This window comes from Actinomadura physcomitrii, assembly GCF_008923205.2.
Taxonomy (GTDB): domain Bacteria; phylum Actinomycetota; class Actinomycetes; order Streptosporangiales; family Streptosporangiaceae; genus Spirillospora; species Spirillospora physcomitrii.
This window is the reverse complement of record NZ_WBMS02000053.1, coordinates 1-55,722: the sequence shown is the minus strand read 5'-3', so window position 1 is coordinate 55,722 and position 55,722 is coordinate 1. Positions and strand designations below refer to the sequence as shown.

Annotated in this window: 55 protein-coding genes, 1 rRNA gene and 2 pseudogenes (1 of these 58 only partly in view); 21 read left to right on the top strand and 37 right to left on the bottom strand. The window is 74.4% G+C overall.

Going from position 1 to position 55,722, the window contains the following annotated elements; all coding sequences use genetic code 11:
- Positions 1–392, top strand: partial view of a TetR/AcrR family transcriptional regulator gene (locus F8568_RS40730; RefSeq protein WP_151599219.1) — the 3' portion only. The gene continues 334 nt to the left of window position 1, outside the view; the window shows 392 of its 726 coding nt (coding positions 335–726); the start codon falls outside the window, past its left edge; it ends in the stop codon at positions 390–392.
- 24 nt (positions 393–416) lie between these two features.
- Here F8568_RS40730 and F8568_RS51305 read toward each other — a convergent pair.
- Positions 417–512: pseudogene (locus tag F8568_RS51305) on the bottom strand (hypothetical protein); the annotation flags it as partial.
- A gap of 21 nt (positions 513–533) precedes the next feature.
- Between F8568_RS51305 and F8568_RS40725 the strand changes: the two are divergent.
- Complete coding sequence (locus tag F8568_RS40725) at positions 534–1,097, top strand: MFS transporter (protein ID WP_151599217.1); 564 nt, start codon at positions 534–536, stop codon at positions 1,095–1,097.
- Here the strand turns inward: F8568_RS40725 and F8568_RS40720 are convergent.
- Positions 1,086–1,922, bottom strand: coding sequence for a helix-turn-helix transcriptional regulator (locus F8568_RS40720; protein WP_151599215.1), 837 nt, complete (start codon positions 1,920–1,922; stop codon positions 1,086–1,088). The genes F8568_RS40725 and F8568_RS40720 overlap by 12 nt on opposite strands.
- Before the next feature lie 95 nt (positions 1,923–2,017).
- Here F8568_RS40720 and F8568_RS40715 point away from each other — a divergent pair, with 95 nt between their 5' ends.
- Positions 2,018–2,863, top strand: a complete 846-nt coding sequence (locus F8568_RS40715; RefSeq protein ID WP_151599213.1) for an SDR family NAD(P)-dependent oxidoreductase — start codon at positions 2,018–2,020, stop codon at positions 2,861–2,863.
- A gap of 61 nt (positions 2,864–2,924) precedes the next feature.
- Here F8568_RS40715 and F8568_RS40710 read toward each other — a convergent pair whose 3' ends face one another.
- The 8 genes from F8568_RS40710 to F8568_RS40675 all read right to left on the bottom strand — a co-directional run bounded on the left by F8568_RS40710 (position 2,925) and on the right by F8568_RS40675 (position 9,693).
- Positions 2,925–3,128, bottom strand: a complete 204-nt coding sequence (locus F8568_RS40710; protein WP_067639228.1) for a cold-shock protein — start codon at positions 3,126–3,128, stop codon at positions 2,925–2,927.
- A gap of 236 nt (positions 3,129–3,364) precedes the next feature.
- On the bottom strand, positions 3,365–4,618 hold the full coding sequence (gene kynU / locus F8568_RS40705; protein ID WP_328601248.1) for a kynureninase: 1,254 nt from the start codon (positions 4,616–4,618) through the stop codon (positions 3,365–3,367).
- Positions 4,615–5,676, bottom strand: a complete 1,062-nt coding sequence (locus F8568_RS40700; protein WP_151599211.1) for an amidohydrolase family protein — start codon at positions 5,674–5,676, stop codon at positions 4,615–4,617. The genes kynU and F8568_RS40700 overlap by 4 nt, the downstream gene beginning before the upstream one ends.
- A 22-nt stretch (positions 5,677–5,698) precedes the next feature.
- Positions 5,699–6,271, bottom strand: coding sequence for a 3-hydroxyanthranilate 3,4-dioxygenase (locus F8568_RS40695; protein ID WP_202125926.1), 573 nt, complete (start codon positions 6,269–6,271; stop codon positions 5,699–5,701).
- Complete coding sequence (locus F8568_RS40690) at positions 6,268–6,702, bottom strand: RidA family protein (protein ID WP_328601247.1); 435 nt, start codon at positions 6,700–6,702, stop codon at positions 6,268–6,270. The genes F8568_RS40695 and F8568_RS40690 overlap by 4 nt, the downstream gene beginning before the upstream one ends.
- Positions 6,699–7,445 (bottom strand): 2-keto-4-pentenoate hydratase, encoded by a 747-nt coding sequence (locus tag F8568_RS40685; protein WP_202125925.1) that lies wholly within the window; start codon positions 7,443–7,445, stop codon positions 6,699–6,701. Before F8568_RS40685 ends, F8568_RS40690 begins: the two co-directional genes overlap by 4 nt.
- Positions 7,445–8,245, bottom strand: coding sequence for a 2-keto-4-pentenoate hydratase (locus F8568_RS40680; protein WP_151599210.1), 801 nt, complete (start codon positions 8,243–8,245; stop codon positions 7,445–7,447). Before F8568_RS40680 ends, F8568_RS40685 begins: the two co-directional genes overlap by 1 nt.
- A gap of 11 nt (positions 8,246–8,256) precedes the next feature.
- Complete coding sequence (locus tag F8568_RS40675; RefSeq protein ID WP_151599208.1) at positions 8,257–9,693, bottom strand: 2-hydroxymuconic semialdehyde dehydrogenase; 1,437 nt, start codon at positions 9,691–9,693, stop codon at positions 8,257–8,259.
- 115 nt (positions 9,694–9,808) lie between these two features.
- Between F8568_RS40675 and F8568_RS40670 the strand changes: the two genes are divergently transcribed.
- Entirely contained in the window at positions 9,809–10,738 is a 930-nt protein-coding gene (locus F8568_RS40670) for a LysR substrate-binding domain-containing protein (protein WP_151599206.1), read from the top strand.
- A 14-nt stretch (positions 10,739–10,752) separates the two neighbouring features.
- Here the strand turns inward: F8568_RS40670 and F8568_RS40665 are convergent, their stop codons facing one another.
- From F8568_RS40665 to F8568_RS40650, 4 genes are all read right to left on the bottom strand, one after another.
- The gene (locus tag F8568_RS40665) at positions 10,753–11,622 is read right to left on the bottom strand and encodes an alpha/beta hydrolase (RefSeq protein WP_328601246.1); all 870 of its coding nucleotides are present in this window, start codon (positions 11,620–11,622) and stop codon (positions 10,753–10,755) included.
- Between the two features lie 88 nt (positions 11,623–11,710).
- A complete protein-coding gene (locus F8568_RS40660) occupies positions 11,711–12,193 on the bottom strand; it encodes an NUDIX domain-containing protein (protein ID WP_151599205.1) in 483 nt (160 codons plus the stop codon).
- Positions 12,190–12,828 carry a LuxR C-terminal-related transcriptional regulator gene (locus F8568_RS40655; protein WP_151599203.1) on the bottom strand — a complete coding sequence of 213 codons (639 nt, stop codon included), beginning with the start codon at positions 12,826–12,828 and terminating at the stop codon, positions 12,190–12,192. The genes F8568_RS40660 and F8568_RS40655 overlap by 4 nt, the downstream gene beginning before the upstream one ends.
- Positions 12,816–14,045 carry a sensor histidine kinase gene (locus tag F8568_RS40650; RefSeq protein ID WP_202125924.1) on the bottom strand — a complete coding sequence of 410 codons (1,230 nt, stop codon included), beginning with the start codon at positions 14,043–14,045 and terminating at the stop codon, positions 12,816–12,818. Before F8568_RS40650 ends, F8568_RS40655 begins: the two co-directional genes overlap by 13 nt.
- A 188-nt stretch (positions 14,046–14,233) precedes the next feature.
- On the opposite strand from F8568_RS40650, the gene F8568_RS40645 reads away from it, so the two are divergent.
- The 7 genes from F8568_RS40645 (at position 14,234) to F8568_RS40615 (ending at position 23,175) form a co-directional block, all read left to right on the top strand.
- Positions 14,234–14,965, top strand: coding sequence for an ABC transporter ATP-binding protein (locus F8568_RS40645; RefSeq protein ID WP_202125923.1), 732 nt, complete (start codon positions 14,234–14,236; stop codon positions 14,963–14,965).
- Positions 14,962–17,403 (top strand): ABC transporter permease, encoded by a 2,442-nt coding sequence (locus F8568_RS40640; RefSeq protein WP_151599199.1) that lies wholly within the window; start codon positions 14,962–14,964, stop codon positions 17,401–17,403. Before F8568_RS40645 ends, F8568_RS40640 begins: the two co-directional genes overlap by 4 nt.
- A 123-nt stretch (positions 17,404–17,526) precedes the next feature.
- On the top strand, positions 17,527–18,387 hold the full coding sequence (locus F8568_RS40635) for a DUF4253 domain-containing protein (RefSeq protein WP_151599197.1): 861 nt from the start codon (positions 17,527–17,529) through the stop codon (positions 18,385–18,387).
- 169 nt (positions 18,388–18,556) lie between these two features.
- Positions 18,557–19,831 (top strand): cytochrome P450, encoded by a 1,275-nt coding sequence (locus F8568_RS40630; protein WP_151599195.1) that lies wholly within the window; start codon positions 18,557–18,559, stop codon positions 19,829–19,831.
- Between the two features lie 50 nt (positions 19,832–19,881).
- A complete protein-coding gene (locus F8568_RS47295; protein ID WP_202125922.1) occupies positions 19,882–20,850 on the top strand; it encodes a hypothetical protein in 969 nt (322 codons plus the stop codon).
- Positions 20,851–21,053: 203 nt separating this feature from the next.
- Positions 21,054–22,688 carry an ABC-F family ATP-binding cassette domain-containing protein gene (locus tag F8568_RS40620; RefSeq protein ID WP_151599194.1) on the top strand — a complete coding sequence of 545 codons (1,635 nt, stop codon included), beginning with the start codon at positions 21,054–21,056 and terminating at the stop codon, positions 22,686–22,688.
- Positions 22,689–22,788: 100 nt separating this feature from the next.
- Positions 22,789–23,175: a DUF2267 domain-containing protein gene (locus F8568_RS40615; protein WP_151599192.1), complete on the top strand. Its 387-nt coding sequence runs from the start codon at positions 22,789–22,791 to the stop codon at positions 23,173–23,175.
- A gap of 40 nt (positions 23,176–23,215) precedes the next feature.
- On the opposite strand, the gene F8568_RS40610 is transcribed toward F8568_RS40615, so the two are convergent.
- The 9 genes from F8568_RS40610 to F8568_RS40570 all read right to left on the bottom strand — a co-directional run bounded on the left by F8568_RS40610 (position 23,216) and on the right by F8568_RS40570 (position 33,671).
- A complete protein-coding gene (locus F8568_RS40610; RefSeq protein WP_151599190.1) occupies positions 23,216–25,219 on the bottom strand; it encodes an ATP-binding SpoIIE family protein phosphatase in 2,004 nt (667 codons plus the stop codon).
- 172 nt (positions 25,220–25,391) lie between these two features.
- Positions 25,392–26,165, bottom strand: coding sequence for an SDR family oxidoreductase (locus F8568_RS40605; RefSeq protein WP_151599189.1), 774 nt, complete (start codon positions 26,163–26,165; stop codon positions 25,392–25,394).
- An 18-nt stretch (positions 26,166–26,183) separates the two neighbouring features.
- Positions 26,184–27,143, bottom strand: a complete 960-nt coding sequence (sigJ, locus tag F8568_RS40600; protein WP_236009973.1) for an RNA polymerase sigma factor SigJ — start codon at positions 27,141–27,143, stop codon at positions 26,184–26,186.
- Between the two features lies 1 nt (position 27,144).
- Positions 27,145–28,005, bottom strand: a complete 861-nt coding sequence (locus F8568_RS40595; protein WP_151599187.1) for a spermidine synthase — start codon at positions 28,003–28,005, stop codon at positions 27,145–27,147.
- A 65-nt stretch (positions 28,006–28,070) separates the two neighbouring features.
- On the bottom strand, positions 28,071–29,090 hold the full coding sequence (locus F8568_RS40590; RefSeq protein ID WP_151599184.1) for an ABC transporter ATP-binding protein: 1,020 nt from the start codon (positions 29,088–29,090) through the stop codon (positions 28,071–28,073).
- Complete coding sequence (locus F8568_RS40585; RefSeq protein WP_151599182.1) at positions 29,074–30,108, bottom strand: ABC transporter ATP-binding protein; 1,035 nt, start codon at positions 30,106–30,108, stop codon at positions 29,074–29,076. The genes F8568_RS40590 and F8568_RS40585 overlap by 17 nt, the downstream gene beginning before the upstream one ends.
- Positions 30,109–30,115: 7 nt before the next feature.
- Positions 30,116–31,096: an ABC transporter permease gene (locus F8568_RS40580; RefSeq protein WP_202125921.1), complete on the bottom strand. Its 981-nt coding sequence runs from the start codon at positions 31,094–31,096 to the stop codon at positions 30,116–30,118.
- 19 nt (positions 31,097–31,115) lie between these two features.
- Positions 31,116–32,042: an ABC transporter permease gene (locus F8568_RS40575; protein ID WP_151599180.1), complete on the bottom strand. Its 927-nt coding sequence runs from the start codon at positions 32,040–32,042 to the stop codon at positions 31,116–31,118.
- Between the two features lie 6 nt (positions 32,043–32,048).
- Positions 32,049–33,671, bottom strand: coding sequence for a peptide ABC transporter substrate-binding protein (locus tag F8568_RS40570; RefSeq protein ID WP_151599178.1), 1,623 nt, complete (start codon positions 33,669–33,671; stop codon positions 32,049–32,051).
- Positions 33,672–33,868: 197 nt separating this feature from the next.
- On the opposite strand from F8568_RS40570, the gene F8568_RS40565 reads away from it, so the two are divergent.
- Positions 33,869–35,224: a M20/M25/M40 family metallo-hydrolase gene (locus F8568_RS40565; protein ID WP_151599176.1), complete on the top strand. Its 1,356-nt coding sequence runs from the start codon at positions 33,869–33,871 to the stop codon at positions 35,222–35,224.
- Positions 35,225–35,243: 19 nt separating this feature from the next.
- Here F8568_RS40565 and F8568_RS40560 read toward each other — a convergent pair whose 3' ends face one another.
- From F8568_RS40560 to F8568_RS40550, 3 genes are all read right to left on the bottom strand, one after another.
- Positions 35,244–36,020, bottom strand: a complete 777-nt coding sequence (locus F8568_RS40560; protein ID WP_151599174.1) for an ABC transporter permease — start codon at positions 36,018–36,020, stop codon at positions 35,244–35,246.
- The gene (locus F8568_RS40555) at positions 36,017–37,018 is read right to left on the bottom strand and encodes an ATP-binding cassette domain-containing protein (RefSeq protein ID WP_202125919.1); all 1,002 of its coding nucleotides are present in this window, start codon (positions 37,016–37,018) and stop codon (positions 36,017–36,019) included. The genes F8568_RS40560 and F8568_RS40555 overlap by 4 nt, the downstream gene beginning before the upstream one ends.
- A gap of 150 nt (positions 37,019–37,168) precedes the next feature.
- The gene (locus F8568_RS40550; RefSeq protein WP_151599171.1) at positions 37,169–37,813 is read right to left on the bottom strand and encodes a PadR family transcriptional regulator; all 645 of its coding nucleotides are present in this window, start codon (positions 37,811–37,813) and stop codon (positions 37,169–37,171) included.
- Between the two features lie 188 nt (positions 37,814–38,001).
- On the opposite strand from F8568_RS40550, the gene F8568_RS40545 reads away from it, so the two are divergent.
- On the top strand, positions 38,002–38,859 hold the full coding sequence (locus F8568_RS40545; protein ID WP_151599168.1) for a hypothetical protein: 858 nt from the start codon (positions 38,002–38,004) through the stop codon (positions 38,857–38,859).
- A 151-nt stretch (positions 38,860–39,010) separates the two neighbouring features.
- Entirely contained in the window at positions 39,011–40,048 is a 1,038-nt protein-coding gene (locus F8568_RS40540; RefSeq protein ID WP_151599166.1) for an MBL fold metallo-hydrolase, read from the top strand.
- Here the strand turns inward: F8568_RS40540 and F8568_RS40535 are convergent.
- Complete coding sequence (locus F8568_RS40535; protein WP_151599164.1) at positions 40,030–40,638, bottom strand: TIGR03086 family metal-binding protein; 609 nt, start codon at positions 40,636–40,638, stop codon at positions 40,030–40,032. The two genes, F8568_RS40540 and F8568_RS40535, sit on opposite strands and share 19 nt — an antisense overlap.
- Before the next feature lie 210 nt (positions 40,639–40,848).
- Between F8568_RS40535 and F8568_RS40530 the strand changes: the two genes are divergently transcribed.
- Complete coding sequence (locus F8568_RS40530; RefSeq protein WP_151599162.1) at positions 40,849–41,496, top strand: pyridoxamine 5'-phosphate oxidase family protein; 648 nt, start codon at positions 40,849–40,851, stop codon at positions 41,494–41,496.
- Between the two features lie 81 nt (positions 41,497–41,577).
- On the opposite strand, the gene F8568_RS40525 is transcribed toward F8568_RS40530, so the two are convergent.
- Positions 41,578–41,766: a DUF5302 domain-containing protein gene (locus F8568_RS40525; RefSeq protein ID WP_151599160.1), complete on the bottom strand. Its 189-nt coding sequence runs from the start codon at positions 41,764–41,766 to the stop codon at positions 41,578–41,580.
- Positions 41,767–41,910: 144 nt separating this feature from the next.
- Here F8568_RS40525 and F8568_RS40520 point away from each other — a divergent pair, with 144 nt between their 5' ends.
- Positions 41,911–43,314: a cytochrome P450 family protein gene (locus tag F8568_RS40520; RefSeq protein ID WP_151599158.1), complete on the top strand. Its 1,404-nt coding sequence runs from the start codon at positions 41,911–41,913 to the stop codon at positions 43,312–43,314.
- A gap of 12 nt (positions 43,315–43,326) precedes the next feature.
- Here the strand turns inward: F8568_RS40520 and F8568_RS40515 are convergent, their stop codons facing one another.
- A complete protein-coding gene (locus tag F8568_RS40515; RefSeq protein ID WP_328601245.1) occupies positions 43,327–44,793 on the bottom strand; it encodes an aminotransferase class I/II-fold pyridoxal phosphate-dependent enzyme in 1,467 nt (488 codons plus the stop codon).
- 77 nt (positions 44,794–44,870) lie between these two features.
- Complete coding sequence (locus F8568_RS40510; RefSeq protein WP_151599156.1) at positions 44,871–45,221, bottom strand: DUF7668 domain-containing protein; 351 nt, start codon at positions 45,219–45,221, stop codon at positions 44,871–44,873.
- A 98-nt stretch (positions 45,222–45,319) separates the two neighbouring features.
- Between F8568_RS40510 and F8568_RS40505 the strand changes: the two genes are divergently transcribed.
- Entirely contained in the window at positions 45,320–45,727 is a 408-nt protein-coding gene (locus F8568_RS40505; RefSeq protein WP_151599154.1) for a DUF2795 domain-containing protein, read from the top strand.
- A 71-nt stretch (positions 45,728–45,798) separates the two neighbouring features.
- Here the strand turns inward: F8568_RS40505 and F8568_RS40500 are convergent, their stop codons facing one another.
- From F8568_RS40500 to F8568_RS40480, 5 genes are all read right to left on the bottom strand, one after another.
- Positions 45,799–47,748, bottom strand: a complete 1,950-nt coding sequence (locus F8568_RS40500) for an aconitate hydratase (protein ID WP_151599152.1) — start codon at positions 47,746–47,748, stop codon at positions 45,799–45,801.
- Positions 47,749–47,800: 52 nt separating this feature from the next.
- Positions 47,801–49,327 carry an FAD-dependent monooxygenase gene (locus F8568_RS40495; protein ID WP_151599150.1) on the bottom strand — a complete coding sequence of 509 codons (1,527 nt, stop codon included), beginning with the start codon at positions 49,325–49,327 and terminating at the stop codon, positions 47,801–47,803.
- 152 nt (positions 49,328–49,479) lie between these two features.
- Positions 49,480–50,358, bottom strand: coding sequence for a hypothetical protein (locus tag F8568_RS40490; RefSeq protein WP_151599148.1), 879 nt, complete (start codon positions 50,356–50,358; stop codon positions 49,480–49,482).
- 87 nt (positions 50,359–50,445) lie between these two features.
- Complete coding sequence (gene murA, locus F8568_RS40485) at positions 50,446–51,747, bottom strand: UDP-N-acetylglucosamine 1-carboxyvinyltransferase (RefSeq protein WP_151599146.1); 1,302 nt, start codon at positions 51,745–51,747, stop codon at positions 50,446–50,448.
- Positions 51,748–51,777: 30 nt separating this feature from the next.
- Positions 51,778–52,086 (bottom strand): LysE family translocator, encoded by a 309-nt coding sequence (locus F8568_RS40480; RefSeq protein WP_151599144.1) that lies wholly within the window; start codon positions 52,084–52,086, stop codon positions 51,778–51,780.
- An 86-nt stretch (positions 52,087–52,172) separates the two neighbouring features.
- On the opposite strand from F8568_RS40480, the gene F8568_RS40475 reads away from it, so the two are divergent.
- Positions 52,173–52,913 carry a maleylpyruvate isomerase family mycothiol-dependent enzyme gene (locus F8568_RS40475; protein WP_151599142.1) on the top strand — a complete coding sequence of 247 codons (741 nt, stop codon included), beginning with the start codon at positions 52,173–52,175 and terminating at the stop codon, positions 52,911–52,913.
- Positions 52,914–53,022: 109 nt separating this feature from the next.
- Here F8568_RS40475 and F8568_RS40470 read toward each other — a convergent pair whose 3' ends face one another.
- Positions 53,023–53,817 carry a hypothetical protein gene (locus F8568_RS40470; RefSeq protein WP_151599140.1) on the bottom strand — a complete coding sequence of 265 codons (795 nt, stop codon included), beginning with the start codon at positions 53,815–53,817 and terminating at the stop codon, positions 53,023–53,025.
- A gap of 258 nt (positions 53,818–54,075) precedes the next feature.
- Between F8568_RS40470 and F8568_RS40465 the strand changes: the two genes are divergently transcribed.
- The 3 genes and pseudogenes from F8568_RS40465 to F8568_RS49060 all read left to right on the top strand — a co-directional run.
- The gene (locus tag F8568_RS40465) at positions 54,076–54,285 is read left to right on the top strand and encodes a hypothetical protein (protein ID WP_151599138.1); all 210 of its coding nucleotides are present in this window, start codon (positions 54,076–54,078) and stop codon (positions 54,283–54,285) included.
- Between the two features lie 210 nt (positions 54,286–54,495).
- Positions 54,496–54,996 (top strand): tetratricopeptide repeat protein, encoded by a 501-nt coding sequence (locus F8568_RS40460; protein ID WP_151599136.1) that lies wholly within the window; start codon positions 54,496–54,498, stop codon positions 54,994–54,996.
- Positions 54,977–55,162, top strand: a pseudogene (locus F8568_RS49060) (transposase); the annotation flags it as partial. The gene F8568_RS40460 and the pseudogene F8568_RS49060, both read left to right, overlap by 20 nt.
- A 236-nt stretch (positions 55,163–55,398) precedes the next feature.
- On the opposite strand, the gene rrf reads toward F8568_RS49060, so the two are convergent.
- Positions 55,399–55,515: ribosomal RNA gene (rrf, locus tag F8568_RS40450) — 5S ribosomal RNA — on the bottom strand.
- Between the last annotated feature and the right edge of the window lie 207 nt (positions 55,516–55,722).

Below are 55,722 nucleotides of genomic sequence, written 5' to 3'. Positions count from 1 at the left end.
GCACGGCCGGCGGGATCCGGGCGATGATCCGGGTGCTGTTCGACTACGCCACCGAGGAGCCGGACGCGTGGTCGCTGGTGGTCCGGCACCTGGACAAGCCGGAGGTCGGGCTGGAGCTGCGGGAGCTGCGCGACCGGCTCGGCACCGCGTTCGCCGACCTGCTGCTGCGGCGCCGCCGCGCCGACCCGAAGCTGTCCCCCGCCGCCCTCGCGGTGAACGAGCGGCGGGCGCGGCTGCTCGTCCCGCTGATGTACGGGTCGATGCTGTCGATGGTGTCGTGGTGGCTGGAGCATCCCGACACCTCGCGCGAGCGCGCCGAGCAGATGGCGCTGGAGTTCATCTGGCTCGGCCTGGACCGGCTGCGGACCGGCGAGCGGCTGCCCCGGGAGTGACGGCCTGACGGTCAGCCCGTCCGCGCGGAGCCGCTCGACCAGGTCGGACACCGTGGGGCGGGAGAGCCCGGTGAGCGCGCGCAACTGCGGGGCGGTCAGGGGGCCGCGTTCCAGCAGCAGGTCGAGGGCACGGCCACCCGCGTGCTGATCGCGTACTGGGCGGCGGTCCTCGCGCTGCCCGCGCTGTCGCCCGCGCCCGGCTGGCTGTTCGCCGCGATGCTGCTGTACGGCATGGGCGCCGGGATGTCGGACGTGGTGATGAACGGGCACGCCGTCGCGGTGGAGCGGCACCTGAAGCGGCCGATCATGTCCGGGCTGCACGGGCTGTGGGCCGTCGGGAGCCTCGCCGCAGGCGGCGTCGGCATCCTCGCCGCGCACGCCGGGGTGGACGCCCGCGCGCAATTCGGGGCGGTCGCGCTCGTCCTGCTCGCGGCGGGCGCCGCGGCGAACCGCGGCCTCCTGCCCGACCAGGCCGGCGCGGACGCGCCGGGGCGTCGCGGGCGCGTCGCCACGATCACCTACCTGTCCGGGCTGACCGCGCCCGCGGTGACCGGCTGGGCGGCGGGCACGCTGTCCTACCCTGCCGCGTTCGCGCTGATCACCTGCGTCCGCGCGCCGGCCGTGCTGCTCGCCGGCGCGCTCGCGCCGCGTCCCGCCCGGGCGCCGGAGCCCGCCGAGCCGCCCGTCCGGGAGCTACGCGCGTGACAGGCGCGCGAGGACCTCGGCGGCCGGCGAGCCGGGCGGCGCGTAGTGCACCAGGAGGCTCAGCTCCGGGTCGTCCTCCACGTTGATCTTCATGTAGCGGAGCGTCACCTCGCCGAGCGCCGGATGCCGGAACCGGCGCTCCGACGGGGTGAACGGGACGATGTCATGGGACTCCCAGAACGCGCGGAACCGCGGGCTGGTCGCGGTCAGCCGCGCCACGAGCCGCTGGAAGCGGGGGTTGCCCGCCTGCCGCCCGGCCTCGTTGCGCAGCAGCCCCGTCAGCCAGCGGGCCTCGTCCTCCCAGTCGGGGAACCGGTCCCGCATCCAGGAGTTGTGGAACATCATCCAGATGATGTTGAGGTCCTCACCCGACGGCCGCTCGGGCATGTCGCGGAGCAGCGCGTCCACCGGCGCGTTCCAGGCGACGAGGTCGAGCCGGCGCGTCACCACGTGCCCGAGGTTCGGCTCCACCATGGCCAGCAGGTCGCGCACCTCGCGCGTCACCGGCACCGGCCCGGGCGGCTCGGCGGCGGGCTCGCCCGCCAGCTCCAGCAGGTGCCGGTGCTCGGGCTCGTCGAGCAGCAGCGCGCGGGCGAGGCTGTCGAGGACCTGCCGCGACACCCCGTTGACACGGCCCTGCTCCAGCCAGGTGTACCAGGTGAGGCTGACCCCGGCCGCCGCCGCGACCTCCTCGCGGCGCAGGCCGGGCGTCCGCCGCCGCGGCCCGGGGACGATGCCCGCGGCCTGCGGGCTCACCCGGCCGCGCCGGGACCGCAGGAAGTCGCCGAGCTCCCTGCGGCGCGCGTCGGCGGTCGGGACGGGCATGGCCGGTCACCTCGCTTCGCGTAAGGCTGTTAGCAGGGTTAATAGCGTTAACAGTAGTCTTGTCCGGCCCTGCCGGGGGACCCAGCATCGGGTCCATGAGCACTCGAACCGTACTGATCACCGGAGCGGCCGGCGGCGTCGGCTCCGCGGCCGTCCGCAGGCTGAACGAGCTCGGCTGGGAGGTGTACGCGGGGGTCCGACGGGACTCCGACGCCGCCCGGCTGCCCTCCGGGGTGCACGCCCTCACCGTCGACCTGATCGACGAGGAGACCGTCGAGGCCGCCGCCAAGGAGATCGCCGCGCGCACCGGCGGGCGGCTGGACGCGCTGGTCAACAACGCCGGCGTCATCGTCGAGGGCCCGGTCGAGCTGGTGCCGCTGGAGGACTGGCGGCGGCAGTTCGACGTCAACGTGGTCGGCCAGATCGCGATGGCCCAGGCGGTGCTGCCGATGCTGCGCGCGGCAAAGGGCCGGGTCGTCAACATCGGCGCCGTGAGCTCGCGGATGAGCGGGCCCGCGTTCGGGCCGATCGCCGCGTCGAAGGCGGCGCTGGCGTCGGTCACCGAGGCGCTGCGGGTGGAGATGCGCCCGCTCGGGGTGAAGGTCTGCGTGATCGAACCCGGCGCGCTGGAGACCGCGATCTTCGACAAGTCCGGCGCCTCGCGGCAGGCGACCGGCTGGCGCGGCGACGCGGACGCCCAGCGCCTCTACGCGGGCGTCACCGCGAAGATGCGCGAGTTCAACGCCCGCGCGAAGCCGGGCCCGGTCGACTCGGCCGTGAAGACGATCGTCAAGGCGCTCACGGCGCGCCGTCCGAAGGCGCGCTACCTGGTCGGCCGCGACGCCCGGATGATGGCGGCCCTCGCGAAGCTGCCCGACCACACCAGAGACCGGCTGCTCCTGCGAACGGTCGGCATCAGCGCCGCGACCTACCGCGGATAGGCGCGCGAAAGGCCGGGGACGCCGAAACGTCCCCGGCCCGTTCACGCGTTGGGCGCGGGCCTTAGAGCGGGTAGACGCCCTCGGCCTGCGGGCCCTTCTGGCCCTGGGTGATCTCGAAGCCGACGCGCTGGTTCTCGTCCAGGCTGCGGTAGCCGTTGGTGGTGATCGCCGAGTAGTGGACGAACACGTCCGGGCCGCCGCCGTCGGGGGCGATGAACCCGAAGCCCTTTTCGGCGTTGAACCACTTCACGGTGCCTTCGGCCATGGTCTTTCTCCTCTGGGTACGACCTCCGGGCCGCCGGGCGGCGGACCGGGCTGCAAGCGGACTCATCTCACGTCCGCCGGTCACCCGGAGAAACGGAGAACGCCCGTCGTCTTGAACTTCTACGGGCGTTTCGTAGAGCAAACGTTCGAGACTGCCTGACTGGCCGCCGCGCCTGGCCGGCCGCGGCGACAGGTTCGAACCTACCCCATGCGGGCCGGGCCGGAACCCCGACACACCTAAGTCAGATCATCCAGTGCCGCGGCGGCGCGGTGGCAGTCGTGGAAGGTGCAGTACAGCGGGACGGGCGCGAGCCGCACGACGTCCGGTTCGCGGGCGTCGGCGACCACGCCGTGGGTCCGCGCGAGCCGCCGCACCAGTCCCCCGGCGTCCGCGACCCGCAGCGACAGCTGGCTGCCGCGCGCGGCCGGGTCGTCCGGGGTGATCACCTGGACGCCGCGCAGCGGGGCGAGCCGCGCCGCGAGGTAGCCGGTGAGCCGCTCGCTGCGGGCCCGAAGCGCGTCCATCCCGACCCGGTCGAAGATCTCCAGGGAGGCCAGCACAGGCGCCAGCGCGAGGATCGGCGGGTTGGACAGCTGCCAGGCGTCGGCGGACGCGGGCGGCGCGATGTCCGGGTCCATCCGGAACCGGACGGACGGCTCGGTCCCCCACCAGCCCGACAGCTTCGGCACCGACGGGTCGGCGACGTGCCGCTCGTGCACGAAGCAGCCGGCGACGGCGCCGGGCCCGCTGTTGAGGTACTTGTAGGTGCACCAGGCGGCGAAGTCGACGTCCCAGTCGTGCAGCCGCAGCGGGACGTTCCCGGCGGCGTGCGCGAGGTCCCAGCCGACGACGGCACCGGCGGCGCGGCCCGCCTTGGTGATCGCGGGCATGTCCATGAGCTGGCCGGTCAGGTAGTTGACGCCGCCGAGCATCAGCAGCGCGACGGTGCCGCCCTCGCGTTCGAGGAACGCCAGGACGTCCTCGGTGCGCAGGGTGTCCTCGCCGTCGCGGGGCCGCAGCCGCACGACGGCGGCCGCCGGGTCGAGGCCGTGGTGGACGGCCTGGCTGGCGACCGCGTAGGAGTCGGACGGGAACGCCGAGTCCTCGATGACGATGCGGGTGCGGTCCCCGGACGGCCGGTAGAAGCTCGCCATCATCAGGTGCAGGTTGACCGTCAGCGAGTTCATCGCGACGACCTCGTGCGGCAGCGCGCCGACGAGGCGGGCGGCGGGCTCGCGGAGCAGCTCGTGGTAGTCCACCCAGGGGCGGCGCGCCTGCGTGTGGCCCTCGACGGCGAGCCGCGCCCAGTCGTCGAGCTCCTCGCGGAGGCGTTCGGCGACGGATTTCGGCTGGAGGCCGAGCGAGTTGCCGGCGAGGTAGGCCGCCTCCGGGTACGCGCCGCCGGGCGCGGGCGGGATGAGGAACTCCTCGCGCAGCGAGGGCCGCGGGTCGGTCTGGTCCAGGCGCAGGGCCTCCTCCTCGGCGCTCACGAGGCACTCCCCGCAGTGGCCGCGTCAACGGCCGTGTCGACGGCCGCCTCGGCGGCGGGGACGGCGGCGGGCGCGAAGAACGCATCCGCGTTGCCGCCGAGCAGCTTGGCGCGGCCGGCGTCGTCCAGGCCGGGGCACGCCCGTATCGTCGCGCCGGGCTCCTTCTCGCCCAGCGGGAACGGGTAGTCGGTGCCGAGCATGACGCGGTCGGCGCTCATCACCTCGACCAGCAGCCGGAGCGCGCGCGGGTCGAACACGGCGGAGTCGACGAAGAACCGGTCGGTGTACTCCGACGGCGGGCGCGGCGAGTCGGCGCGGACGATGTCGCGCCGGTGCCAGGCGTTGTCGGCGCGGCCGAGCGTGAACGCGAGGCTGCCGCCGCCGTGGCAGAAGCACAGCCGCAGCGACGCGGGGATCCGCTCGAACGCGCCGGACAGCATCAGCCCGAGGATGCTCAGCTGCGTCTCGGCGGGCATGCCCGACAGCCACGGCAGCATGTGGCCCCGCATGCGGCCGGCGCCGAGCATGTCCCAGGGGTGGGCGAGCACGGGCAGGCCGATCCGCGCGCAGTGCGCGAGGAAGTCGACGATGCCCGGGTCGTCCAGGTTCCGGTCGCCGACGTGGTTGCCGATGTGCACGCCGCGGTGCCCGGCCGCCGCCGCGCGCGTCGCGACCTCGCACGCGAGCGCGGGATCTTGCAGCGGGACCTGGCACAGCGGCAGCAGCCGGTCCGGCGCGTCCGCGCAGAACGCGAGGATCCGGTCGTTGACCAGGTCGCACCAGTCGGCGGCGCGGGACGGCTCGGCCGCGTACCCGAACATCAGCGGGGTGGACGAGACGGCCTGGACGTCGACGCCGGCGGCGTCCATGTCGGCCAGGCGCCGCGCGGGGTCCCACAGCCCCTCCTCGACCGGGCGGTACTCCCGGTCGCCGCTCATCATCATGCCGGTGCCGTCGCCGTGGACGCGCAGCCACGGCTCGCCGCCGTCGGCGAGGACACGGCCGTCGGCGCGGCCGAGACGGGGGAACACATGGGCGTGGACGTCGATGACTGTCACTGGAGCTCCGTCGGACGCGGGGTCAGGCGCGGGGCGCCGTCTTCGGCACCATGGACTCGGGCCACTTGCGGCCCGGGTGGACGGCGCCGCAGTTCGGGCACGTGCGGTCGCCGCCGTAGAAGCCCTCGAAGGCGGGCGGCAGGTCGTCCACGATCGAGCGGACCTGCAGCTCGGCGCGGTGCACGAGGTGGTGGCACTCGGTGCAGTACCACTCGAACGCCTCCGTGAGCCCCTCGGGCCGCGGGATCTCGACCACCAGCCCGATCGAGCCCTCCTCGGGCCGCTGCGGGGAGTGCCGCACGTGCGGCGGCAGCAGGAACACGTCGCCCTCGTTGATCTGCAGGTCGGTGGGCGGCCTGCCCTCCTCCTCCATGACCCGCAGGACCATGTTGCCCTTGAGCTGGTAGAAGAACTCCTCGGTCGGGTCGTCGTGGAAGTCGGTGCGCTGGTTCGGGCCGCCGACCACCATGACGATCAGCCCCGCGTCGTCGAACACCTGGACGTTGCCGACCGGCGGCTTCAGCAGGTCACGGTGCTCGTCGATCCACGCCCGGAAGTTGAACGGACGTCCGAACGTCAGCTGCGGCAGGGTCATGCTCCGGCCTCCTCGCCGTCGCGTGGGATGTGGGCGATGCACGAGATCTCGATGAGCAGGTGCGGGTGGGGGAGCTGGTGGACCGCGACGGTGGTGCGGGCGGGGCCGGTCTCGTCGAAGTACTCGCCGTAGACCTCGTTGTAGCCGCCGAAGTCGTTCATGCTCACCAGGTAGGTGGTGACGCTGACGACGTCGGACAGCCCTCCCCCGGCGGCCTGCAGCAGGTCAGCGATGTTGTCGATGACGGCGCGGGTCTGCTCCCGGATGTCCAGGTCCGTGACGCCCATCGGGTCGGCGCTCGCGCCGGCGAAGGTGCCGTCGGGCCGCCGCGAGCTGGTGCCGGACACGAACACGAAGTCGCCGGCCCGCTTGACGTGCGGGAACCGCCCGCGCGGCTTGGCCTTGCCCTCGACGAGGATCGCATCGCTCACCGGGTCGTCACCTCCGCGCTGCCGAGGCCGGCGCCGGTGACGCGGACGTGCGCGCCCTTCGGCAGCGGGACGGCGGCGGTCGCGGCGCCCGCCAGCACCACCCAGCCGGGTTCGAGGGCCATCCCGGCGCCGAGCGCGAGCCGGGCGGCGGCGCGCAGCGACCGGGCCGGGTCGCCGAGGATCGCGGCGGACGACCCGGTCTGCACCGGCCGCCCGTCGATCTCCATGAGCAGCCCGGTGTTGGACAGGTCGCGCGGCTCGTGCCACGCGCCGAACCCGTAGCGGGCGGCTGAGGCGTTGTCGGCGATCACGTCCGGGAGGGTGAACCTGAAGTCCTCGTAGCGGGAGTCGAGGATTTCGAACCCGACGGCGACGCCCGCGACGGCCGACTCGACGTCGGCGACGGAGCGGACCTCGCGGCCGATCAGGTACACGATCTCCGGCTCGATGCGCGGGTGGATGAGGTCCGACAGGTCCGCCGACGCCCCGGCCTGCATCCGGTCGGTGAGCAGGCCCCAGATGACGTCGTCGACGCCCATCTGGACCATCTTCGCGCGGCTGGTGAAGCCCATTTTGACGCCGGAGAGCCGCTCCCCGCGCCGGATCCGGCGCTCGACCAGCTCCCGCTGCACCGCGTACGCGGTCGGCACGTCGAACGGCGCGGTGTCGGTGAGCTTCGGTACCGCGCGGGCGTCGCGGGCGGCGCCGTCCAGCGTCGCGGCGAGCGCGTGCACGTCCACCATCAGGAGACCTCCCCGTCCTGGTCGGCGCGGCCGAAGGCGACGCGGACGTCGCCGAGGCCGTCGATGCGGGCTTCGAACACGTCGCCGGGCGCGGCGGGCACGACCGGGCCGAGCGCGCCGGTCAGCACCGTGTCGCCGGCGCGCAGCGGGCGCCCGACGCGGACGAGGGTGTCGGCGAGCCACAGCGCGGCGTTCAGCGGATGGCCGAGGCACGCGGCTCCGGTGCCGCTGGACAGCTGCTCGCCGCGCCGCTCCACGACCATCCCGCACAGCCGCAGGTCCACGTCCTCCAGCCGGACGGGCCGGTTGCCGAGCGCGTACATGCCGGACGAGGCGTTGTCGGCGACGGTGTCGGCGAGCGTGATGTCCCAGTCGCGGATGCGGCTGCCGACGATCTCTATGGCCGGGAGCGCGAACGCGGTCGCGCGGATGAGGTCGGCGACGGTGTGCCGCTCGTGCGTCAGGTCGTGCTCCAGCACGAGCGCGACCTCCGCCTCGACGCGCGGCTGCAGGACGGTTCCGGCCGGGATCTCGTCGCCGTCCGGGACGGCCATGTCGGCGTACAGCATGCCGAAGTCGGGGCTGTCGACGCGCATCTGCTCCTGCACGGCGCGGGACGTCAGGCCGATCTTGCGGCCGGACAGCCGCCGCCCCTCCCCCAGCCACCGCTCGGTCATCCGGTCCTGCACGGCGTAGGCGTCGTCGGCGGTCGCGATGAGGTCGCGGACGGGCTCGCACGGGACGCCGGAGGCGTAGGCGCCGAGAAGCCTCCCGGCCGCCGCGTCGATGTCGCTGGTCACTTGGCTCGCTCTCAGATCTGGATGCACACGTTGACGGGCTCGGAGAAGAAGTCCAGTGAGTACTCTCCCCCTTCGCGGCCGATCCCGGAGGCCTTGACGCCGCCGAAGGGGGTGCGCAGGTCGCGCAGGTTCCAGCAGTTCACCCAGACGATGCCGGTCTCCACCTTCGGCGCGACGCGGTGCGCGCGGGACAGGTCGCGGGTCCAGACGGTGGAGGCGAGGCCGTAGGGGCTGTCGTTGGCGAGCCGGAGCGCCTCGTCCTCGGTGCCGAACGGCGCGACGTGGCAGACCGGCCCGAAGATCTCCTCGCGGACGGTCCGGGCCGTCTCGGGGAGGCCGGTGAGCACGGTCGGCTCGACGTGGAAGCCGCCGTCGCGGCCGTCGCCGAAGGACGGCGCGCCGCCGCCCGCGACGACGGTCGCGCCCTCCTCGCGGGCGAGCCGGTAGTACGACAGCACCTTGTCGCGGTGCGCGGCGGAGATCATCGGCCCGTAGTCCTTGAGTTCCCGTGCGCGCGCGCCGAGCCGCTCCACGAACTCGTCGAAGACCGGGCGCTCGACGTAGACGCGCTCGGTGCACAGGCAGATCTGCCCGGAGTGGGTGAAGGACGAGCGGACCGTGCCGTCGACGGCGGCGTCGAGGTCGGCGTCGGCGAACACCAGCGCCGGGTTCTTGCCGCCGAGCTCGAACGAGACCGGCGTGACGTGGGCGGCGGCGTTGCGCATGATCGCCGAGCCGGTCGCGGACTCGCCGGTGAACGCGATCGCGTCGACGCCCGGGTGCCCGGTGAGGAACTCGCCGGCCGCGCCGGGGCCGTGCCCGTGCACCAGGTTGAACGCGCCGGCGGGCAGTCCCGCCTGGTCGATGACCTGGGCGAGCAGCGTCGCGGTGGACGGCGTCTCCTCCGACGGCTTGACGACGACCGCGTTCCCGGCGGCGAGCGCCGGCGCGACCTTCCACGTCATCAGCAGCAGCGGCAGGTTCCACGGCGAGACGACCGCGACGACGCCGAGCGGGCGCCGCACCGTGTAGTTCAGGGCCTGCCCGCCGCCGGCGCTCCAGCCCGGCACCTGCGTGGTGTAGGCGCGCTCGGGGCGGCCGTACAGCAGGTCGGCGTAGGCGCGGAAGTTCCCGATGGCGCGGGGCACGTCGACGGTCTCGGCGAACGCGCGGGGACGGCCGGTGTCGGCGACCTCGGCGGCGGCGAACTCCTCGAACCGCGCCTGGATCCCGTCGGCGACGCGCCGCAGCGCGGCGGCCCGCTCCTCGGCGCCGCTCGCGCCCCACGGCCCGCGCAGCGCCTCGCGCGCCGCCGCCACCGCGTCGTCGACGACCTGGCGCGGCGCCTCCGGGACGGCGCCGATCTCCGCGCCGTCCGCGGGCGAGATCAGCGGGAAGGCCGGTCCGTCCGAACGGAACACCCCGCCGACGTAGTGCTCAGCCTTCATTCCGCTCCTCCACGACGCGGTCTGCCCTGCTCGTCCGATCCTCTGCCCGCGGAGCTATGCCCTGCAAATACCAAACATCCACAGAGCTATGACGATGCTGTGATATCAAGTCGGTATGCGCGCGATCGACCTGCTCAACGGGCGGCTCAAGCTGCGGCACCTGGTCCTCGTGGTCGCCATCGCCGACCAGGGCAGCGTGCTGCGCGCCGCCGAGCACCTGCGGCTGGCGCAGCCCGCGGTGACGCGCAGCCTGCGCGAGGTCGAGCAGATCCTCGGCGTCGAGCTGTTCACCCGTGGCCCGCGCGGCGTGACGCCGACGATGTTCGGCGACGTGTTCGTCGAGCACGCCCGGGCCGTGCTCGCCGAGCTGCGCCGCGCCGGCGAGCGGATCAGCGGCCTCGCCGACGGCGAGGTCGGCACCGTCACGATCGGCACCCTGCTGGCCGGCTCGAACGTGCTGCTGCCGCGCGCGATCGCGGCGCTGAAGAGGGACCGCCCCGGCATCACCGTGATCGTCCAGGAGGCCACCTTCGACGCGCAGGTGCCGCGGCTGCTGGACGGCGAGATCGACCTGATCCTCGGTCGCCTCAACCCGATCGGCGACCTGCGCGGGCTGCGCCAGATCACCCTGTACGGCGAGCCGGTCCGGCTGGTCGCGCGGCACGGCCATCCGGCCCGGTCCCGCCCCGGGCTCGCCCTCGCCGACCTGCTCGACTACCCGTGGGTGCTGCCGCTGGAGCAGACCGCGCTGCGCGCCGAGCTGGAGCAGGTGTTCCGCGCCGAGGGCCTGGAGCCGCCCGGCGACCTGGTGGAGTGCACGTCCGTGCTGACCGTCCGGACGCTGGTCCGCGACACCGACATGATCGCCGCGCTGCCGCAGCTGGTCGCGCGGACCGACGGCGACATCGCGCCGCTGCCGGTGCCGCTGGAGAGCGTCCGCCGCCAGGTCGGCGTCACGCTGCCCGCGCACCGCGCGCCGACCCCGTCGGCCCGGCTGATGCTCGACCACCTGCGCCGGGAGGCCACGAAGATCGCCGCCGCGTGATCACAGCGGACTGATCACAGCGAGCGGACCAGGCCGAGCAGCGCCCGGAACGGCGCCGACGCCGGGTCGCCGAGGTCGAGCACGACGTCGAAGTGGTCGCGGTCCGGCACGACCATCGCCTCGCCCGCGCCCCAAAGCGGCGCGAACCCGCGCGACTGCTCCACGAACCCGGCGCCGTCGTGCTCGGCGACCGCGACGACCGCCGGGCAGCGCCGCCCGCTCGGCAGCAGCGCCGGGCTGAGCGCCGCGGCCCGCTCCACGTCCAGCTTCACGGTCTCGTTGACGTAGACGCGGGTGATCGGGCGGATGTCGAACAGCCCGCTGAACGGCATCGCCGCCTTCACCACGTCCGCGGGCAGGCCGAACTCCTCCTGCCAGCCGCCGACCATCGTCATGCCGGTGAGGTGCCCCCCGGCGGAGCTGCCGCCGACCACGATCCGCTCCGGGTCGAGACCGTGCTCGCGGCCGTGCCGGTGGACCCAGGCGACGGCCGCGCGGACCTGCCGGACGATCTCCTCCAGGGTCGCCTGCGGCGCGAGCGTGTAATCCGGCACCACCGTGGCGATGCCGTGCTCGTGGAGTGCGCGCGCCATGAACGACGAATCGGCGCGCGACAGCGCCATCCAGTAGCCGCCGTGCAGGAACACGAACACCGGGCGCAGGCCGCCGTCGCCGGCGCCCCACACGTCCAGCCGCTCGCCGCTCGGCTCGTCGTAGACGATCCCCGGGCGGCCCGGCAGGCCGTCCACGGCCGCCTCCGACTCGGCCCGGTACCGGGCCATGTGCCGCTCGAACAGCTCGGGCCCGGCCTTGCGCCGCACGTTGTAGGCGACGTCCAGCTCCTCGTCGCTCAGCTCGCTGCCCGGCCAGTCGTCCAGGTTCACGGCACCCACCCCTCCAGATCCGCCCCAGCCTCCCGCCGCGCGCCGGAACGATCAAATACCCGTCTCGTCCTCCGCTATGACCGTCGCGCTATGGCTGCGCGGAGAGGGCGGCGAGCGCGGGAAGCTCGTCGGCGTGCATCCGCAGGTAGGCGGCCAGCATCTCGGGGATGAGGTCGACCGGCGCCAGGCCGGCGGGCGTGCACGGGAACCGGTCGACGTCGTAGCGGCCGTTGGACGGGTCGTCGAACTCGGGGCCGTGCCGGCGCGACAGGTCCATCGTCAGGAGCCGGCAGACGTAGAAGACGTTGAGGCGGTGCAGCTCGGGGGTCTGCTCGGCGCACGCGAACACCTGCCGGAGGGGCCCGGCGGTGGCGCCGAGCTCCTCGTCCAGCTCCCGGCGCAGCGCCTCCTCCGGACCGGCGTCGGCCGGCTCGATCTTGCCGCCGGGCGTCGTCCAGTAGACGGCGCGGCCCGGCACGGTGCGGCGCAGCAGGACGAGGTCGCCGCCGTCCAGCAGGAGCGCGCGGACGGCCCGCCGGACGCGGGGCGCGGGCCCGGGGGCGGCGGTCATGAGTTGAGGTAGGCGAGGACGGCCAGGACGCGGCGGTTCCCGCTGTCGGTGGGCGGCAGGCCCAGCTTGGCGAACACCGCGCCGATGTGCTTGCTGACCGACCGCTCGGTGATGACGAGGGTGGTCGCGATCGTGGCGTTGTCGAGGCCCTGCGCCATCAGCCCGAGCACCTCGCGCTCGCGCGGCGTGAGGGCCCGCAGCGGGTCGCTGCGGGAGGTCATCAGCTGGGAGACGACCTCGGGGTCCAGGGCGGTGCCGCCGGCGGCGACCCGGGCGAGCGCGTCGAGGAACTCGTCGACCCGGCTGACCCGGTCCTTGAGCAGGTAGCCGACGCCCTCCGCGCCGCCGGACAGCAACTCGGCGGCGTAGGTCTCCTCGACGTACTGCGACAGCACCAGCACCGGCAGCCCGGGGATCCGCTTGCGGGCCTCGACGGCGGCGCGCAGCCCCTCGTCGCGGAACCCGGGCGGGAGCCGGACGTCCAGGACGGCGGCGTCCGGCCGGTGCTCCAGCAGCGCGGGCAGCACCTCGGGGCCGCTGCCGGCGACCCCGGCGACCTCGTGCCCGTCGGAGGTCAGCAGCAGCACCAGGCCCTCGCGCAGCAGCACGTTGTCCTCGGCGATCACGATCCGCACGGCAGGTCCGCTTCCAGCGTCGTCCCTCCCCCGTCGGGGCTGTCGATGCGGGTGGTCCCGTCGAGCGCGGCCACCCGGCGGCGGATGCCCGCCAGCCCGCTGCCGCGGCCCGCGTCGGCCCCGCCCTTGCCATCATCGCGCACTCGGATCAGCAGCCGGTCCCCTTCGCGGCGGACGGCGACCGACGCGGTGCGGGCGCCGCTGTGCTTGGCGATGTTGGTGAGCGCCTCGGCGACCACGAAGTAGGCGGCGGCCTCGACGGCGGCGGGGGCGCGCCCGGCCCCGCCGAGGTCCATCTCGACGGGGATGGGCTGCCCGGCGGCGAGCGCGCGCACCGCGCCGGCCAGGCCCCGGTCGGACAGGATCGGCGGGTACACGCCGCGGATGACCGTGCGCAGCTGGGTCAGCGCCTCCTCCACGCCGTCCCGCGCCTCGAGGAACAGCGCGCGGGCGGCGTCCGGGTCGGTGTCGAAGCGGCGGTCGGCGAGGCCGAGCCGCAGAGCGACGGCGACGAGCTGAGCCTGCGTCCCGTCGTGCAGGTCGCGCTCGATGCGGCGCAGCTCGGCGCCGTGCGCCTCCAGCGCCTCGGCGCGGGTCTCGGTGAGCTTCTCGACGCGTTCGGTCAGGCTGGTGCGGCGGGTGGGGCGCAGCAGCACCTCCGCCAGCCGGGCCTGCCAGCGCACGAGCCGCGGCACCGCCCAGAGCAGGAGCACCACGTACAGGGCCGTCTGGAGGAACGGGAGCGTCAGCGCCTGCGGCCAGGTGTGCAGCTCCACGAACGCCGACACCGAGCCTTCGGGCGCGGCCCACCACCACAGCGGCATCGACACCGAGTACGGGATCGCCGGCCAGAGCCCGACCGCCAGGACCGCGATCACCAGGCCGGAGTAGCCGTGCGCCACCATCCACGCGATGTCGCGCCACAGCGCGGGCGTGCGCACGATGCGGCGCGCCTCCCCCAGGCCGGTGCCCTCAGAAGGCTGGTACGGCTCGGGGATCTCGCGGCCGAGCACCTGCCCGGCCCGCCGGCGTTCGGCGTTCGCGAGCGCGCGCAGCGGTCTCACCGCGTCGGGAAGCCACGGCAGCGCCACGGCCAGCAGGGCGAGGAACGGCAGCAGCGGCGCCAGCCCGAACAGCGCGGGCACGGAGGTGCGCAGCGCGGCCGCCAGCCGGCCGGTCGCCTCCGCGCTGCGCCGCAGCGCCGCCGTCACGCTCATCTGTGCCCTTGCCATCTCGTCTCACCGCACACGCTAGGGGAGCGCGGCGCGCGGCGCACCGGGGACGGCTTCCATGCCGATGGTGTAGCCCGCTACACCATCGATCGGGGAGTGCGCCCCGATGTGGCCGGCCCGCCCCGGTACCTAGGTTCGTCCGGGTGAGAGCGGGTTTCCCACGGAGGGCGAGCATGACGACGATGACGGCCGAGGCGATCGCGGTGGCGGTGCGCCTGGAGTCGGTCACCAAGGCCTACGGCGCGGTGCGGGCGCTGGACGATGTCAGCTGGACGTTCCCGCGCGGCGGGTTCACCGCGGTGATGGGACCGTCCGGCTCGGGCAAGAGCACGTTCCTGCACTGCGCGTCCGGGCTGGACCGGCCGACCGCCGGGACGGTCCGGATCGCGGGCACCGACCTCGGCCGGCTCGGCGAGGCGAAGCTGACCCGGCTGCGGCGCGAGCGGATCGGGTTCGTGTTCCAGGCGTTCAACCTGGTCCCGTCGATGGACGTCGAGCAGAACATCACGCTCCCGCTGCGGCTCGGCGGCACCGAGCCCGACCCCGCGTGGCTGGACGAGGTGGTGCGCCGTGTCGGGCTGGCGGACCGGCTGCGGCACCGGCCGGCGGAGCTGTCGGGCGGGCAGCAGCAGCGCGCCGCCGTCGCCCGCGCGCTCATCACCCGCCCCGAGGTGGTGTTCGCCGACGAGCCGACCGGCGCGCTCGACCCGCGGTCGGCGCGCGGCGTGCTGCGGCTGCTGCGCGAGGCGGCGGACGTGACCGGGCAGACGGTCGTGCTCGTCACCCACGACCCGGTGGCCGCGGCGGCCGCCGACTCGGTGCTGTTCCTCAGCGGCGGTCGGATCGTCGACGAGCTGTCCGCGCCGTCGGTCGCGGCCGTGATGAACCGGTGGGAGTCGCTGTGAGGAGGCTGGAGGGGAAGGGCGCGTTCGCGGGCGTCTTCGCGGCGCTGCTGTTCGCGGCGGTCCTGGTCGGGGCGTGCGGGGTGCTGCTGGAGTCGGCGCTGCGCGCGCACGCGCCGGTGGACCGGTACGCCGCGGCGGACGCGGTCGTGACGGGCCCGCAGAAGGTGTCCCAGCGGATGAAGCGCGTCGGCGACGATCCGGAGACGCAGAGCAGGCCCGTCGCCGAGCGCGCGCGGGTGCCGGTCGCGGCGGCCGGGCCGCTGCGTTCGGTTCCGGGCGTGCGGGCGGTGGTCGCGGACGTGTCGTTCCCCGTCCTGACGTCCACCGGGTTCGCGGCGGCGGGGCACGGCTGGGAGTCGGCCGCGCTGCGGCCCTACGAGCTGAGCGAGGGCCGGGCGCCGCAGCGGTCCGACGAGGTGGTGCTGAGCCGTGCGGCCGGCGTCCGGGCGGGCTCGGTCGTCCGGTTGCAGGCCGGCGGGGCGCCCCGCCCGTACCGGGTCACCGGGCTGGTGTCGTCCGGACCGGCCGCGGCGTTCTTCGCCACCGCGACCGCGACGGCGCTGGCCGGGCACCCCGGGCAGGCCGACGCCCTCGCGGTGCTCGCCGGCGGGAAGCCGGACGCCGGCGCGCTGCGCAAGGCGGCCCCCGGCCTGAGCGTCGCGACCGGCGCGGCGCGCGGCGACGCCGAGGACCGCGCCGTCGCCGCCGCGCGGCCCGACATCGTGGAGATCGCCGGGTCGTTCGGCGGCGTCGCCGTCATGACGGCCCTGGTCGTCGTCGGCGGGCTGATCGTGCTGTCGGTGCGGGAGCGGGGACGGGAGTTCGCGCTGCTGCGCGCCGTCGGCGCGACGCCCTGGCAGGTGCGGGGACGGCTCGTCCGCGAGACGGCGCGCGCCGCGGTGCCGGCCGGGGCGATCGGCGGCGTCCTGTCGCTCGGCGCGGGCGCGGCGATGCACGGCGCGATGATCCACAAAGGCGTGCTGCCGGACGGGTTCGGGCTCTCGCTCACCCCGCTTCCGGCGCTGGCGGCGTTCGCCGTCACCGTCCTCGCCGCGACCGTCTCCGCGCTGCTCGCCTCGCTGCGGATCTCCCGGATCCGCCCGGTGCAGGCCCTCGGCGAGTCGGCCGCCGAGCCGACGCGGCTCCCCCGCTGGCGCGTCATCACGGGCGCCGTCCTCCTCGTCGCCGGCGCGAACGCGCTCGGGATCGCGGCCGTCACGACCGGGCCGACCGCGAGCGCCTCGCTCGGCGGGCTGGTCATGGCGCTGATCGTCGCGGTCGCGCTGCTGGGCCCGCTGCTGGCGCGGGCCGGCGAGCGGGTCCTCGGGCGCGCCGCCGCCGCGATGTCCCCGGTCGCCGGGCGGCTGGCCCGGCACGCGGCGGGCGCCGCCGCGCTGCGCGCCGGCTCGGTCATGACGCCGGTCGCGCTGGCCGTCGCGTTCGCGGGCGTGCAGCTGTTCGCGCAGTCCACGGTCGTCCGCGCCACCGCCGTGCAGTTCGTCGACGGGAACCGCGCCGACCAGGTCATCGTGGCCGGCGGCCCCGGCCTGCCGCAGGACGTGGCAGATGCCGCGCGGCGCGTCCCCGGCGTCACCGCCGCGACGCCCGTCAAGCGCACTACGGTCGTCATGGCCGTGAAGGAACTGGGCGAGAAGAACCTGCGGTCGCTGACCGCCCAGGGGGTCGGCGCGGACGCCGCCGCCACCATGGACCCGAAGGTCGCGTCGGGCGGGCTCGGCGCTCTGCGCGGGAACGCGGTCGCGCTGAGCCGGGACGTCGCGGGCGGCCTCCACACCGGCTCCACCACCCCGCTGTGGCTGGGCGACGGCACGAGGATCGACGCCCGGGTCGTAGCGGTGTACGACCGGGGGCTCGGCTTCGGCGACGTCCTGCTCCCCCACGACCTGGTCGCCGCGCACTCCTCCACGTCGCTCGACGACCACGTCCTCGTCCGCGGGCACGCCGACCTGCGGTCCGTCACGGCGGCGTACCTGGGCGCGCGGGCCGTCGACCGCGACGCGTTCGGCGCGCGGCTGTCGGACGAGACGCGCCTGCAGGGCTTCGTCAGCCACGTCGTCGTCGGCGCCATCGCCGGGTTCATCCTCATCGGCCTCGTCACCACGCTGGCGCTCGCGACCGCCGCGCGCCGCCGCGAGTTCGCCCTGCTCAGGCTCGTCGGCGCCACCCGCCGGCAGGTGCTGCGGATGCTGCGGCTGGAGGCGCTCATCGTGCTCGGCACCGGCGCCGCCGCCGGGTCCCTCATCGTCGCGGTGGTGGTCCCCGCGTTCGCGACGGCGGTCACCGGGCTGCCGCTGCCCGCGGTGTCCCCGGTGACCTGCGCCGCGATCCTCGCGGCCGTGGCGGGCTCCGGCGCCGCCGCCGTCCTCCTGCCGGCCCGGGCGATGCTCCGCCGGGGCACCTCCGCGAAGATCGGCTGAGAGGCGCACCCGCATGAACGGCACCGGCAACACTCCCGCTCCTCCCCCGGGCGGCCCGCACCGCCGTTACCATCTCGGAGTGCCAAGATCCCGTTGGCATGCTCTGTACCGGAACGGCGTGAAATGGATGATGTCGAGATCCGGCGGCACCTGCCGGGCAACCTCCCGCAGCTGTTCGCCGACGGCGCGGACGGCGCCGGCCCGGAGGCGGACGGCGCCGCCGGGCGGACCCTGTCGGTGCCGCTGCCCGAAGGCGACGTGGTGTGGCCGGACCCCGGCTACCCGCAGCGGCAGCTGCTGATGCGGCCCGCCTTCTGGCTGAGCGACGAGCCCGTGCACGGCGAGCTGTGGGGCCGGCTGCGCGCCGAGCACGCCCGGTCCGGGCTGTGGCCGCTGCTCCTCGACGAGACCGACCAGCCGTGGGCGTCCGGCCAGATCGCGCCCGAGCCGGTGGAGGAGATCGGCAACTACTCCCCCGACGCGTTCCTGTACGAGGTGTGGGCCGACTGGGCGGAGCAGGCCGCGGGCGACGACCACGACGACCTCGCCCCGTTCGGGCGGCACTGCCCCGGCCCCGCCCCCGCCGGGACACCGCTGGACGACCCGGACGCCCTCGCCGACCGGTACGCCCGCGCCCTCGGCGCCCGCGGCCCGTCCCTCGGCCTCGTCGCGGTCGAGCGCGGCGCCGACGCGATCGCCGCGGTCGGCTGGCAGGGCGCGCTGAACCACAACGAGTGGACCGCGCCGCTCGCCGCCGTGCTGCGCAGCTGGGAGGACCGGTTCGGCGCGCGCCTCGTCGGGCTCGGGTTCAACACGCTGGAGCTGAGCGTCGCCGCGCCGCCGGTGACCACCCGCCACGCGGTGCACGTCGCGGCGGAGCACTGGGCGTTCTGCCCCGACATCCTCTTCCAGGGCCCCGGCACCCTCGCCGGGTACGCCGAGGACATTCGGGGCAAGACGCACTGGTCGTTCTGGTGGGACTAGCGGCGCGCGGGCGGGGCCGGCCGGCGGCGTCCGGCCGCGACGCACTACCGGTCACATAGCGCTACAAACCGGACACATGGTGGGATTCGGTGGCGCCCGTCTCGAAGATGTGATGTTTTAAGTCCTGCACGGAGGTGCGACGAGCGCCTCTGATCAATAACCTGCGATCATGGCGAATGTCGGGGCACGCGCGGCCAAGTGGCTTGTACGGGGATACATCGCCAGGAAGCAGCGTGCCGGATTCAATCTCGAGTCGATCCGGTTCCTGCCGAACTCCACGCTGGCGCCGCTGCGCCGCGACGGCCTGGACCCGGTGAGCGACCTCACCGAGATGCGGGAGGCGCGACGCGTCAGCAGGCTGCCGCTGCCCTTCGGTTTCGGTGTCTGGCTGGTGACCGGCTACGACGAGGCCAAGGCCGTCCTCGCGGACGCGGACTCGTTCAGCAACGACCTGTCCAACCTCGTCGGCAAGGTGGACGTCCCGGCCGGGTTCACCCCCGGCGGGCTGGGGTTCTCCGACCCGCCCGTGCACACCCGCCGGCGCAAGCTGCTGACGCCGGAGTTCACCATGCGCCGGCTGAGCCGGCTCACCCCGCTGATCCACACGATCGTCGAGGAGCGGCTCGACGCGATGGCGGGCCGGACCGGGCCGGTCGACCTGATGGAGTCGTTCGCGCTGCCCGTCCCGCTGCTGACGATCTGCGAGCTGCTCGGCGTCTCGCACCGCGACCGCAGCGACTTCCAGCGGCTGAGCAGCGCCCGGTTCGACCTGTTCGGCGGCGCCAGCGCGTCGGTCGGCGCGATCTCCGAGTCGATGGACTACCTGCTCGAGGTCGTCCGCCGGCAGCGGGTCGAGCCGGGCCCCGGGCTGATCGGCATGCTGATCCGCGAGCACGGCGACGAGCTCGACGACCTGGAGATCGCCGGGCTCTCCGACGGCGTGCTCACCGGCGGCCTGGAGACGACCGCGAGCATGCTCGCGCTCGGCTCGATCGTGCTGCTGCGCGACCGCGAGCAGTTCCAGCGGGTGCACGACGACGACGAGGCGATCGTCCCGTTCGTCGACGAGCTGCTGCGGTACCTGACCGTGGTGCAGCTGGCGTTCCCCCGGTTCGCCCGCAAGGACACCGAGGTCGCCGGGGTGCGCATCGCCGAGGGCGACGTGGTGCTGATCTCGCTGTCGGCGGCCAACCGCGACCCGGCGCTCGGCCCCGGCATGGACGGCTTCGACGCCGGCCGCAAGACCCCGCCGCACCTGGCGTTCGGGTGGGGCGCGCACCGCTGCATCGGCGCCGAGCTCGCCAAGATGGAGCTGCGCGCGGCCTACCCCGCGCTCGTCCGCCGGTTCCCCGGTCTGCGGCTCGCGGTGGAGCCGGACAAGCTGAGCTACCGCAAGCTGTCGATCGTCTACGGCGTCAACTCGCTGCCGGTCCACCTGGACTGAACCGCCCGGGGCGCGCGGGTAATCGCGGAAAGCACGGGTAGTGCCCGGGCGTGACCTCACTACTAAAGGGCGTCCTGCGCGGCATGGTGGCCGGCGCCGCGGGGACGGCCGCGCTCGACGCGACGACCGAAGCGGACATGGCGATCCGGGGCCGCCCGGCGAGCGGGACGCCGGCCGCCGTCGCCGGGGAGCTGGCCGCCCGCGCCGGCGTGCGCCTGCCCGGCGGCGAGCTGGAGCGGGCGAACCGGCTGGAGGGCCTCGGCGCGCTCACCGGCACCTGCACCGGGATGGCCGTGGGCGCGCTCGCCGGGGCGCTGCGCGCCGCCGGGCTCCGGCTGCCCGCCGTCATCGGCGGGCCGCTGCTGGGCGCGGCGGCGATGGCGGCCTCCGACCTGCCGATCGCTCGGCTGGGGATCTCCGATCCGGGCACCTGGTCCCCGGCCGACTGGGCGTCCGACGCGATCCCGCACCTCGTCTACGGCATCACGGCCCATGGCGCGCTCGCCGCGATGTTCCGCGCCGACGAGCAGCGCAAGGCCCTCCGGCAGCCGGCGCCCGACCGCCCGTCCCGCCGGGCGCTGGTGCGCGCCGCGGCGCTCGGCGCGGCGACGGGCTGCCGCAGCTCCGCCGGGCTGAGCGCGCTGGCGCTGCGCTCGCGCCGCTACCATCCGGGGCTGTCCGGCCGGCTCTCCCATCCCGCTGTCAAGGCGCTGAACGGCCTGTTCACGCTGGCCGAGATGGGAATCGACAAGCTCCCGGCCGCGCCGCCGCGGACCTCGCCCCAGGGCCTCGCGCCCCGGGTGGCGCTCGCGGCGGTCGCGGCCCGGGCCATGGCGCGCCGCGACGGCATCCGCAGCGGGCCGCCCGTGGTGCTCGCCGCCGCCACCGCCACCGCGAGCGCGGCGGCCGGGGTCCGGCTGCGCGCGGCGGCCGCCGACCGGATGGGCTCCGACCTGCCCGGCGCCTTCGCCGAGGACGCCGCCGCGGCGCTGCTGGGCCAGGTGGGCGCCGCACGCTGATACGGTGGGATCGGACGAGAGCGATCCATTGAGGGAGATCAGCAGTGGCAGGTGACGACGACATCTCCGGGTGATCCCGGAAGTGATCGGCCACCGGTGCGCGCGGACGAGCGCCGCCGCCGTGGCCGCCCCGTCGTCCACCCCGATCCCTGCCCCTGCCGGGCGGCTCCGGTACGCCCGCTTCATCCGATGAGGTCCCTCACGTGTCCGATGCCCGCATCATCTGCTCCGGCCTGTCCTTCTCCTGGCCCGGCGACGTCCCGGTGTTCCAGGACCTGTCGTTCGCCGTCGGCGCCGGCCGCACCGGCCTGGTCGCCCCGAACGGCGCCGGCAAGAGCACGCTGCTGAGACTGATCGCCGGGGAGCTCCGGCCCGCCGCCGGCACCGTCTCCGCCGACGGCGTGCTCGGCTACCTGCCGCAGACGCTGCCGCTCGACGGCGACCGGGCCGCGGCGGACGTCCTCGGCGTCGCCCCGGTGATCGCGGCGCTGGACGCGATCGAGTCCGGCGACGCCGCCGCGGAGCACTTCGCGGTGATCGGCGACGACTGGGACATCGAGGAGCGCACCCGCGCCCAGCTCGACCGGCTGGGCCTCGGCGACGTCGCGCTGGACCGCCGGCTCGGCACGCTCAGCGGCGGCCAGGCCGTGTCGCTCGGCCTGGCCGCGCAGCTGCTGAAGCGGCCGGACGTGCTGCTGCTCGACGAGCCGACCAACAACCTCGACACGGGCGCCCGGCACCGGCTGTACGGCGTCCTGGAGGATTGGAACGGGTGCCTGCTCGTGGTGAGCCACGACCGGGCGCTGCTCGACCGGATGGACCGCATCGCCGAGCTGGACCGCGGCGAGATGCGCTTCTACGGCGGGAACTTCACCGCCCACGAGGAGGCGCTCCGGATCGAGCGGGAGGCCGCGGAGAAGGACGTCCGCAGCGCCGAGCAGGAGGTGAAGCGGGAGAAGCGGGAGATGCAGCAGGCCCGGGAGCGGGCGGCGCGGCGGCAGAGCAACGCGGCCCGCAACGTCAAGGACGCGGGCCTGCCCAAGATCCTCGCCGGTGCGCGCAAGCGGCGCGCGCAGGAGTCGGCCGGGCGGGCCGACGGCACGCACGCCGCGCGGCTCGGCGACGCCCGCGCCCGCCTCCAGGAGGCCGAGCGCGCCCTGCGCGACGACCAGGCGATCAGCCTGGAGCTGCCCGCCACCGCCGTCCCCGCCGGGCGGACGCTGTTCCTCGGCGAGCGCATGCGGGTCCGCTACGGGGACCGGGACGTCTTCGCCGGACCCGGCGCGAGCCTGGAGATCCGGGGCCCCGAGCGCACCGCGCTGACCGGCGCGAACGGCGCCGGCAAGTCGACCCTGCTCCGCCTGATCGGCGGCCAGTCGTCCCCGGAGGGCGGCGGGACGACGCGGCGGGCCGACGGCCGCGTCGCGTATCTGTCGCAGCGCCTCGACCTGCTCGACCCGGGCCGCACGGTGGCGGAGAACCTCGCCGCGGCCGCGCCGGGCGTGCCGGAGGCCGAGCGGATGAACCTGCTCGCCCGGTTCCTGTTCCGCGGCGCCCGCGCGCACCTGCCGGCCGGGGCGCTGTCCGGCGGCGAGCGGCTGCGCGCGACGCTCGCATGCGTGCTGGGCGCCGAGCCGGCGCCCCAGCTGCTGCTGCTCGACGAGCCGACGAACAACCTCGACCTGGCGAGCGTCGCCTGGCTGGTCGGCGCGCTCAACGCCTACCAAGGCGCGTTCGTGGTGGTCAGCCATGACGAGCGGTTCCTGGCCGACATCGGGGTGAACCGCCGGCTGCGGCTCGCGGGCGGCCGGCTGCTGGAGGCCGCGGCGCCCGCCTGACCCGTCCGCGAACCGGGTCCGTGGGATGAATGCCTTCCGCGACCGGCGGGTATCGGGGTCCGCATGGCCGTGACCGTCTGAGCCGACCTTCGGGGGGATCATGAAGGAGCACGAACTGGTGTCGGCCGTCCGCGAGACCGGGCGCATCGACACCGCCGACCACGCCGAACGCGCCATCGACGCCACGCTCGCGGTCCTCGGCGAGCGGCTCGCCGGGGGCCAGAGCCGCGACCTGGCCGCGCAGCTGCCGCCCGCGCTCGCCGACGCGCTGCCGGACGAGGGCGCCGGGCACCGCTTCGGGCTCGGGGAGTTCTACGAGCGGGTCGCGAACGCCGAGGGCACCCGGCCGCCGCAGGCGCGCCAGCACGCCCGCGCGGTCGTCGCGGCCGTCAAGGCGTCGGTCGACCCGGGCCTGTTCGAGCACATCATCGCGCAGCTCCCGGACGACTACGACGACCTGCTCGGCACCCAGCCCGTCCAGCACTGACCCGGCCCGGCCGGCACCGGCCCGGCCCGGACGGCACCGCTCAGGGCAGCTCCTGCTCGCACCAGACGGACTTGCCGTCGGTGGTGCGGCGCACGCCCCACCGCTGCGCGAGGCGCCCGACGACGTGCAGGCCGCGGCCCGACTCCGGCATGTCGTCCTCGTCGTCCTGGGGGCGGACGCGGGGGCGGCCGTCGGAGGAGTCGAACACCTCGCAGACCAGCCCGCCCTCGCGGACCAGGCGCAGCCCGACACGGCCGCCGGCGTGGCTGATCGCGTTGGTGACCAGCTCGGAGGCCATCAGGACGGTGGAGTCGGCCAGCTCGTCCAGGCCCCAGCGGGCGAGCCGGTCGCGGACCAGGCCCCGGGCACGGCGCACCGCGGCGGGCTCGGCGGGCAGCTCCCAGGTGGCGTGGTGGTCGTCGGGGATCCGGCTCAGCCGCGCCACCAGCATCGCGATGTCGTCGCGGTGCTGGTCGTCGTAGACGCCGTCGAGCGCGTCCTGGCACAGCTCCTCGAGCGGCCGGGACGCCGCGCCGGGTCCGAAGGTGCGCCGCAGCCGGGCCAGGCCGTCGTCGATGTCGCGGGCCCGGTTCTCCACGAGCCCGTCGGTGTACAGGAACAGCAGCGTGCCGTCGTCGACGGTGAACTCGCGGCTGACGATCGGGCCGTCGCCGCCGACGCCGAGCGGCGGAGCGGGCGGCACCGCCAGGTAGTGGGACGCGGCGCCGGGCGGCGCGAGCAGCGGCGGCAGGTGCCCGGCGCTGGCGACCTCGCAGCGGCCGCTGACCGCGTCGTACACCACGTACGCGCAGGTCGCGAAGTGCGGTTCGCGGTCGCCGAGGGTCCGCATCAGCGAGTCGAGCCGCTCCAGCGCCTCGGCGGGCGGCAGCTCCAGCTCGGCGAGGGTGTGGATCGAGGTGCGCAGCCGGCCCATTGTGACGGCCGCCTTCACCCCGTGCCCGGCGACGTCGCCGACGACGAGCGCGACGCGCGCCCCCGGCAGCGCGATCGACTCGTACCAGTCGCCGCCGACCTCGATGAGCCGGCTGCCGGGCAGGTACCGGTGGTGCACCTCGATCGGCGACGGGGCCGACAGGTCGGTCGGCAGCAGGCTGCGCTGCAGGGTCAGCGCGGTCGCCCGCTCCAGCGAGTACTGCCGGGCGCTCTCCACGTAGTTGGACGCGCGGGCGGCGAACTCCATCCCGATCTCGATGTCGTAGCGGTCGAACGGGCGGTGCGCGGCGTTGCGGACGCCGACGAAGAAGCCGAGCACCCCCGCCGCCGACGCGATCGGCAGCAGCAGCATCGACGCGTCCTTGAGCAGGTCGGCGACCGGCGGGCGGTGCCAGACCCCGGCGAGCCGGGCCGCGCCCTCGCCGCCGAGCGCGGTCAGCTCCGGCTCGCCGGTCTCCAGGCACCGCGTGTAGGGGGTGCCGGCCGGGTAGACGACGGACTCGCCGGTCGGGAACGCCGCGTCCCAGGCGGGGTCGCCGTCGTCGAAGCCGATCGCCATCCGGCGCAGCGGCGGCCCGTCCGGGCCCGCGGGCGCCTCGTCGGCGTCCAGATGGCTCTCCAGCAGCATCAGCGCGCCGGAATTGCAGAAATGCGGGACGAGGACGTCCATCAGCCCGCGTGCGAGCAGTTCCAGGTCGAGGGTGGAGCCGATGCGGGGCAGCCCGTCGTCGAGCAGCGCGCGGCGGATGACGGCGGGGTCGACGAACCGGTCGGCGAGCGGCACCGGGACGCGGATCACCGCGAGCGCGGCGAGGCCGCCGGGCTCGCCGCCGTTCATCGGGTGCACGGTGACGACCGCGTCGAGGGTGGCGCCGCCGGAGGTCTCGACGGCGAGCATCGCGGTGCGCTCCCGCCCGTGCTTCACCGCCTCCAGCAGCGGCTCGCGCGCGCCGGGGATCACCTCGTCGAGGCAGGCGCCGAGAAGGCCGTCCGGATGCGCGGACAGAACGGCGGCGGCGTTCCGCTCGGACTGGAGTATTCTCCCCGAGGAATCCGTGCCGAGAATAAGAATTCGGGTGGACGACTCCATCGCTCGATTATGGGACATGGCGCCGTCGGATGCGGCCGATACGGCACGGGAGACCGGTCCGGAATTCCGTCCCGGCGGGCCGCCGCCCGCAATCCGCGAATGGGTTCCGCGGGCGGACGGCGAGACCCCGCTCAGGACGGCCGGCGCCCGGACGGGGCGCGGCGGGCGGGGGTCACCGGCGCGGCCACCGCTCGTCGAGGTAGTCCTGCCAGGTCAGCTTGCCGGACTTGTGCTCCGGGGCGAGGTGGTGGCCCTCCTTGAAGCCGCGGGCCGTCTTGCCGAACAGCGGGAACGGCAGCCGCACGCTGCGCCTGCCGCGGGCCTGCAGATAGGACCGGGCCATGTCCTCGAGCGCGAGCACCTCGGGGCCGCCCATGTCGTCGACGCGGCGGGCCGGCCCGGGCGCGAGCGCCAGGTCGGCCAGCCGCTCGGCGACCTCGCCGGCGTCGATCGGCTGTATCCGCAGCCCGGACGGCAGCGGCATCAGCCCGGGGACCTTCGTCAGGACGTCCAGCACCATGCCCGGCAGGGTGTGGAACTGGGTGGCCCGCAGGATGGTGTACGGCAGCCCCGAGTCCTCGATGAGCCGCTCCACCTCGTGCTTGATCCGGTAGTACGGGTACGGGATCCTGTCGACGCCGACGATCGAGATGTAGACCAGGTGCGGCGCGCCCTGCTTCCAGGCCGCGTCCACCAGGTTCCGGGCGGCGGTCAGGTCGTCCCTGTAGTGCCGCCAGTCGCTGGCGCAGTGCACGATGGTGTCGGCGCCGTCGAGGGCCGCCGCGAGCCCGTCGCCCGTCTTGAGGTCCGCCTGGTGCCAGGTGACGCCGTTCTCCGGCGTCCTGGAGCGCCGGCTCAGCGCGCGCACGTCAGCCGCGTTCGCGGCGGCCAGCTTGCGGGTCAGGGGGTGGCCGAGCGTCCCGCTCGCCCCGGTCACGATGATCATCGATTCCTCCTTCGTCTGTTAAGAGGGACCGGGCAGTCTCCCAGAGCGTGACAGGGCGCGGGCGGCGAATCCGAGCTTGTCCGGGTTGAGCACGGCGTGCACGGCCGTGACGCGGTCCCCGGACGCCTCCAGCACCGCGATCATGGTGAGCTCGGCGTCCACCCGGACGGCGAGCGCCGGCACGCCGTTGACCTCCTCGATCGACGGTTCGAGCGACCCCGCCGGCAGGTCCGCGGCGCGGCGGGCGACGCCGAGGAAGAACCGCGCCACGCGGGTCCGCCCGGTGACCAGGTTGCGGGCCGCGGTGACCTTGCCGCCGCCGTCGGACCAGGCGACGACGTCCTCGGCCAGGATCGCCTCCAGCCCCGCGAGGTCGCCGCGCACCGCCGCGTCCAGGAACCGTTCGACGAGCCGCCGCCACCGTTCGCCGGGCGGGGCGAACCGCCGCTCGGCGGAGGCGACGCGCTGCCGGGCGCGCCGGTGCAGCTGCCGGCTGGCGGTCTCGGTGACGTCCAGGACCCCGGCGATGTCGCGGTGCCTGTAGCCGAACGCCTCGCGCAGCACGAACACCGCGCGCTCGGCGGGGGTGAGCGACTCCATCAGGGTGAGCAGGGCCAGCGACACCGAGTCGCGCTGCTCGGCGGTCTCCAGCGGCCCGAGCACCCGCGCGCCTAGCCCGCCGGGGCCGCCCGGCACCGGCTCGGGCAGCCACGGGCCGGTGTAGGTCTCGCGGCGCGCCCGCGCGGAGGCGAGCCGGTTGAGGCACAGGTTCGTGACGACCTTGATCAGCCAGGCCCGGGGCTCCTCGACGGCCGCCCGGTCCGTGCCGCTCCAGCGCAGGTAGGCGTCCTGCACCGCGTCCTCGGCCTCCTGCACCTCGGCGAGCATCCGGTACGCCAGGCCCGTCAGCCGGGGCCGCAGCTCCTCGAACGCCGCGAGGCCCGCCTCGTCCATGAGGTCGGCGGCGCCGGGCTCCATCTCACGACCTCCCGAAGACCTGCGGCGGCGGGGTCGGCGCGACGATCTCCTCGCCGTCGTGCAGCGGCGCCGCGCCGGCGCAGAACGCGGCGAGGTCGTCGCCCGCCACCATCCGGGCCCGCGCGATGCCGCCGGCGGCGCGCCGGGTCAGCTCGGCGACCGGCAGCGGCTCGCGGGACGCGGCGACGATCAGGTTGCCGAAGCGGCGGCCCCGCAGCACGCCCGGGTCGCCCATCAGCAGCGCGTGCGGGAACACCGACCGGACGGTCGCGGCGACGCGCCGCGCGAACGGTAGCCGGAAGCCGTCGGCGACGTTCGCCAGGTACGCCCCGCGCGGCCGCAGCACCCGCGCCGCGTCCAGCACGAACTCGCGGGTCGCGAGCTCCGGCGGCATCGACGCCTCGGCGAAGGCGTCCATCACCACGAGGTCGTCGGCCCCGTCGGCGAGCGCGGCGACGCCGCTGCGCCCGTCGGTGATGCGGATCCGCAGGCCCGGCACGCCCTTGACGGGCAGGTGCTCGCGCACGACCCGGACCAGCTCGGCGTCCGGTTCGAGGACGACCTGCCGCGACCCCGGCCGGGTCGCGGCGATGTAGCGAGGCAGGGTGCACCCGGCGCCGCCGATGTGCACGGCGTCGAACGCCTCGCCCTCCAGGCCGAGCGCGTCGACGACGTCGCCCATCAGCCGCATGTACTCGAAGTCGAGGTAGGTGGGGTCGGACAGGTCCACGTAGGACTGCGGGACGCCGCCGACGAGCAGCATCCAGCCGCCGTCGCGGTCGGCGTCGCGCAGCAGCTCGGCCTCGCCGCCGGCGATCGTGAACGTGTCCGGCCGCGGACCGTGCCTGCCCTTGCGCGCCATGCCCCCACCCTACGGAACCGTCCCGGCCGGCCCCGACCGGCCCGCTCCGACCGGGCCGGGCGGCGTCAGGCCTGCTCGGTGAGCGCCTGCTCCTCAGCGAAGTGGCACGCGCTCGGGTGCGCGGACCCGTCCCGCTCCACCAGCTCGGGGACGTCCTGCGCGCACACGTCCCGGGCCTTCCAGCAGCGGGTGCGGAACCGGCAGCCGGACGGCGGGTCGAGCGGCGACGGCGGCTCGCCCTCCAGCTGGATCTGCCCCGCCCAGCCGGGCGCGTCCGGGTCGGGCACCGGGACGGCCGACAGCAGCGCCTGGGTGTACGGGTGCGTCGGGTGCTCGTATATCTGCGCCTCGTCGCCGGTCTCGACGACCTTGCCGAGGTACATGACGGCGATCCGGTCGGAGATGTGCCGGACCGCGGCGAGGTCGTGCGCGATGAACACGTACGCCAGCCCGAGCTCGCGCTGCAGCTCGGCGAGCAGGTTCATGACCTGCGCTTGGACGGACACGTCCAGCGCCGACACCGGCTCGTCGCAGACGATGACGTCGGGCCGCAGGGCGAGCGCGCGGGCGATGCCGACGCGCTGCCGCTGCCCGCCGGAGAACTGGTGCGGGTACCGGTTGACGTGGTCGGGGTCGAGGCCGACCAGTTCCAGCAGTTCCTGCACGCGCGCGCGCCGCTCCCCCTTGGGCGCCGCGTCAGGGTGGATCGCGAACGGCTCTCCGACGATGTCGCCGACGGTCATCCGGGGGTTCAGCGAGGAGTACGGGTCCTGCAGCACCATCTGGATGCGCCGCCGGAGCGCGCGCAGCTCCTTGCGCGGCAGCGCGAACACGTCCCGCCCGTCGAACCGGACGGTCCCGGCGGTCGGGCGCTCGGCCGCCAGCAGCAGCTTGGCGAGCGTCGACTTCCCGCAGCCGGACTCGCCGACGACCCCGAGCGTCTCGCCGCGCCGCAGCTCCAGGTCGACGCCGTCCACCGCCCGGACGTGCCCCACCGCGCGCTTGACCACCACGCCGCGGGTGACGGGATAGTGCTTGACCAGGCCGTCGACCTCCAGGATCGGGCTTTCACTCGGCTCCGGCACCGTGCACCTCCTCGGCGAAGTGGCAGGCGGCCTCGTGGCCCGGCGCGACGGTCACCAGCGGCGGGCGCTCGGCGGCGCAGAGCGCCTCGGCGCGCGGGCAGCGCGGCTGGAACGGGCAGCCGGGCGGCAGCGCCGCCGGGTTCGGCGGCGACCCCTTGATCGGGACGAGCGCGTCCCCGCGCCGGTCCAGCCGCGGCACGGACGCGAGCAGCCCGCGCGTGTAGGGGTGGGCGGGCCGCGCGTACAGCTCGCGGGCGGGCGCCTGCTCGGCCACCGACCCGGCGTACATCACGACGATCCGGTCCGCGACGCCGGCGACGACGCCGAGGTCGTGGGTGATGAGCACCATGCCCATCCGCAGCTCGTCCTGCAGCGCGGCGAGCAGCCGCATGATCTGCGCCTGGACGGTCACGTCGAGCGCGGTGGTCGGCTCGTCGGCGATCAGCACGTCCGGCTCCAGCGCCAGCGCCATCGCGATCATGATGCGCTGGCGCATGCCGCCGGAGAACTGGTGCGGGTAGTCGCCGAGCCGCTGCGCGGCGGACGGGATCCGCACCCGCTCCATCAGCTCGACGGCCTTGTCGCGGGCGGCCCGGCGGCCGAGCCCGCGGTGCACCCGGTACATCTCGCGGATCTGGTCGCCGACGGTGAACACCGGGTTCAGCGCGGTCAGCGCGTCCTGGAAGACCATCGAGATGCGGTCGCCGCGGTAGCCGCGGCGGCGCCGCTCGGGCAGCCCGAGCAGCTCCTCGCCGCGCAGCCGCACCGACCCGCCGGTGATCCGCGCGGGCGGGGTGTCGAGGATGCCCATCACGGCCTGCGCCGCGACGCTCTTGCCCGATCCGGACTCGCCGAGGATCGCGACGGTCTCGCCCTCGCCGAGCGTGTAGGACAGCCCGTTCACCGCGCGGACGTCGTGCCCGCGCACGCGGAACGCCACGTGCAGGTCGTCGACCTCCAGCAGCGGCGGCGGCGCGGCCGGCTCCTGCGGCACGTCCCTGGTCAGCTCCGTCGTCATCGCGTGCTCACCGCAGCTTCGGGTCGAGGGCGTCGCGGGCCGCGTCGCCGAGCATCAGGAAGCTCAGCACCGTGGCCGACAGGAACACCGCGGGGAAGATCAGCAGGTGCGGGTGATCGACGAAGGAGTCCTGCGCCAGGTTCAGCTGCAGGCCCCAGGACACCTTCGGGTACTGCAGGCCGACGCCGAGGAAGTCCAGCGTCGCCTCGCCCGCGATCACGTTGCCGACGTTGAGGGTGGCGACCACGATAACCGGCGCGATCGCGTTCGGCAGGATGTGCCGCGCCATGATCCGCCGGTCGGACGCGCCGAGCAGCCGCGCGGCCTGCACGTAGTCGGCGTCCCGGACCGCGATGACCTGCGCCCGCATGATCCGGATCATCGTGGTCCAGCCGAGCAGGACCAGCACCAGCGTCATCGCGCCGATCCCGTGGCTCGGGAAGGCGACCAGGATGACGGTCGCGCCGAGCACGAACGGCAGCCCGAAGAACACGTCGGTGAGCCGCGCGATCAGCGCGTCGAGGAGCCCGCCGTAGTAGCCGGCCAGCATGCCGAACACCAGCGCGATGACGAACGCGAACAGGGTGACGGCGACGCCGATCAGCAGGGTCGGCCGGGCGCCGTGCACGACGTGCGCGTAGTAGTCGCAGCCGGCGAGGTCGGTGCCGAACCAGTGCGCGCCGGACGGGCCGAGCTTGGCGTCGTTCGGGTCGCAGCCCTCGTTCACGCCCGTCGAGGTGAACAGCCGCGGCACCGCCGCCATCAGCGCGACCAGTAGCAGGAACCCCGCCGACGCCCAGAACACCCAGCGGCGCCGCAACTCCCGCCACGCGTCGTCCCACAGCGACGCCCGGCCGAGCCCGCCGCCGGCGGCCGCGACGGCCGCGGCGGCGGTGCCGGGCGCGCCCGCGCCCGCGCCGGCGTCCGCCGGCTCCGGTTCCGCACCCGGCGGGCCGGGGTCGGCCGCGCCCGGGTCGATCGTCTTCAATGCCCCTCCGGGTCGCTCGTCACTCGTACCTGATCCGCGGGTCCAGCAGCCCGTACAGCAGGTCCACGACCAGGTTGACCAGCAGGAAGATCAGCACGAGCACGGTGACCGCGCCGACCACCACCGGCCCCTCCTTCAGCTGGATGGACTGGAACACCTGCTGCCCGATGCCCGGCAGGTTGAAGATCCCCTCGGTCACGATCGCGCCGCCCATCAGGTTCCCGAAGTCGACGCCGAGGTAGGTGACGACCGGGATCAGCGAGTTGCGCAGCGCGTGCCGGCCGACGACCCGCGCTCGCGACAGCCCCTTGGCGTTGGCGGTGCGGACGTAGTCGGCGCGCAGGTTCTCGGCGAGGCTCGTCCTGGTCAGCCGGGCCACGTAGGACAGGCCGAGGGAGCCGAGCACCATGCCGGGCAGCAGGTAGCTCATCGGCCAGCCGTCGTCGGTCCCGGCCGTCGGGAAGATCTGCCAGTGCAGCCCGAACAGGATCTGCGCGGTGTAGCCGAGCACGAACACCGGCACCGCGATCAGCAGCGTGGTGCCGCCGAGCACGAGCGTGTCGGCGACCTTGCCGCGGCGCAGCCCGGCCCACACGCCGAGCGCGATGCCGATGACCAGCTCGAAGATCCAGGCGGTGAGCGCGAGCTGCGCGGTCACCGTCCAGCGCCCGCCGAGCATGTCCGCGACCTTCTGGCCGTCGTAGTTCTCCCCCAGGTTGCCCTGGAGGAGACCCCACATGTACTTGCCGTACTGCACCAGCAGCGGATCGTTCAGGTTGTAGCGGTCCCGAAGCGTCGACAGGACGTTGGCGGGGATGGGCTTGTCCCCGGCGAGCGCCTGGATCGGGTCGCCCGGCAACGCGAACACCATCGCGTAGATCAGCAGGGTCGTCCCGATGAAGACGGGGATCGCCTGGAGGAGCCGCCGCAGGACGTAGCGCCACATCGCCGGCTACTTCACCGTCACTTCGTTGACGATCAGGCCGGTGGACCACGCCGTGATGGTGACGTTGTCCACGTGGCTGGAGCGGCCGCCCTGGCCCGCCCACGTCCACAGCGGGATCATCGGCATCTCCCGGATGGCGACGTCCTCGGCCTGGTTGTAGAGCTGCAGCGCCCGCTGGTGGTCGGCGGAGCTGTTCGCCTTGGCGATCAGGTCGTCGAACTCCTTGCTCTTCCAGCCCATGCGGTTGGCGTTCGTCGTCCACATGTTCTCGAGGTAGTTCTGGGCGCTCGGGTAGTCGGCCTCCCAGTTCTGCCGGTACGGGCCCTTCTCCTCGTGCTTGTTCAGCATCGAGAAGTAGTCGGACGCGGGGACCTGCCGGAACTGGACGTCCTGGATGCCGAGGTTCTGCTTCAGCGAGTTCGCGACGATCTGCATCCACTGGTAGTAGGTGGGCTGCGCGTTGGAGAAGTACAGCTCCATCGTCCCCTTGAACCCGCCGGCCTTGTCGAACAGCGTCTTGGCCTTCGCCGGGTCGAAGGTGCACAGCTCACCGCAGGCGTTCGCGCGGTGCCCCTCGATGATGGACGGCAGCAGCGAGTCGGCCGGGAAGTAGTCGCCGTTGTAGACGGCCTTGTTGACGCCCTGCCGGTCGATGACCATCGAGATGGCCTTGCGCAGGTCCGGGTTCGCGAACCGCTCGTCCCACAGCGGGAAGCCGAGGTAGTCCATCGTGCCCATCTTGCGGGGCAGGAACCGGTCGCCGAGCAGCCGCTTCGCCTCCGGCACCTTCGCCGCCGGGATCGTCTGCAGCACGTCGATCTTCCCGGCGCGCAGGTCGGTGTAGGCGCTGTCGGCGCTGGAGTAGCTCTTCCAGATCACGCCCTTGTTCTTCGGCTTGCGGGGGCCGGTGTAACCGGGGAACGGCACGAGTTTGATCTGCTTGTTGCGTTCCCAGTTCCCGCTCATCATGTACGGGCCGTTGCCGATCGGGTGGTTCTCGAACGACTTGAGGTCCTGCAGACCCGCCTTCGGCATCGGCGCGAACGCCGGGTAGGTCAGCAGCAGCGGGAACTGGTTGAACGGCGCGGTGAGCGTCACCTTGAGGGTCGAGGGGTCGACGACCTGGACGCCGGAGAGCTTGTCGGCCTTCGGCTTGGCCTTCTCGTCCTCGGGGTTCATCGCGTCGTACCCCTGGATGTGCGAGAAGTAGTCGTTGGCGGAGTAGGCGTTCGGCCCGTACGCCGCGTTGTTCCAGGCGTCGGCGAAGCTCTGCGCGGTGACCGGCTCGCCGTTGTGGAACTTCTGGCCGCCGCGGACCTTGATCGTCCAGACCTTCTGGTCGGTGGTGCTGATGGACTCGGCGGCCAGGTTGTAGGCCTTGCCGTCCTTCGTGAGGCCTTCGAGGTTGTCGAACAGCCCGCTGAGGACGTCGAAGGAGTAGCTGCTGGTGGTGTTGCCCGGCACCAGGTGGTCGGGTTCGGAGTGGCCGGCGGTGAACACGCCGTCGCTCTTGCCCCCGCTCCCGCCGCAGGCCGACAGGCCGAGCGAGGCCGCCAGCGCCACCGCGGCGAGCGCCGCGACCTTCCCGCGCGCGCCCCTGCGCGTGCCCGCGTCCCTGAGGCTGGTCATGCTCCTCCTCGTGCTGTCCCCTCGTGCACCGGGCCCGGACACCCGCCGCACTTCAGGTTGGTGGCAGCGTCGTACCGGCGCGGCCGTTTCGGTATGGCGCTGACCGAGTCGAAACCGGATCGAGACTTGTTGATCAACCGTTGACACAGGTCAGCGGCGGGAGAAGATGGAACCTTCCTGCGAAAGGGGCTCCAGGGGTGACTTCGCAGCCGGACGCGACGGCGGAGACGGCACCGGGCGATGCGGCGGGCGCGAGCGGTGAGGCGGGTGCGGAGGCGGCCGCCATCTGCGCGGACCTCATCCGCTTCGACACCACCAACCGGGGCGAGGGGGTGGCGCGGCCGGAGCGGCCCGCCGCCGAGCACGTCGCCGCGCTGCTGGACGAGGTCGGCGTGGCGGCCGAGATCGTCGAGTCGGCGCCGGGCCGCGCCAGCGTGCTCGCCCGGATCCCCGGCACCGACCCGTCGCACCCGGCGTTCCTGGTCCACGGGCATCTGGACGTGGTCCCCGCCGACGCGTCCGACTGGACGGTCCCGCCGTTCTCCGGCGAGGTGCGCGGCGGGTGCGTGTGGGGGCGCGGCGCCGTCGACATGAAGGGCAGCCTCGCGATGACGCTCGCGACCGTCCGGGCGCGGCTGCGCGCGGGCCGCCGCACGCGCGGCGACCTGGTGCTGGCGTTCCTCGCCGACGAGGAGTGCACCGGCGAGTACGGCTCCCGGTACGTGGCACGCGAGCACCGCGGGTATTTCGAGGGCTGCGCCGAGGCGATCAGCGAGTCGGGCGGGTTCAGCGTGGAGGAGGGCGGGGCCCGGATCTACCCGGTCGCGACCGGCGAGCGCGGTACCGCCTGGATGCGGCTGACGGCGCGCGGCACCGCCGGGCACGGCTCCAAACCGGCGCCCGACAACGCCGTCGCCGAGATCGCGCACGCGGTGTCGCGGATCGCCGCGTACCGGTGGCCGGTGCGGCTGACCCCGGGCGTGCGGGCGCTGCTCGACGGCCTCGCGGACGCCCTCGGCACCACCATCGACCACGACCGGCTGGACGCGGAGGCGGTGCGGCTCGGCCGCGCCGGGCACCTGTTCGCCGGGACGGTCCGCAACTCGGCGAACCCGACGCGGCTGGAGGCCGGCTACAAGGTGAACGTGGTGCCGGGCACGGCGTCCGCGCAGGTCGACGGCCGGTACCTGCCCGGGACCGGCGAGGAGTTCCTGGCCACGATCGACCGGCTGCTCGGCCCGAAGGTCGCCCGGGAGTTCATCAACCACGAGGAGGCCCCGGCGGCGGACCCGGCGGGCGCGACGTTCGCCGCGCTCGCCGGGTCGCTACGGGCCGAGGACCCGCTCGCCCGGCCCGTCCCGTACGTGATGGCGGGCGGCACCGACGCCAAGTCGTTCAACGCGATCGGCATCACCAGCTTCGGGTTCGCGCCGCTGCGGCTCGGCCCGGACCTGGACTACTTCGGCATGTTCCACGGTGTGGACGAGCGGGTGCCGGTGGACGGCCTGGCGTTCGGCACCCGCGTCCTGGACCGCTTCCTCGACACGCGCTGAGGCCCGGGCACCCGCCCGGTCACTGCGACTTCTGGTAGCTGCGCAGCGAGAGCACCGCGAGCGCGACGGTGAGCGCGGTCAGCGCCAGCAGCCATCCGCCGTGCAGCGCGGCCGAGCCCCAGTCCGGGTCGCCGGCCATCGCGGCGCGCCCGGCGTCCAGCGCCCAGCTCACCGGGTTGAACGCCGCGACGTGCCGGATCCACGCAGGCATCAGCCCCTTCGCCATGAACGCCGACGACAGGAACGTCAGCGGCAGCAGCAGCATCACGTTCAGCCCGATGATGGTGTTGCGGTCGCGCAGCAGCAGGGCGAGGGTGTTCGACAGCGCGGCGAGCACGACGCCGACCAGCACGGACGCGGCGACGAGCACGGCGAGGCCGGCGGCGCCGCCGGGGTAGCGCGCGCCCGCCGCCCACCCCAGCGCGATGATCACGATGGACTGGAACGCGGTGCCGAGCGCCTGCTCGACGACGCCCGCGTTGGTGATCGCGCTGCGCCGCACCGGCGTCACCAGGAACCGGTTCAGGGTGCCGCGCTCGATCTCGTCCATCGTGGCCATCCCGGCGAACGAGTTCAGCGACACCGCGTTCATGACCACGACGCCGGGGACGAGGTAGTCGAGGTAGGACGGGGACCCGAAGCCGGGCAGCTCGACGACCCGCTTGAACAGCTCGCCGAAAAGGAAAAGCCAGATCATCGGCTGGACGAGCGTCATGACCAGGACGGCAGGGTTGCGGGCGAGCGCCGACAGCCGGCGCTGCGTCATCCACCAGGTGCCGGTGAGGAGCCCGCTCATCGCGCGCCTCCGATCGCGGCGGGCTCCGGTGCCGCGTCCGTTTCGGCGTCGGCCTGCGCGAACCGGCGTCCGGCATAGCGCAGGTACACGTCGTCCAGCGAGGGGCGCGCGACCGTCGCCGCCGCCACCGGCATCCCGGCCTGGTCGAGTGCGGCCAGTACGGCGGGCACGGCGGACGCACCGTCGTCGGCGCGCGCGCTGAGCCGCGTGCCGTCCAGCACGATGTCGCGTACGCCGGCCAGTCCGCCGAGCGCCGCGCGCACGCGCGCCTCGTCCGGAGCCTCGCCCCATTCCAGGTGGACGGCGTCGCCGCGCTGCTCGCCCTTGAGCGCGTCCGGGGTGCCCTCGGCGACGACGCGGCCGCGGTCGACGATCGCCAGCCGCCCGGCGAGCCGGTCCGCCTCGTCCAGGTAGTGCGTGGTCAGCAGGATCGCGAGCGCGTCGTCGCCCGCGAGCCGGGCGATCTCCGCCCACATCGACGCGCGGGCCTCCGGGTCGAGGCCGGTGGTCGGCTCGTCCAGGAACAGCACCCGCGGCCGGTGGACGAGGCCGAGCGCCACGTCCAGGCGGCGCCGCATCCCGCCGGAGTAGGTCTTCACGGGGCGGGACGCGGCGTCCCGCAACCCGAAGCGGTCGAGCAGCTCGCCGGCGCGGCGCCGGGCGTCCGCGCCGCCCATCCCGTGCAGCCGCCCCTGCAGGACCAGGTTCGCGCGGCCGGAGGCGCCGGGGTCGGCGCCGGACTGCTGCGCCACGACGCCGATGGCGCGCCGCACCCGGCCGGGGCGGCGCAGGACGTCGTGCCCGGCGACGGACGCGGAGCCGGCGTCCGGACGGACGAGCGTGGTGAGGATCTTGACGGTGGTGGACTTGCCGGCCCCGTTCGGGCCGAGCAGGCCGAGGATCTCTCCCCGGCCGACGGTGAGGGACAGCCCGTCCAGGGCCCGGACGTCGCCGGGATAGTGCTTGACGAGCCGGTCGGCCTCGATGGCGTGCGCCATGGTCGCCTCCATGCGGCGAGACGTGCTCGACGGGGCGTCCCGGATAGGCTGATGTAGAGGTCTCGCCGCCGGGACCTGCTCCGCGAGCGGGTTTCCGTGGTGGGTTCTGGGGCCCGGCGGCGGTGTTGCAGCACCGCCGCCGGGCCGTGCTCAGCTCTCGGTGGCACCCCTTTCCGCGAGTTCCGCGATCTCGGGCGGGACGCGTCCGGTGGCGTGGAACGCGCGCCACATCGCCAGGCCCTCCAGCGTCCCGCCGGTGATCTCGCCGAGGAAGGCGCGCACCCAGTCCGCCTCCGCCTGCGCGATGGCCAGGGCGTACTCGGCCTCCAGCAGGAAGACGCGGGGCACCTCGGCCGCCGCGGCGAGCGCGGCGCGGTCGCCCGCGATCCGCCGCTCCAGCGCGTCGAGGCGGCGGCGCAGCAGCTCGGCGGTCTCGTCCGGGCCGAGCGCGCCGAGCACCGACAGCCCGGCCTCGAGCCGCCGGTGCTCGGTCTCGGGGATTTCGATCAGCTCCCGCACCCAGTCGGCCAGCTCCGCGCGCCCGGCGTCGGTGATCCGGTAGACGGTGCGTTCGGGGCGGGCGCCGTCGCGGACGCTGCCCTCGACCGCGAGGAAGCCGTGCTTCTCCAGGTTCCGGACGACCGTGTAGAGCGAGCCCCACTTGATGTCCATGTCGTGGTCCTTGCCGCGCGCCTTCATCAGCGAGGCCATCTCGTACGGGTGCATCGGCCTTTGGGAGACCGTCGACAGCACGGCGAGCCCCAGGAGGTTGCTCACCTTCCGCCGCTTCGCCATGCCGGGCTCCTCGTTCGCGATTATTCGTGGACGAGTATAACCAGAAGCGACATATCGTGTCTACGGGACCCTCGGCGAGGCCTGGACGCGGACGTGCGGGCCGGCGCGGCGCGTCCCGGCGTGACGGCCGCCGACCCGCTCTCGCCGAGGACGCCCTGAGGCCCCCTCCGGGCGGGTAGGAGACGGGTGTGGAGTTCTCTACGGCGGCCGACGAGCTGTACGGCGTCGTGCCGGAGGAGTTCGTGGCGACCCGGACGCGGCTGGCCCGCGAGGCCAGGGCGGAGGGGGACGCCGCGCTCGCCAGGCGGATCGGCGGGCTGCGCAGGCCGACGCTGTCGGCCTGGGCGGTGAACCTGCTGTCGCGGTCGGCGGCCGGCGATCTCCGCGGGCTGCTGGACGTCGGCGCGCGGATGCGGGAGGCGTGGGGCTCGGGCGGCGGGCTCGGCGACCTGGAGCGGCAGCGGGCCCGGCTGGTCGCGGCCCTGCTGCGCCGAGCGGGCGAGCTGGCGGCCGAGGCGGGGCGCCCGCTGCGCGACCAGGCCGTCCGCGAGGTCGAGGACACGCTGCAGGCGGCCACCGTGGACGAGGAGGTCGCGGCCGAGGTGCGGGAGGGGCGGCTGCCGCAGCCGCGCAGCCACACCGGGTTCGTCCCGGCGGGCTTCGCCCTGGCCCCCGAGCCGCGCCCGGAGGAGAAGAAGGCTCCTCCGCCGGAGAGGAAGGCCGAGCGGCCGAAGGTCACCCGGACGAGCGCGGCGCGCGCCCGCCGCGCGGAGACGCTGGCCCGGAGGGCGGACGAGGCCGAACGCGCTCTGGCGGACCGGACCGAGCGCGCGGACGCCGCCAGGCGGGCGGCGGACGACGCGTCCGCCGAGGTGGGACGGTTGCGGCACGAGCTGGAGCGCGCCACCGCGGAGCGCGACTCGGCGGCACGGAGGGCGGAGCGGGCCGAGCAGGCGCGCGCCCGCGCGGAGGAGGCGGCGCGGGAGGCGCGGAAGGCGGCGAAGGAGGCGCGCCGGGCCGCCGAGAGGGACGCCGCGCACCGCTGAGCGGAGCGCAGGGCGCCGGTCAGGCCTCCAGCGCGGGGGCCGGCGGTGCCCTGGGAGAACGACGCCGCCGGCGCCCCCGGCTGTACGGGCGGGTTCGGGGATGAAGTAAGTTCCACTAATAGAACGCGATTCGAGAATCGGGGGGCGCGCGGTGACGGCACCGGTGGTGGAGCAGGCGGCGGAATGGTACGAGCCGGGGGCGCATCCGGTGGCGCCCGGCGTGCACCGGATCCCGCTGGCGCTGCCGATCCCGTCGCTGCACGCCGTCAACGTCTACGTCATCGAGGACGCGGGCGGCCCGGTCCTGATCGACTCCGGCTGGGCGATGCCGGACAGCCGCAGCGCGCTCGGGAGTGCGCTGCGCACCCTCGGGCACAAGCTCGACGACGTGGCGCAGTTCCTCGTCACGCACGCGCACCGGGACCACTACTCGCAGGCGCTCGCGCTGCGCGGCTCGTTCGGCACCCGGGTGCGGATCGGGCGCGGCGAGCGGCCGTCGATCGAGGCGTCCGCCGTGCCGGGCGGCGTCCACGCGCGCCAGATCGAGATGCTCCGCCGCTGCGGCGCCGCCGACCTCGCCGCGGAGATCGCCGGGATCCCGGGCGACCCCGCCGACGAGGAGGACCCGCTGACCGCGCCCGACGCCTGGCTGGACGACGGTGAGCGGGTCGCGCTGGCGGGCCGGGGCCTGGACGTGTTCGCCACGCCCGGGCACACCCGCGGGCACGTGGTGCTGCGGGACGCGGCGGCCGGGCTGCTGTTCGCCGGCGACCACGTCCTGCCGCACATCAGCCCGTCCATCGGCCTGGAGGCCGAACCGGAGCCGCGGCCGCTGCGCAGCTACCTGGACTCGCTGCGGCTCGTCCGCGACATGCCCGACACGCTGCTGCTGCCCGCGCACGGCCCGGTGACGGCGAGCGTCCATGCCCGGATCGACAAGCTGCTGGAGCACCACGCGGCCCGCCTCGACGCGGCCGCCGAGCGGGTCCGCGCGGGCCACGGGACGGCCTTCGCGGTCGCCGCGGCGATGACGTGGACGCGGCACCGCCGCACGCTCGCCGACCTGGAGCCCCTCAGCCGGATGATGGCCGTGCTGGAGATCGAGGCGCACCTGGACGTGCTGGCCGACCAGGGCATCCTGGACGCCCACGAGGAAGGCGGCGTCCGCCGCTATGCGCCGCGCGCCTGACGGACCCGCGGGTCGCGGCCGAGGTGGGCGAGGAGCCGGTCGGCCGGCGCGGCGGTGCCGGGGACCGGGACGGCCGGGGCGAACAGCCCGGCGCGCGTCGCGTCGGTGACCAGGGCCATGGCGGGGTCCAGCAGCAGCCCGGCGAGGCCCGGCGGGATGGGCCGGCGGGCCCCGGTGGCGCAGGCGATGTCCCAGCCGTGCACGGCGAGCTCGAGGGCGCCCGTCGTCGCGACCACGCTCGCGTGCATGGGGCACCCGCCGACAGTGACCGGCCGGTCGCCGGCGGCCGTCCAGGCGCCGAGGAGCCGGAGGGCGCCGGACCGCAGCGCCGCCACCAGCACGGCCGCCGGGTCGTCCGGCGGCGTGTCGCAGGGCGCGGACCCGGGCACCGGGTGCAGCCGGACCGCGCCCGTGTCCACGGCCTCCAGCAGGGCGTCCAGGGAGTCGGCGGTGTGCCGCAGCAGCATCCCGAGGTCCCAGCCGCGGCACGGCGTCGCCCGGCCGAGCGCCGCGGGCGTGACGCCCCCGAGCCCGCCGAGCGCGTAACCGACGGACCGTTCGAGCAGCGCCACCGTCTCCACCGAGCTCATCCCGCCCTCGCCTTCCGGGGACCGTCCCCACGTGAACTGACCCCGGCGGGGCGGGAAAGTCACCGGACGGGGACGAGGAGTTTCGCGGCGCCGGGAGCCCGCGGCGCGTCGGACCCGGCCCGGACGCGGCCGGCACGGAGACCCGGCCTCCGGGGCGCCGCGACGCCACCGGTTAGCATGATCTTCCAAGTCCCCGGCGGAAGGAGCGCTATGACGCTCGCCCCCGAGTCCACCGGCATCGTCGAGATCACCTCCGCGGAGGAGCTGCGCGGGCTGCTGGGCGCCCCGATGCGGCGGGCCATCGACAAGGAGCGCGCGACCCTGCACGCCTGGGACCGCGAGTGGCTCGCGCGGTCCCCGTTCTGCCTGATCGCCACCAGCGACGCCGAGGGCAACTGCGACGTCTCCCCCAAGGGCGATCCGCCCGGCTTCGCGCACGTGCTCGACGACACCACGATCGCGATCCCGGACCGTCCCGGCAACCGCCGCGCGGACGGCTTCCTGAACGTTTTGAGCAACCCGCACGTCGGGCTGCTCTTCATGGTCCCGCGCCGCGGCGAGACGCTGCGGATCAACGGCCGGGCCCGGCTGGTGCGGGAGGCGCCGTTCTTCGACGACATGGTCGTGAAGGGCCACCGGCCGTCGCTGGCGCTGATCGTGGACATCGAGCAGATCTTCTTCCACTGCGCGAAGGCGCTGATGCGCTCGCGGATGTGGAAGCCCGAGGAGTGGGCGGAGGACACGCTGCCCTCGCACGCCCGGATCGTCAAGGCCGTCCAGTACACCGAGGAGAGCCTCGAGGAGCTGGAGCGGCACTACGACGGGGCCGCCTACGAGAAGAAGCTCTACGGAGGCTGACACCCGGGTTCCGCGAGCCCCCGGGCCGTGGAACGACCCCCGCGCTCTCGCGCGCGGGGGTCTGGCGCGCCGAGCGGCCGGTCAGCCGCTCTTGCGGCGGAACTGGCGCTGGTGGTCGGCGCGCTCGTGCACGCCCTTCACCTTCGACCCGTTCCGGCCCGCCCCGCCGGTGTTCTTCGCCGCCGCGCCGCGCTTGCGTTCCAGGGCCTCCCGGAACCTGCGCTTCACGTCGTCCTCGCCTGTCTCACCGTCTCCGTTCGGGTCGGCCATGCGGACCTCCAGCTCTCATAGGGGCACCCCCTAGCCTCACACATCCCGGTACCGGACGGCGATGTGCACCCCCTCCGAAGATCAATTTGGGAGTTTTCCCCATCAACCGGCCGAGCTGGGAGGAACTCTCTATGGTTTGAGATCGTGGAGCCCCAGATCCCGCAGGCCGAGGCCGCACCCGCCCATCCGCCGCTGGAGTCGCTGACCGTCCAGCCGCTCCTCAACCGCGACTTCGAGGCGCGCCCGGCGGTGTTCTACGAGCGGCTCCGCGCCGAGTACGGCCCGGTCGCCCCGGTGGACGTGCTCGGCGTGCCGGCGTGGCTGGTCATCGGCTACCCGCAGACGCTGGAGATCCTGCGCGACTCGCGGGGCCTGTGGAGCCGGCGGGTGGACTCCTGGCGCGCCTACCGGGAGGGCTCCGTCCCCGCGGACTGGCCGCTGCTGCCGCTGATCGAGGTGGGCAGCTGCAGCTTCCGCGACGGTGCCGACTCCACCCGGCTGCGCAGCGCGTGGAGCGAAGGGCTGCGCCCGTTCCAGGACCGGACCCGCCCGGAGGCCAAGGAGCTGGAGGAGGCCGTCCGGCGGTACGCCGACGAGCTGATCGACGTGCTGGCCGAGAACGGCGGCCGGACCGGCTACGCCGACCTCGCCGCGCAGTACGCGCGGCCGCTGCCGCTGATGGTCGTCGGGCGGCTGCTCGGCACCGGCGCGGACGAGGACGACGGGCTGATCGTCGACCTGTGGCGGGTCCTGGACGCCGGACCGGACGCGCAGGAGGCGTCCGCGCGGCTGCTGGCCCGGACGGCCGAGGTGTGCGCGGCACGGGCCGCCTCCCCCGGCCACGACCTCCCGTCGTACATGCTCGCGGCGGTGCCGGACCTGACGGCCGAGGAGCTGACCGGCGAGATGGCGATGATGACCGGGCTGGTCGGCGACGTCACCGGCACGCTCATCTGCAACACGATCACCGAGGTGCTGATCGGCGAGACCGGCGCCCGCGACAGCCTGTCCGCCGGGATGATCCAGGAGGCGATCAACCGGGCCTCCACCGCCAACCCGCCGATGGCGAACCTGGCGTTCCGCTGGCCCCGGTCCGACGTGCGCGTCGGCCGGTTCCAGATCGCGGCCGGCGACCCGGTGATGGTGTCGCCCGCCGCCGCGCACCTGGACCCGGCGTTCACCGGGAACGCCGCGCCCGACTCGATCTACAGCTCGCGCGCGCATCTGGCGTGGAGCGCGGGGCCGCACGCCTGCCTGGGCCGCGACCTCGCGACCACGGTCACGACGATCGCGGTGGAGCGGCTGTTCGAGCGGTTCGCCGGGCTGCGCCTGGCGCTGCCGCCGGACCAGCTCGCGTGGCGGTCGTCCCCGCTCATCCGTGGCCTGCGTTCGCTGCCCGTCGACTACGAGCTGGCGGGCGAGGCCCGGCGGAAGGCCCCCGCCGCCCCCGAGGCGGACGGTAGCCCGCAGGAGCCTGAGCGCGGCGAGGCCGAGCCGGGGTCGCTGGTGCGGCGGATCCTGCGGGCGATGCGGCTGTCGCAGGGCTGACCCGGCGCGCCGTCAGGGCGTACGCTCGGCGGCCAACGCGGCGGTCCCCTCGCGGATCCGCCGCCACGCCGCGTCCACATGCGCGTCGGTCGTGCCGGCGGCGCCGATCGCGACGCGCAGCAGCACCCGCCCGCCTGCCTTGGTGTGGGTGAGGTAGAGGTCGCCGGACGCGTTGAGCCGCTCCATCAGCCGCAGCGTCGCCGCGTCGGCCTCGGCGCCGTCCAGGCCGTCCCAGCGCGGCCGGAAGCAGACGAGGCTGAGCTTCGGCTCCTCCAGCAGCGCGAACGCGGGATCGGCGGCGATCCGGGACGCGAGCCCCGCGGCCAGCCGCACGCCGGTCCGGACGTGCTCGCGCAGCCCCTCCGCGCCGTACCAGCGGATGACCGACCACAGCTTCAGCGCGCGGAACCGGCGGCCGAGCGAGATCTGCCAGTCGCGGTAGTCGATCACCTCGCCGGACGCGGACGCCCGGTTGCGCAGGTACTCCGGCAGGACCGACAGCGCGCCGACCAGCGGCTCCCGGTCGGCCACCCACATCGCGGTGCAGTCGAAGTTGGTGAGCAGCCACTTGTGCGGGTTGGTCACGTAGGAGTCGGCGTACTCGGCGACGCCGTCGTTGATCCCGCGCAGCTCGGGGCAGACGGCCGCGACGCCCGCGTAGGCGGCGTCCACGTGCAGCCAGACGCCGTGCCGGCGGCAGACCTCGCCGATCGCGGGCACCGGGTCGACCGCCGTGGTCGAGGTGGTGCCGATGGTGGCGCACACCATGACGGGCAGCGCGCCCGCCGCGGCGTCCTCGGCGAGCAGCGCGTCGAGGTGCGCGGGGTCCATGGCCAGGGTCGCCGGGTCGACGTCCACGACGCGGACGTTCGCCGCCCCGATCCCGGCGATCCGCGCGGCCTTCTCCAGCGAGGAGTGCGTCTGGGAGCTGACGTACAGGGTGCAGCGGCGGGCGATGCCGTGGCGTCCGGCGGCGCCGCCGTCCGCGCGGTGCAGCGCGGCGACGACGGCGGCCAGGGCCGCGCCGGACGCCGAGTCCTGGATCACGCCGCCGCCGGGGCCGTCGCCGCGGAACCGCTCCGGGAGGCCGAGCAGCTCGGCGAGCCAGTCGAGCACCCTGGTCTCCAGCTCGGTGCAGGCGGGGCTCGTCGCCCACAGCATCCCCTGCACGCCGAGCCCGGCCGACAGCAGGTCGCCGAGGATGGACGGGCCGCTGGCGCCGCTCGGGAAGTAGGCGAAGAAGTCCGGGTGCTGCCAGTGGGTGACGCCGGGCATGACGACGCGGTCCATGTCGGCGAGGACGGCCTCGAACCCCTCGCCGCGCTCGGGCGGGTGGGCCGGCAGGTCCGCCAGCACGTCGCCGGGGCGGGCCCGCGACAGCACGGGATAGGACTCGATCTTCTCCTGGTAGTCGGCGATCCAGTCGATGACCTGCTTGCCGTACCGGCGGAACTCGTCCGGCGTCATGTGCGCTGCCACTGCGCGTCCTCCTGCCTGCAAGGGGGCCGCCCCCGCCCGGGCGATCATAGGGGCCCGAACGAGGCGGGGGGACGCGGTCAGGCGGCGTGGACACCGTCCAGCTCGACCGTCCACACGCCGTCCATCACCTCGGCGACCGTGAGGCCGAACGCCAGGTCCGACAGGCCGTCCTGCGCCGTCCAGAGCGGGAACGCGACGCGGAACGCCCGCTCGTCCGCCTGCTCGCGGGGGACGGCGACCGCGTCGATCGCGCGGAACGCCTCGTCCGGCGGGCTGATGAGGTCCCGTCCGTGCCGCCGAACGGCCGCGGCGATCTCGGCCGCGGTGAGCCGGCGGGCCTCGGTCAGCGTCTCCAGCTCCTCGTACTCGCCGCGGACCAGCATCCCGACCACGACCCGAACGGCGTTCACGCCCTCCTCCGGCAGCATGCGGCACACCGTACCGCGCCCGCCCGCGCCGATCACCGGCTGTTTAGACGACCCCGCCCGGGAACGCTCCTCCCTGTCGAGGCGCAGGGAGGACGAACATGCCAGACAAGAGCGACAAGCACGGTCCCAAGGTGGACGACGAGATCGGCCACGAGACGGAGGGCTTGGTCCGCGGCGGGCACCCCACCCACGCCGAGGAGTTCAAGGAGACCGAACCGTACTCCGGTGACGCGCCCTGGGATCCGACCGCCGCCTCCGGCGACCCGCGCGAGGGGTCGCCGCCCGGGATGAGCGCGGGCGACGTGGAGGGTCGCAGCAACCTGGCCCGGCTGCTGTCCGGCGTCCGCTACCCCGCGCGCCCCGACGACCTGGTCGCGCACGCCTCCGGCGCGGGCGCCGACGACGCGGCGGTCGGCGCGCTGGAGACGCTGCCCGACCGCGAGTACGAGAACGTCGCCGACGTCGCCGACGAACTCGGCTACGGCCGCGAGAACCGCCGCTTCTGACCGCACCGAACCCCGTTCACTTGCGGCGAGTCGTCGTTATGGGCGGCCGGATGACGACGACTCGCCGCAAGTCAACGGCGGGCGCGGAGGGCGGGGATCTGGCCGCCGGCGGCGACGAGGTCGCGCTGGCGCGGCGACAGGCGGTGCCGGGCGCGGTAGGTCTCGTCCCTGGTGAGGTTGCGGACCTCGATCTCGGTCCCCTTCTCCAGCGCCGCGCGGACGCCTTCGATCCGCAGCCGGTCGCCCTGCTCGACACGGTCGTAGCCGGCCTCGTCGGCGAACTCCAGCGGCAGGATCCCGAAGTTGACCAGGTTCTGCCAGTGGATGCGGGCGTAGCCGCGGGCGAGGACGAGCCGCAGCCCGAGATGGCGCGGCGCGATCGCGGCGTGCTCCCGCGACGAGCCCTGCCCGTAGTTGCGGCCGCCGACGACGGCGTGCGGCCCGGCCTCCCGCGCGCGCTCCGGATAGCCCTCGTCGATGCGGACGAACGCGAAGTCGGCCAGCTTGGCGATGTCGCTGCGGTACGGCAGAGCCTGCGCACCCGCCATGAGGATCTCGTCGGTGGACACGTCGTCGCCGACCTTGATGACGACCGGGACGTCCATGTCGTCCGGCAGCGGGTCCAGGTCGGGGAGCACGCCGATGCTCGGTGCCTTGTCCAGCTCGACGCGGCGCGCCTCGTCCTCGGGGAGCGGCGCCTCCAGCATCTCCCGGTTGACGCTGGAGCGTTCCGGCAGGCGCAGGAGCGGCGGTTCCATGTCCAGCTCGCGCGGGTCGGTGATCTTCCCGGTGAGCGCGGCGGCCGCGGCGGTCTCCGGCGAGCACAGCCACACCCGGTCGTCGGCGGTCCCGGAGCGGCCGGGGAAGTTGCGCGGGAACGTCCGCAGGCTGTTGCGGCCGACCGCGGGCGCCTGGCCCATGCCGATGCAGCCGAGGCAGCCGGCCTGGTGGATCCGCGCGCCGGCCTGGATCAGGTCGGTCGCGGCGCCCATCTTCGTGAGGTCGACGAGGATCTGCCGGGACGTCGGGTTCACGTCCAGCGACACGTGCGGACGCACCTGCCGGCCCTTGACGATCGCGGCGACGGACGCGAAGTCGCGCAGCCCCGGGTTCGCCGACGACCCGACGACGACCTGGTGCACCTCCTCCCCCGCGACCTCCCGGACCGGCACCACGTCGCCGGGCGAGGACGGCCGGGCGATCAGCGGCTCCAGCGCCGACAGGTCGATCTCGTCGGTGACGTCGTAGGACGCGTCCGGGTCGGCGACGATCTCGGTGAAGTCGTCCTCGCGGTCCTCGCCGCGCAAGAACTCCAGGACGCGTTCGTCGGACGGGAACACCGTCGTCGTCGCGCCCAGCTCGGCGCCCATGTTCGCGATGACGTGCCGGTCCATCGCCGTCAGGCCGGCGAGGCCGGGCCCGTGGTACTCGATGATGCGGCCGACGCCGCCGCGGACGCCGTGCCGCCGCAGCATCTCCAGGATCACGTCCTTGGCGCTGACCCACGGCGGCAGTTCCCCGGTGAGCCGGATCCCCCAGATCTCCGGCATCGTCACGTGGATCGGCTCGCCCGCAATCGCCATGGCGGCCTCCAGCCCGCCGACGCCCATCGCGAGCATGCCGAGCGCCCCGGCCGCGCAGGTGTGGGAGTCGGAGCCGACCATCGTGGCGCCGGGCACGCCGAACCGCTGCATGTGCGTGGGATGCGAGACGCCGTTGCCGGGCCTCGAGTACCAGAGGCCGTAGCGGCGGCACGCCGACCGCAGGAAGATGTGGTCGGCCATGTTCCGCTCGTCGGCCTGCAGCAGGTTGTGGTCGACGTACTGCACCGACACGTCCGTGCGGACTCGGTCCAGGTCGAGCGCCTCCAGCTCCAGCATCACCATCGTGCCGGTGGCGTCCTGGGTGAGGGTCTGGTCGATGCGGATCCCGATCTCGGTACCGGGCTCCATCTCGCCGCTCACCAGGTGCGAGGCGATCAGCTTGCGGGCGACGTTGCGGCCCGCGGTGCCGTTGGCCATGGGCGGTTCCTCCGCTCCCTCCGGTCGTGACTCTGGACGGGCCCGGGCGCGCTCAGACGGGCCGGGCGGGACGTTCCCGGTGGTGCGCCGGACGATCCTCCGGGCGCCCGCACCACTGCGCGAGCGCCTCCCGGATCGCGGTGGCCCGCCGGTCCGGCGCGGTCTCGTCGCACGCCCACGCGATGTAGCCGTCCGGCCGGACCAGCGCCGTCGTGCGGGTGGCGCCGCCGGCGAGCGCGCAGTGCACCCGTCCCGCCCACCGCTTGGTCGCCAGGTAGGTGACCGCCGGGTCGTTCGCGGCGACCACGAGAACGAACCGCCCGTCGCCGAGCAGCCGGTAGAGGCGCCCCGGAGCGCCCGCGACGGGGACGTCCGGGGCGCGCATCCCGGTGAGGCGGTGCGCGCCGCGCGGCGCCGGGTAGGCGACGTCGATCCCGGACACCGCGCCGGCCAGCCGCCGCGCGACCGGCCGCACGTGCGTCGCCGCCCACGCCGCGACGGCCCGGCCGCGGCGCAGCCACGGCTGCTCGACCGTGGCGAACCTCAGCAGCGCCCCGCTGCCGCGCAGGACCTGCACGCCGACCGGGTGGCGCTCCTCCTGGTAGCTGTCCAGCAGCCACGACGGCGCCCACCCGTTCAGCTCGGCGGCGAGCTTCCAGCCGAGGTTCGCCGCGTCCTGCATCCCGGTGTTCATGCCCTGGCCGCCCGCCGGGGAGTGGACGTGCGCGGCGTCGCCCGCGAGGAACACCCGTCCCGCCCGGTAGCGCGGCACCTGCCGCTCGTCGCTGTGGAACCGGGACGTCCAGCGCGGGTCGCGCATTCCGTGGTCGGAGCCGAGGGCGCGGCGCGCGACGTCGCGGATCTCGTCCAGGTCGACGGGCTCGGAGTCGGCGGCCTGGTGCCGGCGGTCCCAGGCGATCACCCGGTACCAGCCGTAGCCGAACGGCGCGATGAACGCGAACGCGTCACCGGACGCCCCGGCGGTGAGGACCTCGGCGGGCGCGTCGTCCAGCCGCACGTCCGCCAGCATCACCGACCGCACCACGGCCCTGCCGGGGAACGGCATGCCGAGCGCCTTGCGGACGGTGCTGCGGACGCCGTCGGCGCCGACGACGTAGGACGCGCGGCGGGTCGCCGTGGACCCGCCGGCCATCCGGACGTCGACGTCCACGCCCACCGCGTCCTGACGGAGGCCGGTCGCCTCCGCGCCGTGGACGATCTCCGCCCCGGCCGCCAGCGCGCGCTCGCGCAGCACCCGCTCCGTCTCGTACTGCGGCGTGACGAGCACGTACGGGAAGCGGCCGGGGAGCCGGGACAGATCCAGCGCGGCGGCGCCGAGCAGCCGCAGCCCGCCGACCCGCTCCCCCGTCGCGACCAGCTCGTCGGCGACACCGCGCGCGTCGAGCAGCTCCAGCGTCCGCGCGTGCACGGCGAACGCGCGGGTGAGGTTGTCGGTCTCCGCCGGGCGCCGCTCCAGGACGGTGCATCCGACGCCGGCCGCCGCGAGGTCCCCGGCGAGCAGGAGCCCGGTCGGACCGGCGCCCACGATCAGCACGTTCCCCGTCGGCCTGGGCGGCATCCGGATCCCCTTCCGTCCGTGCGCGGGTGCGGCCCTACACCCCTTCCCGCGAACGGCGGCTCATCACGCGCCGGGACGGCCGGAAACCGGCCCGCCGACCGCCGACGCGTCGGCCGCGACGGCGACCGGCGGGAACGCTCCCGCCCGGCGCTCTAGCCGCGGCCGTTGGCGCGCAGGATGGCGACGGCCTTGACGGTCTGGTAGCCGCGCCACTCCAGTCCGGCGGCGGGCGAGTAGTTCGCGAAGTCGACGCGCCATCCGCCGTCCGCCTCCTGCGCGCGCTCCAGCCGGTCGAGTTCCGCGGCGACGACGTCCGGCGCGAACAGCGCCCGGACGGGCGTGCCCGGCAGCGGCGCGAAGTCGAGCGGACGCATCATCTCGTCCTCCAGCCCGCCCGCGACGGGGACCAGCCCGTCCGGCGGGATGTGCTCGCCCAGCAGCGCGATCAGTTCGGCCGCCTCCGGTTCGGTCGCGTGCACGGCGTCCAGCAGCCACAGGGCGAACGCCAGCTCCAGCGCGTGGAGCTCGGTCTTCGCGCGGACGGCGTCCATGCAGAAGCGGGTGGCGCGGGCGAGCCACGGATGCGCGGCGACCGCCGGGTCATGCGCGGCGGCACGGTGCGCGGTCGCGGCGACCACCGCGGTGATCTGCAGCGACGACGCGTCCGGGTCGGCGCCCGCCCAGAACGGCGCGCATCCGGCCGGGTCGGGGACGCGCACGCCGAACGGGATGCCGCCGTCCGGCAGCGTCACCGTCTCCAGCCAGTCGCAGAGCGCGGCCGCCTCGGGCGCCGCCGCGGGTGCCAGTTCGGCGAACACCTCGAAGGCGTGCAGCGCCGGGCCGGGCTGACTCGTCCGCGAGCGCAGATCGGGTTCGAGGCCGTGGCCGTACCCGCCGTCGGGGTTCCGGTAGGCGTTCAGCGCCGCCAGCGCGGCGTCCCGGTCGCCCTCCCCGGTGAGCAGCTCGAAACGGCGGCGGTCGAGCAGGCGCGCGTGCGTGGCCATGAAGTCGGAGGCCTTGTCGAGATTCATGTCCCCAGCCTCGCCCCGGACGGCGCCGCCGTCTTGGAGGTTTCGGTCATCACCGGGTAAGGGGCGAGTCCGGAGCGGTGCGGTCGGCTAGACCGCGCGCAGGGCGAGGCCCAGCGCCCGGAACTGCTCGACGGGCCGGTGGTAGCCGCGCTCGATGTGGTGGACGCCGCGCAGCGTCGACGGCCCCTCGGCGACCGCCGCCGCGAGCACCGCCGAGAACCCGGCCCGGATGTCCGGCATCGTCACGTCCCCGCCGCGCAGCTTCGACACCCCGCGCACGACCGCCGAGTGCAGCGCCGCCGTGTCGTGGTAGCGGCACGCGGGACCGCCGAGGCAGGTGTCGTAGACCTCGATCTCGGCGCCCATGCTCTGCAGCGCCGGGACGTAGGCGAGCCGGTTCTCGTACACGGTCTCGTGCAGCACCGACATGCCGTCCGCCTGCGTGAACAGCACCATCAGCGGCGTCTGCCAGTCCGTCGCGAACCCCGGGTGGGTGTCGGTCTGGACGGCCGCGGGACGCAGCCCGTCCGGCGCCGACGCCATGATCCACTCGTCGGTGATCTCGAACCGGGCGCCCATCCGGGCCAGCGTGGTGATCGCGGTGACGAGGCGGTCCTGCGGGCAGCCGTGCACCCGCACCTCGCCCCGGGTCACCAGGCCCGCCACCAGGTAGGAGAACGCCTCGATCCGGTCGCCCGCCAGCCGCGTCACCGCCCCGCCCAGGCGCTCGACGCCCTCGACGACGATCCGGCGGTCCGGCGCGAACGAGATCCGCGCGCCCATCCGCTGCAGGAACAGCGCCAGCTCGATGATCTCCGGTTCGGTCGCCGCGTTCCGGATGACCGTCTTGCCCTGCGCCCTGACCGCCGCGAGCAGCACCGTCTCGGTGGCGCCGACGCTCGGGTACGGCAGGTCGATCCGCGTCCCGACCAGCCGGGACGCGCGGGCGTGGATGCCGTCGGCGGCGAGCGTCACCTCGGCGCCGAACGCGCGCAGCGCGGCCACGTGGAAGTCGACCGGCCGCCGCCCGATCGGGTCGCCGCCGACCAGCGGGACGAACGCCTCCCCCGCCAGGTGCAGCAGCGGGCCCAGCATCAGGATCGGGATGCGGTTCAGCCCGGTGAACGCCTTGCCGACGCTCGGGTCCGCGACCGGCCCGGGCACCACGGTGATCTCTCCGCCCGACCGCTCCACGGCCATCCCGATGTGCTCGAGCATCCCCGCCGTGATCCCGACCTCACCGACGTCGGGAGCGTTGCGGATCGTGCTCGGCTCCGTGCCGAGCATCGCCGCGACCATGTGCTTGCTGACCGCGTTCTTCGCCCCCCGGACGGTGACGTCGCCGCGCAGCGGCCCGGACGGTTCGATCTCCCAGAGCTTCTCGGTCACCCGTGCAAGCCTACGGCGGATCCGGACCGGTCAGGCGCGGTCCGCGAGAAGGTTCGCCGCGAACCCGAGGAACGCGACCCCGGCCGCCTGCTCCAGGCGCCGCCGCACCCGCGGCCGCCGCAGCCGCTCCGCCAGCTTCGCCGCCGCCCCGGACACCAGCCAGTACCAGACGGCCAGCTCCGCGACGTCGATGGCGGTGAACAGGAGCGTCGTGCCGAACGCCGGCGCCCCGTGCGGCATGAACTGCGGGATCAGGCTCATGTAGAAGATCCCGGCCTTGGGGTTCAGCAGGTTCGTCCCGAACCCGGCCCGGAACGCGGCCCGGCGGGAACCCGCCACGGCCGGCCCGGCGGCCTCCTCGACGGGCTCGGCGGGCTCGGCGGTGGGCCCGCCGCGCCTGGCCTTCCAGTCGGTATGGTGGCCGCATGGCGGATGTCCTGGACGACCTCGCGGCCGAGTACCGGCAACTGGACGCCGTGCTGGCGGCGCTCAGCCCGGAGCAGTGGTCCGCTCCGTCCGGCGCGGAGGGCTGGACCGTCTCCGACGTGGTCCTGCACCTCGCGCAGAGCGAGGAGGCGGTCGGCACGCCGGCCACCGCCGGCGACGGCGACGGCGCGTTCCTGCCGTCCACCGCGACCACCGTCGACGCCGCGATGGCCGACCGCGTCGCCGCCGAGCGCGGCGCCCCGGCGGACAGCGTCCTCGCCCGCTGGCGCAAGGCGGCCTTCGCCACGCCGGGCACGCTCCGCTCCTTCCCGCCGGGCACCCGCCTCACCTGGGTCAGGACGTCCCTCTCCCCGCGCACACTCGCCACGACGCGGCTCGCCGAGCACTGGGCGCACGCGCAGGACATCACCGTCCCGCTCGGCATCGACTACCCCGACACCGACCGGCTGCACCACATCGCCTGGCTCGCCCACCGGACGCTCCCCTACGCGTTCTCGGTCGCGGGCCGGCCCGACGCGGCCGTCCACTGCGACCTCACCGCGCCGGACGGGACGCGCTGGACCTTCGGCGACCCCGGGGCGCCGAACCGGATCACCGGTCCGGCCGCGGACTTCTGCCGGGTCGGCGCCCGCCGCCTCACGCCCGAGCAGACCGTCCTTCGCGCCGAGGGCCCGGACGCCGCCGAGGCGCTCCGCCTCGTCCGCAACTACGCCGCCTGACCGGCCGCGGCGGACGACCGGACCGGCCTGCCCGCGAGCGATCCGCGCGAACGCCACCGCCTGAACCGGGCGGCGCCTTCCGCTCCGCCGCCGGCGAAGCGACGTCCGCTCATCGCGCCGCCGTCTGCCAAGGCCGCGCCGCCGGCGGAGCACCCCCGTCGGGAGGGCGCGACCGCTGCGGGACGAGCGCGATCGTCGACGCGGGGCCCGTGTCGGCGCCGCCGACGCGCAGCATCCCGCGCCGGGTCAGGTAGCGGAGGGCCTCGCGGACTTGCTCCGGGGTCGCCAGAAGGCGTTCGGCCAGGGCCGCACGGGTGTGGCGGCCGGGCGACCACAGCGCCACCGACAGCACGTCCATGGCCAGCGGCCCGTAACGCTTGTCCCCGTGCCCGGGACGGTCAGTACCGGCGGCGGGCCGGGAACGGGCCAGGAAACGCGGCGCCCCGGGCGAACCGGTCACCGGCCAGAATTGCAGAAGCCACCGGTGCCCATCGGAGGTCCGGCGGCGGAGAACGCGAAGCCGATGAAGCCCGGGCTTCGCGAGTTTCATGTTCCATGGCGAAACACCGCCGCACGCATGGGCGAGCCCGACTTCGCCGCGGGAAGTCAGGAAAGGCGTTTCCAGCACATCGCTCCACCCGGCGGCGCCGTTCCCGGGCGGGGCGTCATACGCCTCGAGACGCACGTGGGCATGCGGTGCGGCGGTGCCGAGAACCCAGCCGGCACCCGCCCTCGCGACGTCGCTCTTCGCGCCCGCGGCGAAGGCGTCCTCCGCCAGAAGGGGCAGGTTCAGATGGCGGAGTTCCCCCGTTCCTCCGACACCGGCAGGCCAGAATCCGCGGACCACGAGCGTGCCGAATTCGGCTCGATAATCGCCGTCCTCGTACGTCCCGAGAAGAGTCATGGCCGCACGCTAACAACGGCCTCCGACAGAACAAGGCACCGATATCCGCCGGCGAACCGCCTCCCTGCGTCGGTGAACTCGGGGCCGCTGCGACGGCTCCACCCCCGTGACGCGGCTCAGCCGACCGGACGGGACTCTTCGAGCAGGGCGGTCGCGGCACGGTGGATCTTCTCGAGCGCGGTCATCAGGTGCTCCCGCTCGGCGCCGGCCGTGCAGGCGCGCGTCCTCACGCTCACCGGGCCCGACGCGGGACCCCAGGTGCCCGCGCTCAGCAGCAGCGCCGTCTACCTCGGCACCTCGCTCGGCGCGGGCCTGGGCGGCTGGGTCATCGGCTCGTCCGGCCCCGGCGCCCTTCCGATCATCGCCGCCGCCTGCGTCCTGACCGCAGCCGCCCTCTTCGGCCTACCGGGACGTCACACAACGCGGATGCACGAGCCCAACGCGGAGAACCGTCACGTGAACGTATGAGGGAGGTCCGGTGGCCGCGCCAGTGCAAGTGTGTGGGTTGGCACCGGCGCGACCATGGTCCGGCCATCACCGGACAGGTCCAATTCTCACCCATCACACGTTGCACACGCGTTGCTTCGTTCACCTTGGTGCAGCGCTCCCGGTGGCCAGCCGACGGCCACGACGAGCGGCCGTCCGACGAACCACCGACCCATATGGAAAGCTTCCGGGATGACCACTCCGGACGAACGGTGGCACCGGCGCATCGCCGACCTCTGGGCCGCCTTCGATGATCACGAACCGCAGGCGTTCCTCGCCAAGGTCAAGGAACTGACCAGCGAGCTTCCCAGCGGTAACGGCATTGCGGAGTACGAACTGGCCTCCGCCCACGACTCCATCGGGCATGAAGCGGAGGCGGCCATGCATTACCGGCGCGCGTTCGCCGCGGGACTGCCCGACTCGCATCGCCGCCGGGCGACCATCCAGTTCGCCAGCACGCTGCGGAACCTCGGCGAGGCGGAGGAAAGCGTCAGGCTGCTCGCAGCGGAGCGTGAGGCCGGCTCCGACGAACTCGACGACGCCGTCACGGCCTTCCTCGCCCTGGCGCTCACCGATCTCGACCGTGACCGCGAGGCGGCGGCTCTCGCGCTCGGTGCGCTCTCCCGTCACCTTCCGCGCCCCATTTTGGCCGGCACCCGGACGCTGAGATCATCTGCTTCCAGCCGGGAGTAGGCGTGATCCTCGGTGCCCGGGTGCTCGCCGAGTTCGCAGACGCCCCCGCCGCTATGCCTCGGCCAAGGCCTGCAAGAACTACGCCGGGACCTCGCCGATCACCCGCCAGTCCGGCAAGACCAGAACCGTCCAGGCCCGGTTCGTCCACAACGACCGCCTCGTCGACGCCCTGCACATGCAGGCTTCCTGCGCCCTGCTGCACGACCCGCACGTCCGCGCCTACTACGACCAGTTCCGCGCCCGCGACATCGGCCACAACGCCGCCCTGCGCCAGGTCGGCAACCGCCTGGTCACACCACAACCACACCCTCGCCGCTTGACATCCAACGTCCAGGGATGTCTGACCCGGGCACTCCAAAAATGCGGAAGGCCCCGCCTTTCGGCGGGGCCTTCCCAATATGTGTCCGGCGGTGTCCTACTCTCCCACACAGTCTCCCATGCAGTACCATCGGCGCTGAAGGGCTTAACTTCCGGGTTCGGAATGGGACCGGGTGTTTCCCCTCCGCCATGACCACCGAACGCCTCACGCACCACCCCAACTAAGGAGTGGGCAAACTCGACGTCCCGAGCAGCCGGCTCGAGAAATCTTCACTTATCAACACGGGTTCCCGGTTGCTTCCCGGGAACCACACAGGGACGCGAACACTCCACACAACAGCGAGATGCTTTGAACGTTCAGTGTGTTCAAGCCACTCGGCCTATTAGTACCGGTCAACTCCACACGTT

Coding starts and splice junctions, on each gene's coding strand:
- F8568_RS40535 (WP_151599164.1), bottom strand. CDS start 40,638: ATGAGCTCGGTGGAGACGGTGGCGCTGCTCGAACGGTCCGTCGGTTAC.
- F8568_RS40585 (WP_151599182.1), bottom strand. CDS start 30,108: ATGACGACGGAGCTGACCAGGGACGTGCCGCAGGAGCCGGCCGCGCCG.
- F8568_RS40710 (WP_067639228.1), bottom strand. CDS start 3,128: ATGGCCGAAGGCACCGTGAAGTGGTTCAACGCCGAAAAGGGCTTCGGG.
- F8568_RS40645 (WP_202125923.1), top strand. CDS start 14,234: ATGACGACGATGACGGCCGAGGCGATCGCGGTGGCGGTGCGCCTGGAG.
- F8568_RS40495 (WP_151599150.1), bottom strand. CDS start 49,327: ATGCCGCCCAGGCCGACGGGGAACGTGCTGATCGTGGGCGCCGGTCCG.
- F8568_RS40595 (WP_151599187.1), bottom strand. CDS start 28,005: ATGGCGCGCAAGGGCAGGCACGGTCCGCGGCCGGACACGTTCACGATC.
- F8568_RS40550 (WP_151599171.1), bottom strand. CDS start 37,813: ATGGCGAAGCGGCGGAAGGTGAGCAACCTCCTGGGGCTCGCCGTGCTG.
- F8568_RS40715 (WP_151599213.1), top strand. CDS start 2,018: ATGAGCACTCGAACCGTACTGATCACCGGAGCGGCCGGCGGCGTCGGC.
- F8568_RS40475 (WP_151599142.1), top strand. CDS start 52,173: ATGGCGGATGTCCTGGACGACCTCGCGGCCGAGTACCGGCAACTGGAC.
- F8568_RS40500 (WP_151599152.1), bottom strand. CDS start 47,748: ATGGCCAACGGCACCGCGGGCCGCAACGTCGCCCGCAAGCTGATCGCC.
- F8568_RS40510 (WP_151599156.1), bottom strand. CDS start 45,221: ATGCTGCCGGAGGAGGGCGTGAACGCCGTTCGGGTCGTGGTCGGGATG.
- F8568_RS40575 (WP_151599180.1), bottom strand. CDS start 32,042: ATGTGGCGCTACGTCCTGCGGCGGCTCCTCCAGGCGATCCCCGTCTTC.
- F8568_RS40660 (WP_151599205.1), bottom strand. CDS start 12,193: ATGACCGCCGCCCCCGGGCCCGCGCCCCGCGTCCGGCGGGCCGTCCGC.
- F8568_RS40695 (WP_202125926.1), bottom strand. CDS start 6,271: ATGACCCTGCCGCAGCTGACGTTCGGACGTCCGTTCAACTTCCGGGCG.
- F8568_RS40675 (WP_151599208.1), bottom strand. CDS start 9,693: ATGAAGGCTGAGCACTACGTCGGCGGGGTGTTCCGTTCGGACGGACCG.
- F8568_RS40555 (WP_202125919.1), bottom strand. CDS start 37,018: ATGGCGCACGCCATCGAGGCCGACCGGCTCGTCAAGCACTATCCCGGC.
- F8568_RS40525 (WP_151599160.1), bottom strand. CDS start 41,766: ATGGCCGACCCGAACGGAGACGGTGAGACAGGCGAGGACGACGTGAAG.
- F8568_RS40470 (WP_151599140.1), bottom strand. CDS start 53,817: ATGACTCTTCTCGGGACGTACGAGGACGGCGATTATCGAGCCGAATTC.
- F8568_RS40720 (WP_151599215.1), bottom strand. CDS start 1,922: ATGCCCGTCCCGACCGCCGACGCGCGCCGCAGGGAGCTCGGCGACTTC.
- F8568_RS40670 (WP_151599206.1), top strand. CDS start 9,809: ATGCGCGCGATCGACCTGCTCAACGGGCGGCTCAAGCTGCGGCACCTG.
- F8568_RS40685 (WP_202125925.1), bottom strand. CDS start 7,445: ATGGTGGACGTGCACGCGCTCGCCGCGACGCTGGACGGCGCCGCCCGC.
- F8568_RS40605 (WP_151599189.1), bottom strand. CDS start 26,165: ATGATCATCGTGACCGGGGCGAGCGGGACGCTCGGCCACCCCCTGACC.
- F8568_RS40490 (WP_151599148.1), bottom strand. CDS start 50,358: ATGAATCTCGACAAGGCCTCCGACTTCATGGCCACGCACGCGCGCCTG.
- F8568_RS40615 (WP_151599192.1), top strand. CDS start 22,789: ATGAAGGAGCACGAACTGGTGTCGGCCGTCCGCGAGACCGGGCGCATC.
- sigJ (WP_236009973.1), bottom strand. CDS start 27,143: ATGGAGCCCGGCGCCGCCGACCTCATGGACGAGGCGGGCCTCGCGGCG.
- F8568_RS40635 (WP_151599197.1), top strand. CDS start 17,527: ATGGATGATGTCGAGATCCGGCGGCACCTGCCGGGCAACCTCCCGCAG.
- F8568_RS40570 (WP_151599178.1), bottom strand. CDS start 33,671: ATGACCAGCCTCAGGGACGCGGGCACGCGCAGGGGCGCGCGCGGGAAG.
- F8568_RS40560 (WP_151599174.1), bottom strand. CDS start 36,020: ATGAGCGGGCTCCTCACCGGCACCTGGTGGATGACGCAGCGCCGGCTG.
- F8568_RS40630 (WP_151599195.1), top strand. CDS start 18,557: ATGGCGAATGTCGGGGCACGCGCGGCCAAGTGGCTTGTACGGGGATAC.
- F8568_RS40505 (WP_151599154.1), top strand. CDS start 45,320: ATGCCAGACAAGAGCGACAAGCACGGTCCCAAGGTGGACGACGAGATC.
- F8568_RS40650 (WP_202125924.1), bottom strand. CDS start 14,045: ATGAGCGTGACGGCGGCGCTGCGGCGCAGCGCGGAGGCGACCGGCCGG.
- F8568_RS40460 (WP_151599136.1), top strand. CDS start 54,496: ATGACCACTCCGGACGAACGGTGGCACCGGCGCATCGCCGACCTCTGG.
- F8568_RS40530 (WP_151599162.1), top strand. CDS start 40,849: ATGACGCTCGCCCCCGAGTCCACCGGCATCGTCGAGATCACCTCCGCG.
- F8568_RS40610 (WP_151599190.1), bottom strand. CDS start 25,219: ATGGAGTCGTCCACCCGAATTCTTATTCTCGGCACGGATTCCTCGGGG.